51 protein-coding genes (2 of these 51 running past the window's edge) are annotated in these 56,705 nt (G+C 60.7%); 32 read left to right on the forward strand and 19 right to left on the reverse strand.

Going from position 1 to position 56,705, the window contains the following annotated elements; genetic code table 11:
• Positions 1-1,539, reverse strand: partial view of a phosphoethanolamine--lipid A transferase gene (locus AAHA41_RS06625; RefSeq protein WP_323068764.1) — the 5' portion only. 78 nt of this gene lie to the left of the window's left edge; only the first 1,539 of its 1,617 coding nucleotides appear in the window; the start codon lies at positions 1,537-1,539; its stop codon lies beyond the left edge, outside the window.
• Between the two features lie 230 nt (positions 1,540-1,769).
• On the opposite strand from AAHA41_RS06625, the gene AAHA41_RS06630 reads away from it, so the two are divergent.
• The 9 genes from AAHA41_RS06630 to AAHA41_RS06670 all read left to right on the forward strand — a co-directional run bounded on the left by AAHA41_RS06630 (position 1,770) and on the right by AAHA41_RS06670 (position 12,722).
• Positions 1,770-3,005 carry an HD-GYP domain-containing protein gene (locus AAHA41_RS06630; RefSeq protein WP_042032413.1) on the forward strand — a complete coding sequence of 412 codons (1,236 nt, stop codon included), beginning with the start codon at positions 1,770-1,772 and terminating at the stop codon, positions 3,003-3,005.
• Positions 3,006-3,358: 353 nt separating this feature from the next.
• On the forward strand, positions 3,359-5,029 hold the full coding sequence (locus tag AAHA41_RS06635; protein WP_323068762.1) for a sensor histidine kinase: 1,671 nt from the start codon (positions 3,359-3,361) through the stop codon (positions 5,027-5,029).
• Positions 5,026-5,730: a two-component system response regulator BtsR gene (gene btsR, locus AAHA41_RS06640; RefSeq protein WP_323068761.1), complete on the forward strand. Its 705-nt coding sequence runs from the start codon at positions 5,026-5,028 to the stop codon at positions 5,728-5,730. Before AAHA41_RS06635 ends, btsR begins: the two co-directional genes overlap by 4 nt.
• A 140-nt stretch (positions 5,731-5,870) precedes the next feature.
• Complete coding sequence (locus AAHA41_RS06645; protein ID WP_041208399.1) at positions 5,871-7,292, forward strand: carbon starvation protein A; 1,422 nt, start codon at positions 5,871-5,873, stop codon at positions 7,290-7,292.
• A gap of 210 nt (positions 7,293-7,502) precedes the next feature.
• Complete coding sequence (locus AAHA41_RS06650; protein WP_033113465.1) at positions 7,503-7,841, forward strand: DUF3302 domain-containing protein; 339 nt, start codon at positions 7,503-7,505, stop codon at positions 7,839-7,841.
• Positions 7,842-7,844: 3 nt separating this feature from the next.
• A complete protein-coding gene (locus AAHA41_RS06655) occupies positions 7,845-8,882 on the forward strand; it encodes an HlyD family secretion protein (protein WP_033113466.1) in 1,038 nt (345 codons plus the stop codon).
• A 104-nt stretch (positions 8,883-8,986) separates the two neighbouring features.
• Positions 8,987-10,747 carry a DEAD/DEAH box helicase gene (locus AAHA41_RS06660; protein ID WP_323068760.1) on the forward strand — a complete coding sequence of 587 codons (1,761 nt, stop codon included), beginning with the start codon at positions 8,987-8,989 and terminating at the stop codon, positions 10,745-10,747.
• 132 nt (positions 10,748-10,879) lie between these two features.
• Positions 10,880-12,316, forward strand: coding sequence for a D-alanyl-D-alanine carboxypeptidase/D-alanyl-D-alanine-endopeptidase (gene dacB / locus AAHA41_RS06665; protein ID WP_042032408.1), 1,437 nt, complete (start codon positions 10,880-10,882; stop codon positions 12,314-12,316).
• A gap of 139 nt (positions 12,317-12,455) precedes the next feature.
• On the forward strand, positions 12,456-12,722 hold the full coding sequence (locus AAHA41_RS06670) for a GrxA family glutaredoxin (RefSeq protein ID WP_033113477.1): 267 nt from the start codon (positions 12,456-12,458) through the stop codon (positions 12,720-12,722).
• 76 nt (positions 12,723-12,798) lie between these two features.
• Here AAHA41_RS06670 and AAHA41_RS06675 read toward each other — a convergent pair whose 3' ends face one another.
• The gene (locus AAHA41_RS06675; protein WP_323068759.1) at positions 12,799-13,644 is read right to left on the reverse strand and encodes an endonuclease/exonuclease/phosphatase family protein; all 846 of its coding nucleotides are present in this window, start codon (positions 13,642-13,644) and stop codon (positions 12,799-12,801) included.
• A gap of 105 nt (positions 13,645-13,749) precedes the next feature.
• Between AAHA41_RS06675 and AAHA41_RS06680 the strand changes: the two genes are divergently transcribed.
• Positions 13,750-13,974: a hypothetical protein gene (locus AAHA41_RS06680; protein ID WP_323068757.1), complete on the forward strand. Its 225-nt coding sequence runs from the start codon at positions 13,750-13,752 to the stop codon at positions 13,972-13,974.
• Here the strand turns inward: AAHA41_RS06680 and yciA are convergent, their stop codons facing one another.
• The 5 genes from yciA to AAHA41_RS06705 form a co-directional block, all read right to left on the reverse strand.
• Positions 13,975-14,379 (reverse strand): acyl-CoA thioester hydrolase YciA, encoded by a 405-nt coding sequence (gene yciA, locus AAHA41_RS06685; protein ID WP_033113469.1) that lies wholly within the window; start codon positions 14,377-14,379, stop codon positions 13,975-13,977.
• 59 nt (positions 14,380-14,438) lie between these two features.
• Positions 14,439-15,257, reverse strand: a complete 819-nt coding sequence (locus tag AAHA41_RS06690) for an NAD-dependent epimerase/dehydratase family protein (protein ID WP_323068756.1) — start codon at positions 15,255-15,257, stop codon at positions 14,439-14,441.
• A gap of 256 nt (positions 15,258-15,513) precedes the next feature.
• Positions 15,514-16,395, reverse strand: coding sequence for an SH3 domain-containing protein (locus tag AAHA41_RS06695; protein ID WP_323068754.1), 882 nt, complete (start codon positions 16,393-16,395; stop codon positions 15,514-15,516).
• A gap of 201 nt (positions 16,396-16,596) precedes the next feature.
• Positions 16,597-20,172 (reverse strand): pyruvate:ferredoxin (flavodoxin) oxidoreductase, encoded by a 3,576-nt coding sequence (nifJ, locus tag AAHA41_RS06700; protein WP_323068753.1) that lies wholly within the window; start codon positions 20,170-20,172, stop codon positions 16,597-16,599.
• A complete protein-coding gene (locus AAHA41_RS06705) occupies positions 20,169-21,815 on the reverse strand; it encodes an NAD(P)-binding protein (RefSeq protein ID WP_323068752.1) in 1,647 nt (548 codons plus the stop codon). Before AAHA41_RS06705 ends, nifJ begins: the two co-directional genes overlap by 4 nt.
• 428 nt (positions 21,816-22,243) lie before the next feature.
• On the opposite strand from AAHA41_RS06705, the gene AAHA41_RS06710 reads away from it, so the two are divergent.
• Entirely contained in the window at positions 22,244-24,046 is a 1,803-nt protein-coding gene (locus tag AAHA41_RS06710) for an MOSC N-terminal beta barrel domain-containing protein (protein ID WP_323068751.1), read from the forward strand.
• An 80-nt stretch (positions 24,047-24,126) separates the two neighbouring features.
• On the opposite strand, the gene htpX is transcribed toward AAHA41_RS06710, so the two are convergent.
• From htpX to bioB, 5 genes are all read right to left on the reverse strand, one after another.
• A complete protein-coding gene (gene htpX, locus AAHA41_RS06715) occupies positions 24,127-24,999 on the reverse strand; it encodes a protease HtpX (protein ID WP_041208392.1) in 873 nt (290 codons plus the stop codon).
• 111 nt (positions 25,000-25,110) lie between these two features.
• Complete coding sequence (gene bioD / locus AAHA41_RS06720) at positions 25,111-25,791, reverse strand: dethiobiotin synthase (RefSeq protein WP_043851316.1); 681 nt, start codon at positions 25,789-25,791, stop codon at positions 25,111-25,113.
• Between the two features lie 58 nt (positions 25,792-25,849).
• A complete protein-coding gene (gene bioC, locus AAHA41_RS06725) occupies positions 25,850-26,665 on the reverse strand; it encodes a malonyl-ACP O-methyltransferase BioC (RefSeq protein WP_323068749.1) in 816 nt (271 codons plus the stop codon).
• Positions 26,658-27,854, reverse strand: coding sequence for an 8-amino-7-oxononanoate synthase (gene bioF / locus AAHA41_RS06730; RefSeq protein ID WP_323068748.1), 1,197 nt, complete (start codon positions 27,852-27,854; stop codon positions 26,658-26,660). The genes bioC and bioF overlap by 8 nt, the downstream gene beginning before the upstream one ends.
• On the reverse strand, positions 27,851-28,939 hold the full coding sequence (gene bioB, locus AAHA41_RS06735; protein WP_323068746.1) for a biotin synthase BioB: 1,089 nt from the start codon (positions 28,937-28,939) through the stop codon (positions 27,851-27,853). The genes bioF and bioB overlap by 4 nt, the downstream gene beginning before the upstream one ends.
• A 207-nt stretch (positions 28,940-29,146) precedes the next feature.
• On the opposite strand from bioB, the gene bioA reads away from it, so the two are divergent.
• Positions 29,147-30,421 carry an adenosylmethionine--8-amino-7-oxononanoate transaminase gene (gene bioA / locus AAHA41_RS06740; RefSeq protein WP_323068744.1) on the forward strand — a complete coding sequence of 425 codons (1,275 nt, stop codon included), beginning with the start codon at positions 29,147-29,149 and terminating at the stop codon, positions 30,419-30,421.
• Between the two features lie 176 nt (positions 30,422-30,597).
• Entirely contained in the window at positions 30,598-31,431 is an 834-nt protein-coding gene (locus tag AAHA41_RS06745; protein ID WP_201959759.1) for a HAMP domain-containing protein, read from the forward strand.
• Here the strand turns inward: AAHA41_RS06745 and AAHA41_RS06750 are convergent.
• Positions 31,428-31,769 carry a hypothetical protein gene (locus tag AAHA41_RS06750; protein WP_201906849.1) on the reverse strand — a complete coding sequence of 114 codons (342 nt, stop codon included), beginning with the start codon at positions 31,767-31,769 and terminating at the stop codon, positions 31,428-31,430. The two genes, AAHA41_RS06745 and AAHA41_RS06750, sit on opposite strands and share 4 nt — an antisense overlap.
• 187 nt (positions 31,770-31,956) lie before the next feature.
• Between AAHA41_RS06750 and asnS the strand changes: the two genes are divergently transcribed.
• The 4 genes from asnS to AAHA41_RS06770 all read left to right on the forward strand — a co-directional run bounded on the left by asnS (position 31,957) and on the right by AAHA41_RS06770 (position 36,731).
• Complete coding sequence (asnS, locus tag AAHA41_RS06755; RefSeq protein WP_042032530.1) at positions 31,957-33,357, forward strand: asparagine--tRNA ligase; 1,401 nt, start codon at positions 31,957-31,959, stop codon at positions 33,355-33,357.
• Between the two features lie 109 nt (positions 33,358-33,466).
• Positions 33,467-34,207, forward strand: a complete 741-nt coding sequence (locus AAHA41_RS06760; RefSeq protein ID WP_323068741.1) for an ABC transporter substrate-binding protein — start codon at positions 33,467-33,469, stop codon at positions 34,205-34,207.
• Between the two features lie 388 nt (positions 34,208-34,595).
• Positions 34,596-35,939 carry an anaerobic C4-dicarboxylate transporter gene (locus tag AAHA41_RS06765; protein ID WP_041208381.1) on the forward strand — a complete coding sequence of 448 codons (1,344 nt, stop codon included), beginning with the start codon at positions 34,596-34,598 and terminating at the stop codon, positions 35,937-35,939.
• Positions 35,940-36,074: 135 nt separating this feature from the next.
• Positions 36,075-36,731, forward strand: coding sequence for a hypothetical protein (locus AAHA41_RS06770; protein ID WP_323068739.1), 657 nt, complete (start codon positions 36,075-36,077; stop codon positions 36,729-36,731).
• 100 nt (positions 36,732-36,831) lie between these two features.
• Here AAHA41_RS06770 and AAHA41_RS06775 read toward each other — a convergent pair whose 3' ends face one another.
• The gene (locus AAHA41_RS06775; RefSeq protein ID WP_323068737.1) at positions 36,832-37,971 is read right to left on the reverse strand and encodes a M20 family metallopeptidase; all 1,140 of its coding nucleotides are present in this window, start codon (positions 37,969-37,971) and stop codon (positions 36,832-36,834) included.
• A 139-nt stretch (positions 37,972-38,110) separates the two neighbouring features.
• Positions 38,111-39,487, reverse strand: coding sequence for a C4-dicarboxylate transporter DcuC (gene dcuC, locus AAHA41_RS06780; protein ID WP_323068736.1), 1,377 nt, complete (start codon positions 39,485-39,487; stop codon positions 38,111-38,113).
• A 284-nt stretch (positions 39,488-39,771) separates the two neighbouring features.
• Here dcuC and AAHA41_RS06785 point away from each other — a divergent pair, with 284 nt between their 5' ends.
• The 8 genes from AAHA41_RS06785 (at position 39,772) to AAHA41_RS06820 (ending at position 47,037) form a co-directional block, all read left to right on the forward strand.
• On the forward strand, positions 39,772-40,086 hold the full coding sequence (locus tag AAHA41_RS06785; protein WP_323068734.1) for a hypothetical protein: 315 nt from the start codon (positions 39,772-39,774) through the stop codon (positions 40,084-40,086).
• Positions 40,087-40,314: 228 nt separating this feature from the next.
• The gene (locus AAHA41_RS06790) at positions 40,315-40,665 is read left to right on the forward strand and encodes an ArsC family reductase (protein ID WP_041208377.1); all 351 of its coding nucleotides are present in this window, start codon (positions 40,315-40,317) and stop codon (positions 40,663-40,665) included.
• Positions 40,666-40,684: 19 nt separating this feature from the next.
• Positions 40,685-41,812 (forward strand): succinyl-diaminopimelate desuccinylase, encoded by a 1,128-nt coding sequence (gene dapE / locus AAHA41_RS06795; protein WP_323068733.1) that lies wholly within the window; start codon positions 40,685-40,687, stop codon positions 41,810-41,812.
• Complete coding sequence (locus AAHA41_RS06800) at positions 41,809-42,513, forward strand: M15 family metallopeptidase (RefSeq protein ID WP_201906838.1); 705 nt, start codon at positions 41,809-41,811, stop codon at positions 42,511-42,513. The genes dapE and AAHA41_RS06800 overlap by 4 nt, the downstream gene beginning before the upstream one ends.
• Positions 42,510-42,656: a hypothetical protein gene (locus tag AAHA41_RS06805; RefSeq protein WP_104015276.1), complete on the forward strand. Its 147-nt coding sequence runs from the start codon at positions 42,510-42,512 to the stop codon at positions 42,654-42,656. The genes AAHA41_RS06800 and AAHA41_RS06805 overlap by 4 nt, the downstream gene beginning before the upstream one ends.
• Positions 42,657-42,923: 267 nt before the next feature.
• Positions 42,924-44,651 (forward strand): potassium/proton antiporter, encoded by a 1,728-nt coding sequence (locus tag AAHA41_RS06810; protein ID WP_041208372.1) that lies wholly within the window; start codon positions 42,924-42,926, stop codon positions 44,649-44,651.
• 44 nt (positions 44,652-44,695) lie between these two features.
• On the forward strand, positions 44,696-45,799 hold the full coding sequence (locus tag AAHA41_RS06815; RefSeq protein ID WP_323068731.1) for a beta-N-acetylglucosaminidase domain-containing protein: 1,104 nt from the start codon (positions 44,696-44,698) through the stop codon (positions 45,797-45,799).
• Positions 45,800-45,828: 29 nt separating this feature from the next.
• Complete coding sequence (locus tag AAHA41_RS06820; protein WP_323068730.1) at positions 45,829-47,037, forward strand: cation:proton antiporter; 1,209 nt, start codon at positions 45,829-45,831, stop codon at positions 47,035-47,037.
• 70 nt (positions 47,038-47,107) lie between these two features.
• On the opposite strand, the gene AAHA41_RS06825 is transcribed toward AAHA41_RS06820, so the two are convergent.
• Entirely contained in the window at positions 47,108-47,740 is a 633-nt protein-coding gene (locus AAHA41_RS06825) for a LysE family translocator (protein ID WP_033112819.1), read from the reverse strand.
• 219 nt (positions 47,741-47,959) lie between these two features.
• Here AAHA41_RS06825 and AAHA41_RS06830 point away from each other — a divergent pair, with 219 nt between their 5' ends.
• The 3 genes from AAHA41_RS06830 to AAHA41_RS06840 all read left to right on the forward strand — a co-directional run bounded on the left by AAHA41_RS06830 (position 47,960) and on the right by AAHA41_RS06840 (position 50,735).
• Positions 47,960-49,582, forward strand: a complete 1,623-nt coding sequence (locus AAHA41_RS06830) for a methyl-accepting chemotaxis protein (RefSeq protein ID WP_323068729.1) — start codon at positions 47,960-47,962, stop codon at positions 49,580-49,582.
• A gap of 329 nt (positions 49,583-49,911) precedes the next feature.
• Positions 49,912-50,442: a DUF1523 family protein gene (locus tag AAHA41_RS06835; RefSeq protein WP_041208367.1), complete on the forward strand. Its 531-nt coding sequence runs from the start codon at positions 49,912-49,914 to the stop codon at positions 50,440-50,442.
• Positions 50,439-50,735, forward strand: a complete 297-nt coding sequence (locus tag AAHA41_RS06840; RefSeq protein WP_005337957.1) for a winged helix-turn-helix domain-containing protein — start codon at positions 50,439-50,441, stop codon at positions 50,733-50,735. The genes AAHA41_RS06835 and AAHA41_RS06840 overlap by 4 nt, the downstream gene beginning before the upstream one ends.
• Before the next feature lie 83 nt (positions 50,736-50,818).
• Here AAHA41_RS06840 and AAHA41_RS06845 read toward each other — a convergent pair whose 3' ends face one another.
• Both AAHA41_RS06845 and rihA read right to left on the reverse strand, forming a co-directional pair.
• Positions 50,819-51,289: a hypothetical protein gene (locus AAHA41_RS06845; RefSeq protein WP_033113507.1), complete on the reverse strand. Its 471-nt coding sequence runs from the start codon at positions 51,287-51,289 to the stop codon at positions 50,819-50,821.
• 34 nt (positions 51,290-51,323) lie between these two features.
• Entirely contained in the window at positions 51,324-52,259 is a 936-nt protein-coding gene (rihA, locus tag AAHA41_RS06850; RefSeq protein ID WP_323068728.1) for a pyrimidine-specific ribonucleoside hydrolase RihA, read from the reverse strand.
• 244 nt (positions 52,260-52,503) lie between these two features.
• Here rihA and AAHA41_RS06855 point away from each other — a divergent pair, with 244 nt between their 5' ends.
• Entirely contained in the window at positions 52,504-53,199 is a 696-nt protein-coding gene (locus AAHA41_RS06855) for an RluA family pseudouridine synthase (protein WP_323068727.1), read from the forward strand.
• 127 nt (positions 53,200-53,326) lie between these two features.
• On the opposite strand, the gene udp is transcribed toward AAHA41_RS06855, so the two are convergent.
• Positions 53,327-54,082: a uridine phosphorylase gene (udp, locus tag AAHA41_RS06860; protein WP_005337975.1), complete on the reverse strand. Its 756-nt coding sequence runs from the start codon at positions 54,080-54,082 to the stop codon at positions 53,327-53,329.
• Positions 54,083-54,463: 381 nt separating this feature from the next.
• On the opposite strand from udp, the gene yiaY reads away from it, so the two are divergent.
• The 3 genes from yiaY to AAHA41_RS06875 all read left to right on the forward strand — a co-directional run.
• On the forward strand, positions 54,464-55,615 hold the full coding sequence (gene yiaY, locus AAHA41_RS06865) for an L-threonine dehydrogenase (RefSeq protein ID WP_124243220.1): 1,152 nt from the start codon (positions 54,464-54,466) through the stop codon (positions 55,613-55,615).
• A gap of 137 nt (positions 55,616-55,752) precedes the next feature.
• A complete protein-coding gene (gene bamE / locus AAHA41_RS06870; RefSeq protein ID WP_033113504.1) occupies positions 55,753-56,091 on the forward strand; it encodes an outer membrane protein assembly factor BamE in 339 nt (112 codons plus the stop codon).
• A 123-nt stretch (positions 56,092-56,214) separates the two neighbouring features.
• Positions 56,215-56,705, forward strand: partial view of an NAD(P)H-binding protein gene (locus AAHA41_RS06875; RefSeq protein WP_323068725.1) — the 5' portion only. 139 nt of this gene lie beyond the right edge of the window; only the first 491 of its 630 coding nucleotides appear in the window; its start codon is at positions 56,215-56,217; its stop codon lies beyond the right edge, outside the window.

Raw genomic sequence — 56,705 nt, forward strand, 5'->3', positions numbered from 1 at the left:
CGAGTGAAACAGGTTGTCGTGGGAGAAGCGCTTGCTGCTTGCCTCCCCGGCCAGGCAGCTCATATCCAGCTGACGGTTGGCTACCATTTGCGGAGAGAGCCAGGTCAACAGGGGGACCTTGGTCTGATCGTCCGGTGCGAACTTGTAGGGTGTACCGTGCAGGTAAAGTCCCATGGCACCCAGCGATTCGCCGTGATCCGAGAGGTAAAGCAGGCCGGTGTTGTACTTGCTCTCCAGAGCCTTGAGCTTGTCGATAAGCTGCGCCACCACCTTGTCGGTATAGCGGATAGTGTTGTCATAGGTGTTGACCAGCTCCTCGTCGCTGCAGTTTTCAATGTCGCTGCGCGGGCAGTCGGGCACGAATACCCGATCACTGGCTGGATAGCGGCGATAGTAGGTCGGGCCGTGACTCCCCATCAGGTGAAAGACCACCAGCTTGTTGCCCTTCATTCGGGCGATCTGCTGATCCAACCCCTCCAGCAGTACCTCGTCATAACAGGAACCACCCTTGCAGAAGGCCGGATAATCCTTTGGCGCTATATCGATAGTCGGCACGTTGCGGCATACCCCCTTGCAACCGGCATCGTTGTCCTTCCAGAGCACCGAGATCCCGGCATGTTGCAGAACATCGAGCAAGCCATCCTGAGCGTTCGCCTGCTGCTCGTCATAGCCACGGCGGGTCAGGTTGGAGAACATGCAGGGCACCGAAACCGCGGTGGCGGTACCGCAGGAGCGTACATCCCGAAACGAAACGACGCCCCCCTCTTTGTCGGTAAAGCTGTTGGTCGGTTTGCCATAGCCGTTGAGGGAGTAATTTTTGCTGCGCGCCGTCTCCCCCACAACCAGAAACATCAGGGTCGGTTTATCTCCTTTGGCGATGACTTTCGCATCAGTCCCCAACGGTTGATAAGGAATGGGGGTAGCAAATACCACGTCGCGGGCATATTTGTAGATGCCGTTGACATAGTTGGCCGGCACTATCTGCTTGCCCAGGATCCGGTGATTGCGGCCGATCGAGACGTAATCCTGATAGTAAAGAGCCGCCACGCCTCCCACGAACAGCAGCGAGAGGGCCAGTGCACCAGCCCTGATGGCCAGCCCCTTGTACCAGTTTGCCGGATAGCGCACCTTCAGCGACCAGAGCACCAGCATGGGCAACACGCCGGTCAGCAGGAACCAGAGCACGACCGGCATATTCAGGTAGGAGGTCGCCTCACTGTTGTTGGTCTCCACTATGTTCTGAATCATGCTGGCATCGAAGATGACGCCGTACTTGAGCATGGCGTAACTGACTATGGAACCCGTCAGGATCAACAGCGAAAAGAAGGGCTTGAGCAACCAGCGGAAGGTAAAGGGAATAAAAACGGCGTTGAGTGCGGCAAGCAGCACCAGAGGAACCGAGATAACGAAACCGGCCCGGACATGTTCCAGACCACTGATAACAGAATAAAAACGAAGAAAGAAAGGCCAGTTCAGCACCAGTGCGAAAAAGAGCACCAGCAACAAATTCACCTTCATCACACCGAGCGTGATGCGCATAGAAGACTCCTGAATGCCGGACGACACAATAAATGGCGGGGCAACACTACCAGAAACAGTGCCGCCAGCGTAGAAGGCAAAAATTAAGCGCGAATTAAGAGATAACGCAGCGCTCCGTGCGCATCATCACAGCCTCGCATCCAGTCAACCGTTACCTTGGTTTTTTTGTTGTCTATCCATCGGATTTTGCTAGCTTGTTGGGTAGGCATTCAAGAAATGCGAGTTCATCAATGGCACTGATCGAAGCCTCTATAGAACAGCTGAGGGTTGGCCACTTTATCCATCTTCCCACCGGATGGACAAACCATCCTTTTATGTTCAATGCCTTCAAGATCAAGGATCAGCAGCAGCTGGATATCATTCGCCACCTTGATCTGAACCTCATGATGGTGGACCCCGACAAGAGCGACCTGCCGATCGAGCCGCTGCTGCGCGGCGATGTGCCCGATGCCGGCCCCGACCTCGAAGAGCTGGAAGAGCTGATCGCCTCTGGCCCGCCCCCCTTTGACGAAAAAGCCTTCCGCCGCTCCATGCGTGCCGCCGACAAGGCATTTGGCCAGTCGATGAGCGAGCTGAGAGACGCATTGGGCTCTCTCAACCTGAAACCCGACGAGGGGCTGGCCAATACCGCCCAGATTGTCCGCAATGCCGCCCTCCAGCTCAGCCAGCATGAAGGGCCACTCGGTCTGCACCTTATCCGCAACCCCCACACCGACATTTTGCTGCAACACAGCCTCAACGTGGCCTTTATCGCCATGCTGATGGCACGCGAGCTGGGCATGAACCCCATTGAACTGGAAGAGACCGGTCTGGCCGGACTTATCCACGATATCGGCGAGCTCAAGATACCGAGCCAGATCATCCAGAAGCGTGGGGAGCTCAGCAAGGCAGAGCAAAATTTTCTCAATATGCACCCGCAATACGGGCTCGACATGCTGACCCAGCTCAATGCCTTCGAGCCCAAGATCCGTCAGGTGGCACATCTGCATCATGAACGGCTCGACGGCAGCGGCTATCCGCTGGGGATCAAGGGAGGGGAGATACCTCCGCTGGCACGTCTGATCGGACTGGTGGACTTTTATGACGAGCTGCTGCATCCGCGCAGCAGCGCCAATCCGGCGGCGCCCAGCCAGGCCATCAGCCAGCTCTACAAACTCTCCCAGAAGAAGTTCGATCAGACGCTGGTCAAGCTGCTGGTCAAGGTGCTGGGGGTTTATCCACCGGGATCGCTGGTGAAACTCTCGGACGAAACGGTGGCGCTGGTGTTGTCCACCGAGCCGACCATGCCGCTCAAACCGAAAATTCTCACCTATATCAAAGGGCAGCGCCCGGAAGCCGTACCGATGATCGATCTGCGCGAGGACGAGCGCACCATCACCGCCTTTATCAAGCAGGAAGAGCTGGATGAGGGGCAACGGCTCTTCTTCAATCTGACCCGACGCTTCTGTTACTACTTTGCGTTTTGAGTTATCCCCAGAAGCTGGGGATAACTCATTGGACAAACCGGAATAATTGCTCGAAGACCCGCCGAAAGGTTGTCATCTGACCATGTATAAAAAACGCCCAGCCATTGGGCCGGGCGGAGCATGCCACCTCCGTGTGGCGTATCCAGCGGATACATTCATGCTCCATCCACCAATACCAACCCCGGTGCGCTTACACAAATATCAATTTAACTTGCTGATTTAATATGGTTTTATCCATCCGTTCTGGCAAACTGGCAGACCGTGCCGCCCCGTTCGGCCGCCAGAACAAGATCCTGATCACACTTATGCACGGGCTGGCGATTATTTCACCCGACTTATGAGGAGCGTTTTTTATGCAGTTGGTCCTCTCCTTGCTGCAGCAGATGAGCGTCAGTCTGGTGATCGCCTACCTCTTTTCCAAAAGCCCGCTGCTGCGACCGCTTGCCAACTATTCGGTCAGACTACCTCACAAGGTACTGATATACATTATTTTTTCCAGCTTTTGCATCCTTGGCACCTATGTCGGCCTCGACATTGATGACGCCATCGCCAACACCCGGGCCGTCGGTGCCGTACTGGGTGGTTTGCTGGGTGGTCCGCTGGTGGGATTTCTGGTCGGACTGACCGGGGGTTTGCATCGTTATACCCTGGGAGGATTCACCGATCTCGCCTGCGCCATCTCCACCACCTGCGAAGGGCTCTTGGGCGGCATAGTGCATTGGCGTCTGATGCGAGCCGGCAAGATGGATGCACTGTTCGAGCCTCGCATCGCCTTCTTTACCACCCTCTATGCCGAAATCCTGCAGATGGTCATCATCCTGCTGGTGGCGACCCCGTTCGACAAATCCCTACTGCTGGTGCGCACCATTGCCACCCCGATGATTTTGGCCAACTCCTGCGGTGCAGCGCTCTTTATCAGCATGATCCGCGATCAGCAGCAGATGTATGAGAAGTTCTCCCGGGTCTTCTCCGCCAAGGCGCTCAATATCGCCAACCGCACCGTGGGGATCATGAGTCAGGGCTTTACCCCCGAGGCGAGCCACAAGATTGCCCGCATCATTCAGGAGGAGACCGGTGTCGGTGCCGTGGCCATTACGGATACCGACAAGATCCTCGCCTTTATCGGTACCGGCGAAGATCACCACTTGCCGGGCACGCCCATCACCTCAGCTATCACCATGCGCGCCATAGAGCGCAACAAGGTGTTGTTCGCCGATGGCAACAGCCAGCCCTATCGCTGCAGCCTTTCGCCTCAATGCCAGTTGGGCTCGGTACTGGTGATCCCGCTGCAGGGGGACAAAGGAGTGATCGGCACCATCAAGCTCTACGAGCCCAAAAAGCGGCTCTTTCTCAAGATCAACCACACCTTGGGGGAAGGGATCGCCAACCTGCTGTCACAGCAGCTGCTGGCCGGTCGGCTGGAGCAGCAGCAGCGGCTGCTGGTGCAGTCCGAACTCAAACTGATCCAGGCCCAGATCAATCCCCATTTTCTGTTCAATACCCTCAACACCATTAGCGCCATCACCCGCCAAGATCCGGGCAAGGCGCGGGATCTGCTGCTGCATTTGTCGCGTTTTTTCCGCAAGAATCTCAAGCGCCAGAGCGGCCTTACCACCCTGCAGGAGGAGCAGGAACACTGCCGCTCCTATCTGGAGATCGAGCTGGCCCGCTTTGGCGATCGGCTGACGGTGCAAAACGATATTCCGGCCCATCTGGCCACGCTGCAGTTGCCGAGCTTCACCCTGCAGCCCCTTATCGAAAATGCCATCAAGCACGGCATCTCCACCCTACTGGATAAGGGGTGCCTGCATCTCTACACGGAAGAGACACAGGAGACAGTAACCATCCATGTGGAGGACAACGCCGGCGCCTGGCAACCGCGACCGGCCGGGGATGGACTGGGAATGACCATAGTGGATCGGCGCCTCAAGAGCGCCTTTGGCGAGCGCTATGGGGTGAGCGTCAGCTACGAGCCCGAACAGTGGACGCGCGTCTCTGTCACCTTGCCCAAGGAGCAACCATGATCCGGACCCTGATTGTCGATGATGAGCACTACGCCCGCGAAGAGCTGAAACAGCACCTTGCCTGTGATCCCGCCATCGAGATAGTGGGGGAAGCAGGCAATGCCATCGAGGCGCTGCCGCTTATTCAGCGCCTCAAGCCAGACGTGGTCTTTCTCGATATCCAGATGCCCAAGCTAAGCGGTATGGAGCTGGTCGCCATGCTTGACCCCCTGCCCCGCATCGTCTTTGTCACCGCCTTTGACGAATATGCCATTCAGGCATTTGAAGAGAACGCCTTCGACTACCTGCTCAAGCCAGTGGAACCGGCGCGGCTGGCCAAGACCCTCGCCCGTCTCAAGCAAGATATCTCCCCACAACCGGTCGAAGCGCTGGCCCCCGCCATCCGCCATATTCCCGGCTATCTGCACAACCGGGTACGGCTGCTGCCCATCGAGCAGGTGGAGTATGCCTTCTCCGATCTGGGCGGCGTCCATGTCGCCTGTCAGGGTGAGCTGTTCCACACCCAGCTCACCCTCAAATCCCTGGAGGAGAAGAGCCCGCTGCTGCGCTGCCACCGCCAGTATCTGGTCTCCCCCAACGCCATCTTCGAGATCCGGCTGCTCGATAACCAGCTGGCGGAGATAGTCACCCCGAGCGGCGCCCGGGTGCCGGTCAGCCGCCGCTACCTGAAAGAGCTGAAGGAGCGACTAGGGCTGGAGTGAACCGTGGAGTGTGCGCCTGATCACAGCCGCCGACCGCTCGGCACGCCATGGCGCCGCTCATCATTTTTCACCTGCCATTAACAGCCCAACGTCCTAGAGTGGCTGCGCACACCTAAAAATAAAAATGCAGGAGCGTAGCAATGATCTGGTTCTTCCTCTGTGTCGGCTTACTTGTGGCCGGCTACTTCATATACGGCAAATTCATCGAACGGATATTCGGCCCGAAACCGGAGCTGAAAACCCCCGCCATCACCATGGCTGACGGGGTGGACTATGTCCCCATGTCGGACAAGAAAGTCTATCTGGTTCAACTGCTCAACATCGCCGGCGTCGGCCCCATCTTCGGCCCCATTCTGGGTGCCCTCTATGGCCCGGTCGCCATGCTCTGGATCGTCTTCGGCTGCATCTTCGCCGGTGCGGTTCACGACTACTTCTCCGGCATGCTGTCGGTGCGCGCCAGAGGTGCCTCGGTACCGACCGTAGTCGGTGAGCATCTGGGCAATGCCGCCAAACACTTCATGAACCTGTTCGCCGTGGTACTGCTGATGCTGGTGGGCGTGGTGTTCGTGCTGAGTCCGGCAGGGCTGCTCGCCAACCTCACCTCCACCGATCTGGTCTACTGGATCATGGCGATTTTTGCCTACTACATCCTCGCGACCATAGTCCCCATCGACAAGATCATCGGCCGCTTCTACCCCATCTTCGGCGCCCTGCTGGTCTTCATGTCGGTCGGCCTTATCATCGGTCTGATTGTCTCCGGCAAAGGTTTCTACAACACCGGGATGGACTTCTCCAACCTGCACCCGACCGAGCTGCCGCTCTGGCCGCTGCTGTTCATCACCATCGCCTGTGGCGCGGTATCCGGCTTCCACGCCACCCAGTCACCGCTGATGGCGCGCTGCATGCAGAACGAGAAGTCCGGCCGTTTCATCTTCTACGGCGCCATGATCGGTGAAGGGATCATCGCCCTTATCTGGTGCACCCTGGGTCTCTCCTTCTACGACAGCACCGAAGCGCTCAACGCCACCATGGCCAACGGCGGCCCGGCTGCCGTAGTGCACGAAGTCTCCACCAGCCTGCTCGGCACCGTGGGCGGCATTCTGGCCATTCTCGGTGTGGTGATCCTGCCTATCACCTCCGGCGACACCGCGTTTCGCAGTGCCCGCCTCATCGTGGCGGACTTCCTGAAGCTGACCCAGAAACCGATGGCCAAGCGACTGCTGATCGCCATCCCCATGTTCATTCTTGGTTTCATCATCTCCAAGGCCGAGTTCGGGGTGATCTGGCGCTACTTCGGCTGGGCCAACCAGACCACCGCCGTCATCATGCTGTGGGCCGCTGCCGCCTTCCTCATCAAAGAGGGCAAGCTGCACTGGGTCTGCACCATCCCCGCCATGTTCATGACCGCCGTTGTGTTTACCTACCTGGCCAACGCCCCCATCGGGTTCGGGCTGGAGATGGGGATCTCGACCATCATTGGTCTGGCCGCCACTACCGTGATTACCGTGGCCTTCCTGGTGAAATTCCGTCAACCGCTGGTCAGCAACCCCAGCGAAGGGTGATGCCGGTATCCGGTTGTAAAAAAGGGGCCTGCTGGCCCCTTTTACATTGACAAAAAAGCCAATAAAACAACTCGTTATTCCCTTAAGCTCCTATACAGCACAAGCCCTTAAGATTCCGTGCGGCCTGACGATAAATATGTGATTTTCAATTGCTTTCCCGAATATATGAATCAATGATAAAGCTGTGCTTGAAGCCAGTGGAGGTTATACATGTTCCTTGATTACTTTGCCCTTGGCCTGCTCGTCTTTGTCGCGCTGGTCATCTTCTACGGAGTCATCGTGATCCACGATATTCCTTACGAAATCGCCAAACATCGGAATCACCCTCATCAGGATGCCATCCATGTTGCCGGCTGGGTCAGCCTGTTTACGCTGCACGTGTTGTGGCCTTTCCTCTGGATCTGGGCCACCCTCTACCGCCCGGATCGGGGCTGGGGCTTTAACCAGCGTCTGCAAAAAGATGAAGATGATATCGCGGCCCTCAGAGAGGAGCTGGCCGAGCTGAAAGGCCGCCTCAACCATATCGAACAGCAAGAGCAACAGGGATAAATCATGGACCTGCTACTGATCCTGACCTACACGGCACTCTGCGTAGCCATCTTCAAAATCTTCCGGATCCCGCTCAACAAGTGGACAGTTCCCACCGCCGCGCTGGGTGGCGTGATCCTCATCGGCACCCTCATCATGCTGATGAACTACAACCACCCCTACTCCGAGATGGCACGCAACTACTACCTCTCAACCCCCATTGTGCCGCTGGTCAAAGGCCGGGTGGTCGAGGTGCCGGTACAAGCCAACCAGCCGGTGAAAAAGGGCGACGTGCTGTTTCGCCTTGATGATGAGCCCTTCAAGCTGAAGGTGGAAAGTCTGACTGCACGGCTCAATGCCAACAAGGATCAACTCAAGTCGATCGATGCCAGACTGCGCTCCGCCAAGCTGGATCGGGATCGCGCCAGCGACCTGATGCGCCGTGGCGTCGGCAAGCAGCGTGACCTCGACGTCACTCAGGCGAGCGTGGACGAGATCGCCGCCCAGATGGATCAGCAACGCGCCATGCTGGAAGATCTGCAAGCCCAGCTCGATGAAGCCAAATACCAGCTGGCCCAGACCGTGGTCTATGCCCCGAGCGATGGCCATGTGGTGCAGCTCGCCCTGCGTCCCGGCATGATCGCCACCCCCTTCATGTATCGTCCGGTGATGACCTTCATCCACAAGGATGAGACCGCCTATGTCGGCTGGTTCTGGCAGAACAGCATGCAGCGTCTGGCGGTGGGTGACGAGGCCGAAGTGGTGATTGACGGTATTCCCGGCAAGATCTTCAAGGGCAAGGTGACCGCCGTGATCCCGGCCATCGCCGCCGGCAACGTGCAGGCAAACGCCATGTTGCTGGATCAGACCAGCGCTATCCGCCCGGGCCGCATGCCGGTGCTCATCTCCATCACCGACCCCGAGTGGGCCAAGTATCAGGTTATTGCCGGTGCCAGCGGCCAGGCCGCCGTCTATACCGAATACTTCCACCACGTCTCGGTGATGCGCAAGGTACTGCTGCGCATGGCAAGCTGGATGAACTACATCTTCCCCTTCCACTAAGCACACAATCTATTCAACGGGCCGGCATCATGCCGGCCCGCTGTTTTTGTGGCGCCAAGCCCCCTATAATGGCGCCATCCTGCCCTTCCCCGCGCCAAACCTGCATGTTCGTTCTCAGACCCTACCAGACCGACGCCGTCAACGCCGTTATCAGCCACTTTCGCAAACATCCGGATCCCGCCGTGGTGGTACTGCCCACCGGGGCCGGCAAGAGTCTGGTGATCGCCGAACTGGCCCGCAAGGCACGCGGTCGGGTGCTGGTGCTGGCCCACGTCAAGGAGCTGGTGGAGCAGAACCACGCCAAGTACGAGGCGTGGGGGCTCAAGGCCGATATTTTCGCCGCCGGGCTGGATCGCAAGGAGGCGAGCGCCCAGGTGGTGTTTGGCTCGGTACAGTCGGTAGCGCGCAATCTGGCTGCCTTCGACGGGGCGTTTTCGCTGCTCATCATCGACGAGTGCCATCGGGTCTCGCTGGATGACGACAGCCAGTACCATCAGGTGATCGACCATCTCAAGGCTGCCAATCCGGCCCTCAAGATCCTCGGCCTCACCGCGACCCCCTATCGCCTCGGACTGGGCTGGATCTACCGGCGCCACTACCACGGCATGGTCAAAAGCCACGGCGAGCGGCTGTTTGGCGACTGCGTGTTCGAGCTGCCGCTGCGCTTTATGGTCAAAAATGGCTACCTGACGCCGCCGCGCATGGTGGATGCCCCCATCGTTCACTACGACTTCAGCAAGCTGGTGCCGCGGGAGAACGGTCTCTTCAGCGAGGAGGAGCTCAACGGCGAGCTCAAGCGGCAGGAGCGGGTTACACCCCATATCCTGAGTCAGGTACTGGAGTATGCAGCCGACCGGCAGGGGGTGATGATCTTTGCCGCCACCGTCGAACACGCCCGTGAAATTCACGGCCTGCTTGGCGCCCGAGGCCAGCAGGCAGCACTTATCACCGGCGAAACGCCGGGGCCGGAGCGCGATGCCCTCATCAACGCCTTCAAGGCGCGCGAGCTCAAGTTTCTGGTCAACGTGGCGGTGCTCACAACCGGCTTCGACGCCCCCCATGTCGATCTTATCGTGATGCTCAGGCCCACCGAGTCGGTCTCCCTCTATCAGCAGATAGTCGGGCGGGGCCTGCGCCTCTCGCCGGGCAAGGAGGATTGTCTGGTGCTCGACTACGCCGGCAACAACTTCAACCTGTTTGCTCCCGAAGTGGGGGAGCCTCGCCCCCACGCAGGTACCGAGCCGGTGCAGGTGCCCTGCCCTGCCTGCGGCTTTGCCAACACCTTCTGGGGCAAGACCGACGAGGATGGCAAGGTGATCGAGCACTACGGCCGCCGCTGTCAGGGGCTGTTTGAAGATGACGAGGGCAACCGCGAAGAGTGCGACTACCGCTTTCGCGCCAAGATCTGCCCCGCTTGCGGCAGCGATAACGACATCGCAGCCCGCCGCTGCCAGAGCTGCGATCAGCTGCTGGTCGACCCTGACGACAAGCTTAAAGAGGCGCTCAATCTCAAGGATTGCATGGTGATCCGCTGCGCCGGTCTCACCTTCACCGCAGGGCGCGGCAAACAGGGGGAGCGGCTGGAGGTGATCTATCACGATGAGGATGGTCTCACCCTCAATGAGTACTTCGGATTTCACTCCGAGGGCGCACGGCGCTTGTTTCAACAGCACTTTGTGCGTCATCATTGGCCCGCCCCGGGTCTGGAGCCCGAATTTGCCACCCTGGCGAGCGTGCTGGCGGCAGAAAGCCAGTTTCGCCATCCCGATTTCGTCATCGCCCGCAAATCGGGGCGCTTCTGGCAGATAAAAGAGAAGATTTTTGATTATGAGGGTCGCTATCGCACCGCCAACTCGCTGGCGTGATGGCCAGTGGCGACCGGCATAAATCGTATGAATTGCTTTGCCACGGCCGATCCTGCATCGGCGGGTGAAACAAGGTTGAATTATCAGGGTCAGTGCTATCGGTCTGGCCCCTTCGTCACGTTAGAGGATGTTATGCAGCGGCTGTTGATTGGTTTTTGTGCTCTTTTCTCTCTGGCGGCTCATGCCGCCCCGCTGACGCCCCCTCAGGGTGGCCAGTACGCCATCATAGTGCAGGGCAACAACGGCGTTGAGTTTGCCCGTCATGCGGATCAGATGATCGCCCCCGCTTCCACCATGAAGGTGCTCACCGCGCTGGCGGCCCGTCTCGAGCTCGGCGCCGACTTCCGCTTTGCCACCGACATTCAGGCCCAGCCCGGCGCCAAGCAGGGCAACGTCATCAATGGCGATATCTGGATCAACTTCGTCGGCGACCCCACCCTGTCACGGATGGATCTGCTGGCCCTGTTCAAGCAGCTCGGCGTCAACCAGATCAAGGGCAACGTCTACGTCAACACCGGCGCCTACAACGGCTACGAGCGCGGCAACGGCTGGTCGTGGGGGGATCAGACCCTCTGCTTCGCAGCTCCCGTCTCCTCGGTCATCATCGACAAGAACTGCGCCTACGGCACCATCACTGCCACCCAGATTGGCAAACCGGCGGTTGGCAACGTGGCCACCGGCGTGCCCATCGGCATCGGGGCCGACAACGTGGAAGTGATGAGCTACGCCGACATGGCGCGCCAGTTCTGCGCACTGGAAGTGGACATGGCCAAGGGCAACTTCTACGAACTCAAGGGCTGCATCACCCCGAACAAGGATCCGCAGGGTCTGCGTTTCGCCATCCACGACGTGGAAGCCTGGGGCTGGGACAACATCCGCTGGGCGATGGACCGTGCCGGTATCAAGCATGACGGCCTGCTGCGGGTTACCCACAAGGCGCCGGACAACGCCGAGACGCTGGGCACCCACTACTCGGTCTCCCTGCCGGTGATGCTGGCCAAGATGCTGAAGAAATCGGACAACCTCTATGCCGATACCTTCCTCAAAACCGTGGGCCGCCACTACTACAACAAGCCGGGCAGCTATCGCAGCGGCACCATGGCGGTACGCGCCATCCTGACCAAGAACGGCATCGATCTGGGCAACGCCACCCTGGCCGACGGCTCCGGCCTCTCCGCTCACAATCTCATCAGCGCCCGCCAGATGCTGTCGGTGCTGAACTTCATCCAGAAAAATGATGCCGAGCTTGGCCTTATCAAGCTGCTGCCAAGCTCGCAGGTGGATGGCACCCTGGCGTGGCGGCGCAGCGTCACCGCCCCCATGATGAAGAACAAGGTGCATGCCAAGACCGGCACCATCACCGGCACCTCCAATCTGGTGGGCTTTATCGATACCGCCGGTGGCCAGCGCAAGGCGTTCGTGATGTTCCAGCGCGGCTTGTCGCAAGACCCGGCGACCCATGATCGCTACCGTGCCAGCAAGGCCCCCTGGCCCTGGACCGTGTTCGAGAAGGGGGTGCTGGAGAGCATCTACCAGCAGCAGCCGATCCAGATTGCCGACGAGAACTGAGGCAATAGAAGCGCTCGAATCACGGTATCGACAATTTCAACTTTAAGTCGTGACGAGGGGGGGATATGCTGTCCCCTGCCTCTTATCAATGGCCTGACCTGACGGTTTCACACAACGGCCTCACCAACGGAGAGAAAAGATGTTTGCAGTGATTTTTGGTCGCCCCGGCTGCCCCTATTGCGTTCGTGCCAAGCAGATTGCCGAGCAGCTGGTTGAACAGCGCGATGATTTCAAATTCCGCTACGTCGATATCCACGCCGAAGGCATCACCAAAGAAGATCTTGCCAAGAGCGCCGGCAAGCCGGTCAACACAGTACCGCAGATCTTCCTGGACGAGCAGCACATCGGTGGCTGCACCGATTTTGAAGCCTACGCCAAAGAGCATCTGGGCCTTTATCAGCAGTAATGCCTCTGTCGCTGGCAACAGCGCAAAAAAATCCGGCGCCATTGGCGCCGGATTTTTTTATGGGGCAATCACAGGATCACGGCGTCAGCGACTGGGCAGCAAAGCGCGCAATGATGGGGTTGTGATCGGAGCTGTCGGTCGCCGGTGAACTCACCTCGACCAGATCCAGATTGCGGTAGTAGAGATGATCCAGCGGGCGACCAAAGGCGGTACGGCGCAAGTCAGGCACCGGCACGGCCTCCTTCAGACCCAACTCTTCAACCAGCTTGCTCAGCCAGAACTGGCGTTTGTCGCTCCAGGTGTTGAAATCACCGGCCAGGATCACCGGCCCCTGATGGCGGCGCACCAGCGCGGTCAAATCATTGAGCTGCTCGCGGAAGGTGGCCATCCCCAGTTCGAAGTTGACCGCATGGAGGTTGATCACCAGCACGCCGTCAGGGTCGCCCTGCAGCGGATAGAGGCTCACCAGCCCGGATTTGGGGATACGCAGCAAGGGCTCGGGGGAGCGCACGCCACAGACGAACGCCTGCGGGGTCTTGGCTACCGTCATCACCCCGAACGACACACCGCCCTGGGTGAAGGCCTGCAGCTGTTGCCACTGGAAATCACCGGCGCGCAGCCAGTCGAGCATCTCGGGACGGGTGGCCGACTCTTGCAGCAGCACCAGATCCTGCCCCTTGGCGTAGCTGTCCATCCCCTCGCGCCAGTTCTTGCGCTGTCCCTTGTAGAGGTTCCAGACCGTGATGCCGAATTCACGGGGCAGCGCCGTGGTCGCCAGCGCCACCAGCGGCGGACGCTGGCAGTCGATACCCGGCACAATCCCATCGGCCGTGACCAGATGGTTCTGATCCGGCACCTCGAAACAGCCTACCAACCCCAGGGTCAGCAGGGAGGTGCCAAGAATGCGATAACTATTTTTCATCGGCTAAACCGCCCGCCTTTGCTTTGTATCTTGACCATCACAAACGTCATCAACGCCGACTAAGCTGATAGTCCCTGTTCCACTCAACCAGAAGGACGCTGTCTCATGGCGAAAGAACTTCGGTACAACGTGACGTTTTATGATCAACAAGGAAACTGTCATCAAGTGGAGCTGGCCACCGTCTACCAGATAAGACGTGACCCGCAGTGCGATCTCTGTCTGTTCGACACCCTTCAGTATGTAGGGTCAGAGGAGATGCTGGAACGCATGATACGGCAAAAAACCGGGCTTGAGCAGGAAATATCCATCATCAACGCCCGGCTTGTTTGATCAGGCACTCACCGGAACCGGGCGGGATTTGCCGTGTTCGTCGATGGCGACATAGGTGAAGATCCCCTCGGTCACACAGTAGCGCTGGGCGTCGTTTTCCCGCAGTACCGGCTTGACCCACACCTCCAGCTTGAGCTTCATGGAGCTGCGGCCGATCTTCATGCAGCGGCCGTAGCAGCAGACCACATCACCCACCTTGACCGGACTGTGGAAGGTCATGCCTTCGACGGATACGGTACAAATACGTCCTTTTGCCAGCTCCTTGGCCATAATGCCCCCACCTATATCCATCTGGGACATGATCCAGCCACCAAAGATGTCGCCATTGGGGTTGGTATCGGCTGGCATTGCCAGGGTTCTCAGCAACAACTCCCCATCGGGGTGACGTTTTGTATCTACCATCATTACCGCCTCTCTCTCATGGATGGCGGCATGATAGGGGGCGATCACCCCCTTGGCAAACCTCAATTACCCGAGGCGGCGAGCTCGGCAAACCAGTGGGCCGGATCGGGCCAGCGATAGTTGAATCCCATCTGCTGACAAATCAGCTGACCGTCGATGGGCTGAAATTCACCGGCAGGCTCGATAAAGACCGGCGCGGGCAGCCCCTGCTGGCGCGCCGCAAAGGGGTAGAACTGCTCGCGGCGCGGATGCACCGGCGCACTCAGATTGAAAACATTCCCGTCCTTGCCCCGCTCCAGCAGCAGCATGCAAGCCGCCACCACATCGTCCAGATGAACCAGATTGACCGACTGGGCGCCGCCATCGAGAGTCTTGCCCGCAAGAAAACGGCCGGGATGGCGATCCGGGCCATAAAGGCCGGAGGGGCGCACAATCATCACCGTCTCGAAACCGGCCGCCAGCACCGCCTGCTCCGCCGCCAGCATCCGCTCGCCACGGGCATGGCGCGGTTTGGGCTGCTCACCCTCTTCTTGACCCGCCCCCCATACCGAGGTGGCGCTGACAAACAGCACCCGCCGGGTGCCATTCGCTTTGGCCAACGCGCAGGCCCTTGCCACCGCTTGCGGATAGTCATCGGTCTTGCTGGGAGGTACGCAGATCACCAGACTCTCGCAGGGGATGGGCCACGCATCCGACATATGGGCAGAAATCGTCAGCGGATGGGCAGCGATCCCCTCCCCCTGCAAACGGGCCACTTTTTCGGTGCTGCTGACCGTCACCGCCACCTGCGTGCCAGCCGCCAACAGGGCTCGCGCCAGCGGCAGCCCGAGCCACCCCGCCCCCAGAATGCCGATCGTCCCGGCGATATGCTGCTCTGTCATCGTCCCTTCTCCTGCTTGACGCTATTTGCCCCGCAGCTTACCTGCCTTGGGAAGAAAAGGAAGCCTTGGCTTGCAGATAGATAAATGCTGTTGAGCTGGTAATATTTGTATCTGTTCTGCGGCAATTTCACTAAATCTCTCTCGCTGTCACATCATTCTATTTTCATTCATCAATAACATATATTTCTGTAGCAACCTCGGCAAAGGAACACTTGACCATCAATATGTTGGCTATGTTTTGCACAACTGGCTAGAGCTATTTATTAAAGCGCTCTGTATATTCAGTAAACACCCAGCCTTCTAACGGCTCACCTTGTTTTTGAGGTATTGCAACCTTTATCCAACTACGATTCTTTTCAAGAACGTATACAGATTGCCCAAAATTTAAAGTCATAATTATCTCTGACTTGATAGATGGTAAAGATCTCAATCGAACCTCATCTCCGCTAATAAATCTGTTTAGAGGTGTTACATCTACACCGATACTTTTAGGAAGTTTTTTAATCGCATTAGTCTGAACTCTACGAGGTTCATCATTGTTCCTTAGAAACTCTTCAATCTCAGGTTTAATGTATATATCAACAGTTATCGGCGCAATTATTTCAGTTATAAACAACAGTATAATAACTTTAAAGAACCCTGGAAGTTTCTGAAGGGCTTCTAATAATGAATGTCGAGATAAACTACTTTCTCTAAGTGTTTCGTTTACTTCAGATAATACACTGGAAATATCAGAGCCATCTTCATATTCAACTAATTCGGCTGAACACTCATAAAAATCAACACTTTGAATCAAGGCCCGATGTTGTTTCAACAAGTTTAATGTCAAAATAAACTCGTTAGGGAGGTGTGTAAGATTATTGAATGCTGGGAAATTTCGCTCAATAGACCTCAGGTATTTTTGTATCCCGAGCTGGGAAAACTCATCCAACCAAGTCAGATTTATTTTGTATTTATTTATGGACTGAGAAAGCAGTGTAACTTCTGGACTAATAATAGACTTTTGAATAGCATTAATACATTCAATTTCCTTCCTCCACGCTGGATTTAGAACAGATTGAATTCTGTCCATCTGTTTCATCCACGGTTGATTCGATAGCGAATAAACCTTTGCGACACCCTCTATATACTGGCTCATTTTACAGGTTCCCTTTAATTATATTTGCACGTAGATTATCCATAATCTTCATTTTTCTCAATGTGCTAGTACTGACGAATTTCTACATAACACCAAACTTTTTCGGAAAATTGTATATTTTTACTCAACAGACAACTCACTTTCTTTCCACACAAAAAGCGGGCCAGTGGCCCGCTTGGTTATATTTCACTCACCCCATACTCACACCGGCGGATGGAAATGGCTGGCTTCGCGAGTGGCCATCTCCTCGTAGGTGGCCCACTTCTGCCACGCCACTTTTTGCGCCACCTGCATCAGCCGCTCGGCCTCCTCCGGATGGCTCTGGGCCAGCACCCGATAACGGGTCTCCTCCTGCCGGTATTCAGCAAGGGGGATGGAGGGGCGCAGGCTGTCGAGGCTGAAGGGGTTCTGCCCCGCACTGCGCAATACCGGGTTGTAGCGCATCAGCGGCCAGTGACCAGAGGCGACGGCCCGTTTTTGCTGGGTCAGGCCAAACTCCATATCGATACCGTGGGCGATACAGTGGCTGTAGGCGATGATAAGCGACGGGCCCGGATAGGCTTCGGCCTCACGCAAGGCCTGCAGCGCCTGCTGCGGGTTGGCACCAAAGGCGATACGGGCAACATAGACGTTGCCGTAGGAGATGGCCTGCAACGCCACATCCTTCTTGGCCAGCGTCTTGCCTCCCGCCGCGAACTTGGCGACGGCGCCGAGCGGGGTCGATTTCGACATCTGGCCGCCGGTGTTGGAGTAGACCTCGGTATCCATCACCAGCACGTTCACATCGCGGCCGGAGGCGAGCACATGATCGAGCCCCGATGAGCCGATGTCATAGGCCCAGCCATCGCCGCCGATAATCCAGACCGAGCGGCGCACCAGCTGATCGATAAGCGACAGCAGCTCGCGGGCCTTGCCGGATTTCACCTCTTCCAGCCGCTCCCGAACTTGCGCGACCCGGGTGCGCTGGGCACGGATCTCCGACTCCAGCCGCTGCGGCGCGCTAATCAGGGTATCGACCAGCTCGGCGCCCAGCTCCCCCTTCATCGCTTCAAGGGCCGCCACCGCCTGACCGTGATGTTGATCGGCGGTGAGACGAAAGCCAAAGCCAAACTCGGCGTTGTCCTCAAACAGGGAGTTCGACCAGGCCGGCCCCTTCCCTTCACCGTTCTTGGCCCACGGGGTGGTCGGCAGGTTGCCGCCGTAGATGGAGGAGCAGCCGGTGGCGTTGGCCACCAACATGCGGTCGCCAAACAACTGGGTCAGCAGCTTGAGGTACGGGGTCTCACCACAACCAGCGCAGGCACCGGAGAACTCGAACAGGGGTTCGAGGAACTGGGTGCCGCGCACCGTGGAGAAGTCCACCCGCTCGCGGGCAGGCCAGGGCAGGCTCTCGAACCAGCGCAGCGCCTGTTTCTGGCCAGCCAGATACGGCGCCTTGTCCATCATGGCGATGGCGCGCTCGCCTTCATGGCTCTCATCCGCTCCGGCCCGCACCGGACAGGCCTGCACGCACTGGCCGCAGCCGGTGCAATCTTCCGGGTAGAGCTGCAAGGTGTAGCGGCTGTCGGGGAAGCCCTTGGCGGTGACGGGCACCGACTGCGCCGCCTCGGGGGCGGTCGCCAGCCAATCCTGATGGTAGAACTTGGCCCGCAGCGCCGCGTGGGGGCAGACAAAGACGCAGTTGCCGCACTGGATGCAGATATCCGAATGCCAAATCGGGATCTCGCGGGCGATATCCCGCTTCTCGAAACGGCTGGTGGCGGTGGGGTAAGTACCGTCCACCGGCAGCATGGAGACGGGGATCAGATCGCCGCGCCCCGCCAGCATCTCTCCGGTGACGCGCTGGACAAACTCGCTGCCACCCGGTGCCAGCGGCAGCGGATAGTCGCTGATCTGCTCCTCACCGGCCGGGATGGCCACCTGATGGAGATGAGCCAGGGTGTCATCCACCGCCGCGAAGTTGCGCTCGACCACCTCGGGTCCCTTGCGGGCATAGCTCTTCTCGATGCTCTCCTTGATCAGCGCAATCGCCTCATCCCGCGGCAAGATGCCAGCCAACGCGAAGAAGCAGGTCTGCATAATGGTGTTGATGCGATTGCCCATGCCGTTGCGCTCGGCCACCCGATCCCCATCGATGCAGTAGAGGCGGATATCGAGGGCGCGGATGCGGGCGCGCAGTCGCTCGGGCAGCTCGGCCCAGACCCGGTCAGGCTCATAGGGAGCATTGAGCAGCAGGGTCGCCCCTTCGGCGGCATGTTCCAGCAGATCGACCGACTCGACAAAACCCCACTGGTGGCAGCCGATAAAGCTCGCCTGCTCGATAAGCCAGGGGGCATCGATTGGCTCTGGACCAAAGCGCAGGTGGGAGACGGTGCGCGAGCCCGACTTTTTGGAGTCGTAGACGAAGTAGCCCTGAGCGTGGAAGCCCTCCAGCTCGCCGATGATCTTGATGCTGTTCTTGTTGGCGCCCACCGTGCCGTCGGCACCGAGGCCGAAGAAGAGCGCCCGTACCCGACTGGCGGGCTCCAGATCGCCGATGGGGTGCCATGCCAGACTGAGGCCCGACACATCGTCCACAATCCCCACGGTAAAGCGGGGGCGCGGCGCATCGGATGCCAGCTCCTCGAACACAGCCGCGCACATGGCGGGGGTGAACTCTTTGGAAGAGAGGCCGTAGCGACCGCCGCTGAGCCACGGCAGCCGCTTGATAAGGCCGCGCTGCAAGCCGTCGATCAGCGCGCTCTGCACATCCAGCAGCAGCGGCTCGCCACCTGCCCCCGGCTCCTTGGTGCGATCCAGCACCGCCATGCGCCGCACGCTCTGCGGTAGCGCATCGAGCAGCGCCTGTACCGGGAAGGGGCGATAGAGGCGAATGACCAGTACCCCTGTCTTGCGATCCTGCCGGTTGAGCCAATCCACAGTCGTGCGGGCGGTGGCCGCTCCCGAGCCCATCAGCACGATGACATCGGTGGCATCGGGCGCGCCGTGATACTCCACCAGCCGGTAGTGACGACCGGTCAGCTCGCCGAGGTTGTCCATGCACTGCTGCACCCGTGCCGGTACCGCCTCGTAGAAGGGGTTGACGCTCTCGCGGGACTGAAAATAGGTATCCGGGTTCTGGGCGGTGCCGCGCATCACCGGATGATCCGGGTTCAGCGCCCGTGCGCGGTGGGCGCGCACCCAGTCGTTATCGATCAGCGCCCGGATCTCGTCTTTATGCAGCGCGGTGATCTTGTTCACCTCGTGGGAGGTACGGAACCCGTCGAAGAAGTGGATAAAGGGCACCCGGCACTGCAGGGTGACACTGTGGGCGACCAAGGCCAGGTCCTGCGCCTCCTGCACCGAGCCGGAGGCTAGCATGGCAAAGCCGGTGCTGCGCGCCGCCATCACATCCTGATGGTCGCCAAAAATTGACAGCCCCTGCGCCGCCAGAGAGCGGGCCGCTACATGGAACACCGCCGAGGTCAATTCACCGGCGATCTTGTACATGTTGGGCAGCATCAGCATCAGCCCCTGACTGGCGGTAAAGGTGGTGGCGAGCGCCCCCGCCTGCAGGGCGCCGTGTACCGTGCCGGCCGCTCCCCCTTCACTCTGCATCTCTACCACGGTGGGGATGTTACCCCACAGGTTGGTCTGCCCTTCTGCTGCCCAGGCATCGGCCAGTTCGGCCATGGTCGAGCTCGGGGTGATGGGGTAGATGGCACACACTTCGCTCAGCTGATACGCCACCCGGGCCGCGGCTTCGTTGCCGTCAACCATGATCAGTTCATGTTTCATTGGGACTCCTCCGGTTGACGCAGCTCGATGGCGTGACAAGGGCACTGGTCGTGACAGGCACCACAGCCGGTGCAGCGCTCGGCATCCACCTGATAGCCTTTGCCCGGCCCCAGCTTGGCGATGGCCTGCTCGGGGCAGCTACCGTAGCAGCCGTCACACTCGAAGCAGTTGCCGCAGGAGTAGCAGCGCGCAGCCTCGTAGCGGGCTGCCGTCTCGTCCAGCCCGCCGATGATCTCGCCAAAGTCGTCCCGCGCCGAAGGCGGTTTGACCGGCTGGCTGCTGGCAGGGGCATGGGTCTGGAACCAGAGCTGCAACTGCTCCGGCCCCACCAGGGGGTAGGAGAGCGGTTTGTGATAGTGGCGACCACGCAGCCAGGCATCCATATGGCGTGCCGCCTTCTTGCCGTGACCGGTGGCGATGGTAACGGTGCGCTCGGAGGGCACCATATCGCCACCGGCAAACAGACCCGGCACGTCCGTCATCAGGTTCTCGCCAACCTGTACCACCCCCTCCTTGTTGACCCGCACGCCGGGGATGCTCTCCAGCACGCTCAAGTCCACCTCCTGACCGAGCGCCAGAATAAGGGAGTCCGCTTCGAGGGTTTCAAACTTGCCGGTGGGCACTGGCTTGCCCTCGGCATCCAGCGCCATCACCTCCACTTCGATATTGGTACTATCGAGCTGGCGGATGGTGCGCAGCCAGTTGATCTTGATCCCCTCCTCCTCGGCCTCGTCGGCTTCAAAGGCGTGGGCCGGCATATGGTCGCGGTCGCGGCGGTAGATGATCATCGCCTCTTCAACGCCCAAACGGCGGGCGGTGCGAGCCGCGTCCATGGCGGTATTGCCGCCGCCGTAGATGGCCACCCTCCGCCCCAGTTTGGGCGGCGGCAAGCCTTTCTCTTCGGCCAGACTGGCCTGTTCGAGGAAACTCACCGCATCGAGGATCTTGCCCGCTTCCCGGGCCGGAATATCGACCCGCTTGGCCAGATGGGCGCCGATGGCCATAAAGACGGCGTCAAAGCCCCCCTCGTCGCGCTCGCGCAGCACATCCTCCACCTTGTGGTTGAGAGTCAGCGTCACCCCGGCCGCCACGATGCGGGCCACCTCCCGATCCAGCACGTCGCGGGGCAGACGGTAGGCAGGAATACCGAAACGCAGCATGCCGCCCGCCAGTGGCCCCGCTTCGCGGATCTCCACCTGATGGCCGAGCCGGTTGAGGTGCCAGGCGCAGGAGAGACCGGAGGGGCCGGCGCCAATGACCAGCACCTTCTTGCCGCTGGCAGGGGCAGGTGGCGCTGGCTGCCAGCCACGGGCCAGCGCTTCGTCGCCGAGGAAACGCTCGATGGCGTGGATAGATACGGATTCATCCACCTGCCCGCGGTTGCAGGCGCTCTCGCAGGGGTGATAGCAGACCCGGCCATGAATGGCGGGCAAGGGGTTCTCTTCGATCAGGGTCTGCCAGGCCGCCTCAAAACGGCCGGCCTGCGCCAAAGAGAGCCAGGCCTGGATATTTTCTCCGGCCGGGCAGGCGTGATTGCAGGGTGGCAGGGCCGGCCGCCAGACGGGTAGCCGGGTACGCACCGGGCCTGTTCCCGTTTTCAGGGAGAGATCCGGCAATGGGGTCATGTCCAGTTGTTTGCTCATACATTGCTTTCTTCTTTTTGTGTGACAGGCCCCACCCGATGGCGCTTGATACCGTTTAGCCGAGGCTGACGGTGGCCGGATGAGGAAGAAGCGAAAGCGTTAGAAACTGGGAACTGACCTGATAATGGCGGCTTTTTTGTACTGATTCGCGAATCAGGATCAAAAAATGTTGCATTAAATGGGTGGTTTTAAACAGAACGTGACCGGGATAACATCTTTCCCGCTTGACTCCACTCCTTACCTCGCCACGGTTGCGGCCAAGCGGGCAAAAACCGGATAGCCCGGTTGCCCCTCTGCGATTTTTTGCAAAAAAAACTGCATCTATCGAACCAGCATCTCTGCGCCCCGCAAAGAGATTGCCCCTCGCAGTGGGAACCGTTATGTTCCCCTTTTTCCAGGCGAAAGCGCCGCTTCACAAGGATACGAAGATGCCAAGGCTAGACAGCATTCACCTCTACCCCATCAAATCGACCGCCGGCATGCCTCAGGCACGCGCCCGGATCACCCAGGAGGGGCTCGCAGGGGATCGCCGCTACATGGTGGTCAAGCCTGATGGCACCTTCATCACCGCCCGTACCCACCCCCAATTGCAGCAGGTGGTTGCAACTCCAGTTGCAGGCGGCCTGCAACTGAACTATCCGGGGTTCGAGCCACTCGCCCTGCAAGAGTCCGACTTCAGCCGAGTCCCGCAAGCGACAGGGGTCTGGGGCGATCGCTTCACCGCCCTGCATACCACCCCCATCGCCGACAGCTGGCTGAGCCGGGTCGCTGGCGAACCGGTAGCGCTGCTTTGGCTCGGTGAAGAATCCGACCGTTTTCGGGAAAAGACCGGCACCCGGGTCAGCTTTGCCGACGGTTATCCGCTGCTGCTGATAAGTCAGGCCTCCCTTGAGGATCTCAATCTGCGCTCCGATGCGCTGCACCAGATGAGCCAGTTTCGCACCAATCTGGTGGCGAGCGGCACCCGCCCCTTCGAGGAGGACAGCTGGGTGCGCATCCGCATCGGCGAGGTGGAGTTTCAGGTCGCCAAGCCCTGCAGCCGCTGCATCATGACCACAGTGGAAGCGGGCACCGATCGCTTCAATGCCCTCAAAGAGCCGCTGGCGACCCTCACCCGTTACCGGCGAGGCGAGGATGGCGAGGTCTACTTCGGCCAGAACCTGATCGCCCTGAACGAGGGGTGGATTGAAGCGGGTAGCGAGATCGAGGTACTGGAGCGCAAGCGCCCTGCCCCCTACCCTGACGGCGCACCGAAAAAGCGCGAGCTGATCTGCGTGGCCCGCGAACCGCTGGCCCGGGATCTGGAGACCTTCTGGTTCGAAGCCGCCGATGGCGAGCCACTGCCCGACTACCTGCCGGGCCAGCATCTGCCCATCAGCCTCGATATCAAAAACGAGCGGGTTCAGCGCCGCTATACCCTGAGCTCTACGCCGGATCGGCCGGAGCGCTACAGCATCAGCGTCAAGAAGGTCGGGGGTGGTCGCATCTCACACTGGCTGCACCAGCAGATGCAGGTGGGCAACACCCTGCTGGCCGCAGCGCCGGCTGGCGAGTTTCACCTTGGTGCCGAGCGCTCGCTTCTGCTGCTCTCGGCAGGCTCCGGCGTCACCCCCATGCTGGCGATGGCCCGCACTCTGGCCCTGCGCGGCGAGCTCGGCGATGTCCACTTCATGCACCTGTGCCGCAGCGAAGCGGATATTCCGGCAGCCAGCGAGCTGCACGCCATGGCGCAGCAGGGGATGACCCTCACCATTATCCTGAGCCAGCCGGACAGTCACTGGCAGGGGCAGCAAGGGCGGCTCGGCGATGAGCATCTCGAGCTGGTCAAAGGGTTGGCCGGACGGGAGGTGTTTATCTGCGGCCCCCACGGCTTTATGGCCGATGCGGCGGCAAAAGTGGCTGCGCGCGGCGTGCCTGCCGCACGCATCAGACAGGAGAGCTTTGGCGGCGCCATTCTCTCGGTTGCCCGCGCTCATCAGCCAGTGCAACTGCGCATCGGTGAGCGGGAGTTTGCCGGCAACAATCAGGGCACCATCCTCGATCAGGCCAGCAAGCAGGGGGTGGATCTCCCCTGGAGCTGCCGCGCCGGCATCTGCGGCAGCTGCAAGCAGACGCTGGTCTCGGGCGAGGTGGCGCATCCCGACGCCCCCGCCATCAGCGCCGCCGAGCGAGCCGAGGGCAAGATCCTCACCTGCTGCGCAGTGCCGCTGACCGACCTCGTTATCAAATAAGGTGATCGAGCCGCGATAATGCGCGGACAATGAAAAACGGCTGCCGAGGCAGCCGTTTTGCTTGGTAGAAACTGGCGAGATTAACCGCGCAGAGCGGCGATCCGCTGTTCGATGGGCGGGTGGCTCATGAACAGCTCGCTCATGGAGCGCTTTCCGTTGATGCCAAATGCCATCATGGAGCCTTCCAGCTGCGGCTCGGCACCGCGGGAGAGGCGCTCAAGGGCGGCGATCATCTTGTCACGGCCGGCCAGCTTGGCGGCACCGGCATCGGCGCGGAACTCACGCTGACGGCTGAACCACATGACGATGATGGAGGCGAGCACGCCAAACACCATCTCCAGCACGAACACGGTGATCATGTAGGCAAAGCCACCGGTGCTGCTGCTCTCTTCATCATTGTTGGAGCTGAAGAAGTTGCTGATAACGCCAGCCACGATGCGGGCGAAGAACATCACGAAGGTGTTCACCACACCCTGGATCAGGGTCAGGGTCACCATGTCGCCGTTGGCCACGTGGCTCACCTCGTGGGCCAGCACCGCTTCTGCCTCGTCGCGGCTCATGCTGTAGAGCAGGCCGGAGGAGACAGCCACCAGCGAATCATCGCGGCGAGCACCGGTAGCAAACGCGTTCATCTCGGGAGAGTCGTAGATCCCCACTTCCGGCATCTGGATCCCGGCTTCACGGGCCTGACGGGCCACAGTGCTTACCAGCCAGTGCTCGGTCTCGTTGCGGGGTTGCTCGATCACCTGGACGCCATAGCTGCGCTTGGCCATCCACTTGGACATCAGCAAGGAGATAAAGGAACCGCCAAAACCGAACACGGCACAGAAGACCAACAGGCCGGAAATACTGGACTTGTTGATACCCAGAACCGAGAACAGGATATTGAGTACCACCCCCAGCACCAGCATGACGGCCAGGTTGGTCACCAGGAATAGTATTATTCGCTTCATATTGACTCCTTGTGAGAATAACGGACATGGCCGGGGTTCATTGAACCTCCCTATCACCATGTTATGGATGGCATTTTAGGGAGATTCGATGAATGTTCGCTGAATATGCCGTCACAGCAGTGGCGAGATATCGAGGCGGCCCTGCAGGTTAGCTTCAAACGGATTGTTTATAAAGGGAATTTCCCCCAGGAATGGCGCAGGCAACAAGCCCCTGAGAGTGTCCAGATTTTCCTGATAGTGGCTCATCGAGCTGTGCAGCCGATTAATAACCCAGCCTGCGACCGGCAGCTGATCGTTGCGGATGGCGGCAAAGGTGAGCAGGGCATGGTTGAGGCAGCCAAGCTTGGCCCCCACCACCAGAATCACCGGCATGTTCTCCTGCTTCACCCAGTCCGACAGCAGGTGCTTGCGATCCAGCGGCAGATACCAGCCTCCCGCCCCTTCGACGATGGCAAGCTCGGCCCCCGCCTGCTCAATCTTGCGCAGCCCCTCGCTCAGCCCCTGCAGGCTGATGGGCTGGCGCGCCTCGCTGGCCGCGATGTGCGGCGCAATCGGCGGCTCGTAGGCATAGGGGTTGACCGTCTCGTAGGGCAGCGGCAGGCTCGCCGCCTCCTGCAACAGGACGGCATCGAGGTTGCGCAGCCCCTCGGGCGTGCGGGCACATCCGGCCGAGACCGGCTTGTAACCCGCGCACTTGATTCCCTGTGCGCTGAATTCCCGCAGCAGGGTGCGCGCTACCAGCGTCTTGCCTGCGTCCGTGTCGGTGCCGGTGATAAAGAATGACTTCATAATGCTCTCTCCTTGGCAGGAGAGGGCCCAACGCGCCCCTCCCCCTCATACTCTGGCTGGTTCAGCAAGGTTTGCCGAGCCGCCCCAGACAGACCCGGTAACTGGCCACCAGCTGGCCATCGGGCTGACGAAATGCTTCATACGCCTGAGCCAGCCGCTGCAATCTGGCGCGACCGCTCAGTCCGGCCGGTGCACTGCGGGCACACTCATCATTGATCTGATTTGCCCCGATCCCCTTGAGATCGCGCAACAACTGCGGCAATTCAAGATAGGCAAGATCCCAGTTTCTGCACTCAAGCCCCGGGGCAATGGCGCCCGCCGATAACAACGCCTGCTCCAATTGTGGCAGGCCAAGGAAGCGGTTGACATGGGCTCGGCCATCTACTTGCTGCCAGGCTGTGCGCAGTTGCCAGAGCGATTCATCGAGCAGGGTGGAAAAGAAGATCTGGCCACCGGGTTTGACCACCCGCAGCAGCTCGGCGAAAGCCTGCGCTGGTCGCTCGCACCACTGCAGCGCAAGGCTGGAAAATACCCAGTCAAAGGCGTTGTCGGCAAAGGGGAGCTGCTCGGCATCGCCGCATACCAGTCGGGCGCCGCTGCCGCGCAGGGCCGCCTGCTCCAGCATGCCGGGGGCAAGATCCAGCCCGGTCAGCCCGGCGCAGCGGGTAGCAAGATGAGGCAGGAAGAAGCCGGTGCCGCAACCCAAATCGAGCCCGCAGCCCTGACGCTCCTCATGTACACCAGCCGCGATCATCAGCTCGAGCAGCGCCAGCCCCACCTCCTGCTGAAAGCGGGCATGGGCGTCGTAGTGACGAGCCGCCGCCCCGAAACGACGGGCGAGCTGCGCCTTGTCTACCGTTTGAAAACGCTCAGCCATGGCGAGCCTCCCCAACCGTTGTTGCAGCAGGGCTGGCACCCAAGGCATCAAGCAGGCGATCCACATCCTGCTCGCGGTGGGCTGCACTCAGAGTAATGCGCAGCCGCGCCGTACCGACCGGCACCGTGGGCGGGCGAATGGCGCTCACCCAGACGCCGCGCTCCCGCAGTCGCTCGGCCAGTTGCAGCGCAGCAGAGATCTCCCCCACCAGTAGCGGCTGGATGGGGGTGGCGCTCGCCCCCAGCTGCCAACCCTGCGCCTGCGCCCCTTGCCGGAAGCGGGCGATCAGCTGACCAAGATGGGCGCGAGCCTCATCGGCGGCACGTACCAGCTCGATGCTCTTGCTGACCGCGCAAGCCTGCGCGGCGGGCATATGGGTGCTGTAGACATAGTGGCGGGCGAAGTTGACCAGATACTCCACCAGCTCGCGACTACCGCCAACAAAGGCACCGGCGACGCCAAGCGCCTTGCCAAAAGTGCCCATCTGGATGTGTACGCTGGCTGGATCTACTCCCTGCGCCGCCAGCGTGCCGCGCCCCTCGGGGCCCAGCACGCCGAGACCGTGAGCATCGTCGATCATCAGCCAGTTGCCGCTCCGGGCGGCGAGGGTTGAGAGCTCGCGCCAAGGGCCCTGATCCCCGTCCATGCTGAACACCCCTTCCGAAACAATCAGTCCACGATTTGGCTCAAGCTGCCGTTCAAGGGCCGCCATATCGTTGTGGGCAAAGCGCTTCATCTTGCAGGGGAGCTGGCTGCCCATCTCCTGCAGGGAGGCGTGGTTGAGTTTGTCCTGCCACAGCAGGTGTTCCTTGCCGAGCAACGCTTTAAGCACCGCCTGATTGGCCGAAAAACCGCAGTTGAACAGCAGCACCGCCTCCACTCCGAGCCACTCGGCCAGGGTTTCCTCGAGCTCTTGGTGGGCACGGCTGTAACCGGTGACCAGCGGCGAGGCGCCGGCGCCCGCGCCATAGCGCTCAATCCCCGCTTTGAAGGCAGTTTTGATGGCGGGATGATCCGCCAGACCCAGATAGTCGTTGGCGGAAAAGTTGAGGTAGTCGCGCCCCGCCACCCTGAGCCACCCGCCACTCGCCCCGTCGGTCGCGATGCGATTGCGCAGCAGACCCTCCAGCTCGCGCTCGGCCAGCGCCATGCCCAACCCAAAGGGGCCCGTTACTGCAGGGCCGTTCATGACTGCGCGACCCCGGCTCGGGGGCGGGTGGCGTCATAAAAGAGATCGCTTGGTTCGCTCTGGCGGCTCATCTCGGCCAGCAACTCCTCTTCTTGGACCTGATCCGGCTTCTGGGCCCGCTGGGCAGGACGAATGCCGAGCCGCTTGAACAGCTGCATATCGCTGTTTTCGTCCGGGTTGGGGGTGGTCAGCAGTTTGCAGCCATAGAAGATGGAGTTGGCGCCCGCCATAAAGCACATCGCCTGCATCTGCTCGTTCATCTTCTCCCGCCCGGCGGAGAGGCGCACATGGGAGGTCGGCATCATGATCCGCGCCACGGCGATGGTGCGGATAAATTCGAACGGATCGAGGTTCTCCTGACCCTCCAGAGGCGTCCCCTTTACCTTGACCAGCATGTTGATGGGCACACTCTCCGGGTGGCGCGGCAGGTTGGCCAGCGCCATCAAGAGGCCCGCCCGATCTTTCGCCTGCTCACCCATGCCGACGATGCCGCCGGAGCAGACCTTCATACCGGCGCTGCGCACATGTTCCAGCGTATCGAGCCGATCCTGATAGGTGCGGGTGGAGATGATCTCGCCGTAAAACTCCGGCGAGGTGTCGAGGTTGTGGTTGTAGTAATCAAGCCCCGCGGCCCCCAGACGCGCCGCCTGATCGGCGGTGAGCATCCCGAGCGTCATGCAGGTCTCCATACCGAGCCCGCGCACCTCCTCGATCATCCGGATGATGTAGGGCATGTCCTTCTCTTTGGGGTTGCGCCAGGCGGCCCCCATGCAGAAACGGGACGAGCCATTGGCCTTGGCTTCGCGGGCCCGCTCCAGCACCTTCTCCACCTCCATCAGCCGCTCGGCCTCAAGGCCGGTGTGATAACGGGCGCTTTGGGGGCAGTATTTGCAATCCTCCGGGCAGGCACCGGTCTTGATGGAGAGCAGGGTGCTCACCTGCACTTCGTTCGGGTCAAAGTGGGCGCGGTGGACACTCTGGGCCTGAAACAGCAGATCGTTGAATGGCAGGGCAAACAGGGCCTGAACCTCGGCGAGCGTCCAGTCATGACGAAGGGCGTGACCGCCCGCGGTGAGAGCATTCATACATGGCTTCCGGTTGTTATTGGTGGGATCCTGTGCCCGCCATCCTTGCAAAAGGTCTTTGCAAGAGCGTGAGCGCAAAACCCGCTGCCGGGCTCGTGCGAACGAGATCTGCGCAGAGCCAAGTGGCTGAAATTGTTGGCTAGTGTAGAGAGCCCGCGTAGACTGTCAACACCGACCAGATCAAACCAATTGACAACAGAACAGAAAATGACCAACCAAGAATTCGACCTGCACCATGTGTGGCACCCCTACACCTCTCTCACTCACCCCCTGCCCTGCTATGAAGTGGCCAGCGCCAAGGGGGTGAAGATCACCCTCAGCGATTGCCGTGAACTGGTGGATGGCATGAGCTCCTGGTGGGCTTGCGTGCACGGCTATCAGGTGCCGGAACTGGACGCCGCCGCCACCGCCCAGCTCGGCAAGATGTCCCACGTGATGTTTGGCGGCCTCACCCACGCCCCGGCGGTCGAGCTCTGCCGCAAGCTGGTGGAGATCACTCCGAAGGGGCTGGATCGGGTCTTTCTGTCGGATTCCGGCTCGGTAGCGGTGGAAGTGGCGCTCAAGATGGCGCAGCAGTACTGGCACGCCAAAGGGACGCCCAGAGCCAAGTTTGTCGCCCTGCGCAACGGCTATCACGGCGATACCTTTGGCGCCATGAGCGTCTGCGACCCGGATGGCGGCATGCACGAGCTCTACAAGGGGTTTCTGCCGGAACACTATTTTGTCGAAGCGCCTAGCTGTCGCTTCCACGCCGAGTGGGACGAGCAGTGCGTGGTGGAGTTGGCCACACTCATGGCGGATCACCACGAGGAGATAGCCGCCATCGTGCTTGAGCCCATCGTGCAAGGGGCTGGCGGCATGCGCTTCTACCATCCCCGCTACCTGCAGTGGGTGCGCGCCCTGTGCGACGAGTTCGGCGTACTGCTCATCGCCGACGAAATCGCCACTGGCTTTGGCCGCACCGGCCAGCTGTTTGCCTGCGACTGGGCCGGCATCACTCCCGACATCATGTGTCTGGGCAAGGCGCTCACCGGCGGCTATCTCACCCTCTCGGCGACCCTCACCACCGAGCATGTCGCCCGCACCATCTGTGACGGCAAGGCGGGGGTCTTTATGCACGGCCCCACCTTTATGGGCAATCCGCTTGCCTGCGCGGTGGCCAACGCCTCCATCGAGTTGCTGCTCGCCTCGCCGTGGCAGGAGCGGGTGCGCGCCATCGAACATCAACTGCGTACCGAGCTGGTGGAATTGACTCTCAACCCGGCGGTCGCGGATGTGCGGGTGCTCGGTGCCATCGGGGTGGTGGAGATGAAGGAGCGGGTGGACGTGGCGCGCATCCAGCGCAAGTTTGTCGAACTGGGCGCCTGGATCCGCCCCTTTGGCAAGCTGGTCTACCTGATGCCCCCCTTCGTGATCACCCCCGAAGAGCTGCGGGTGTTGACCGGTGCCATCAGCCAGGCGATTGCCGAGGGCGAGTTTTAAACATCATCGCGGGCGGCCTCACCGGTCGCCCGTCTGTGGCATCCCCATTTGATATATAAAGAGGGCAAGTTTATGCACCTCACCCCCGTTCACTTGCCGGAATGTGAGCAAAACACCAGACCTGAGGCGCCAAGAGGGGTAGACTGCTGCGGTTTTACCATAAAGAAAGATTGCTCATGCGCCTCTCCATTGCTGCCAAAATCAACTTTTTCCTGCTCTTCATCTTCTCCATGGTACTGGTCTTCTCCGCCGCCTATCAGGCGGTGCGCGAGCGCGATCTCATCCTGAGCCTCATCAAGGAGCAGAGTCAGGAGCAGACCGAAGCCTACTTCGACGGCCTCAACATGCTGATGCTGACCGGCAAGATGGATGCCCGCGACACCCTGCGCGCCAAGTTTCTCGAGCACGCTCATGTGGAGGATGCCCGCATCGTCCGTGGCGACGCGGTAAGCAAACAGTTCGGGCCGGGACGCCCCGCAGAGCAGGGCAAGGATGACTATGACCAGCTGGCGCTGGCGGGCAAAGGGAGCCTGGAGGTGGTGCACAACGGCATGCACAGCCGGCTGGTGGTGACCCGTCCGCTGCTGGCCAAGAAGGATTTTCGCGGCACCGACTGCACCAGCTGCCATCTTGTGCCGGAGAATACCGTGCTCGGCGCCGTCCGTTTCGATTACTCCCTCGACTCCCTCTTTACCCGGGTCGAGCAGAATATCCTCACCTCGGCGCTGATCCTCACCGGCATCTTCGGGCTGGGGCTGCTGCTGACCCTCTGGGTCATCCGCACCTGGATCGTCCGCCCCCTCAACCAGCTGACCCGCTCCATGGAAGAAGCCACCGACATGCATGACTTCGGCCACCGGCTGGAGGGAGACGATGGCGACGAGATTGGCCGGCTGGCGCTGGCCTACAACCAGATGCTCGACAGCGTGGAGCGTCAGCTTGGCAAGCGTCCCGCTTGCAGCAAACGGGATCATGAACAGACCCGAACTACGGGCCAACAAGAAGACTAGAGGTAGTAGAAGAGCAGGCTGGCGATAAGGATAAGCAGGAGGATCGCCAGATGGACGTGGCGGGCATCCTCCCGGCGGCGATGACGCTTGCGGCCGACAAATAGCGCCACCAGGGTCAGCAGACAGCAACCCCACAGCCCGTGCAGCAGCCAGGGGGTAAAAACCGGATCCCATCCGGCCCGCACGCTCTCGCCGCCATAGACCAGAAAACCGTAAGCTCGCTCGGGGCGGGCATGGTGATAGAGGGAGAGCAGCACGATAAAGCCACCCCAGCAGAGCAGTACCAGCCCCTGCAACAGCCGTGTCAGCCAATCGGGCCCCTGCCGCCGATCTTTCACTCGCCTCTCCTGCCCCGCGACCCCATATCGGGTGAACCATGCCGAAAACCCCACCAGAGTCCGACATTTTTGCTTGTTTATCAAACCCGCGCGGGTAAGATTAACGGCTTAGTCTGCCATGATGGGCCAATGATTGCCCGGGCCAGACCCATAGCGCTGCAAAGAACAAGCTGGAGACAATATTTCGATGACGCACGCATCCGTAGTTGATGTGCTGACCGGTAAACATGCGGTTGGCACCACCCTGACTGTACGAGGGTGGATCCGGACTCGCCGTGATTCCAAGGCGGGGATCTCATTTTTGGCCATTTCCGATGGCTCCTGTTTCCATCCGGTACAGGCAGTCGTCCCCAATACCCTGGCCAATTACGAGAATGAAGTGCAGCGTCTGACCACAGCTTGCTCCGTGGAAGTGACTGGCGTCGTGACCGAATCTCAGGGCAGCGGCCAGGCGTTCGAACTGCAGGCCACCGAAGTCAAGGTTGTCGGCTGGGTCGAAGATCCGGACACCTACCCGATGGCCGCCAAGCGCCACAGCATCGAGTACCTGCGTGAACAGGCTCACCTGCGCCCGCGCACCAACATCGTTGGCGCCGTGACCCGGGTTCGTCACTGCCTGGCTCAGGCCATCCACCGCTTCTTCCACGAAGAGGGTTTTGTCTGGGTAGCGACCCCGCTCATCACCGCCTCTGACACCGAAGGTGCCGGCGAGATGTTCCGCGTCTCTACCCTGGACATGGAAAACCTGCCGCGCACCGACGCCGGCAAGGTGGACTACAACGAAGATTTCTTCGGCAAAGAGGCCTTCCTGACCGTATCCGGCCAGCTGAACGCCGAAACCTATGCCTGTGCCCTCTCCAAGGTCTACACCTTCGGCCCGACCTTCCGCGCCGAAAACTCCAACACCAGCCGTCACCTGGCCGAGTTCTGGATGGTGGAGCCGGAAGTGGCCTTCAACAATCTGGAAGATAACGCCGCGCTGGCCGAAGCCATGCTGAAGTACGTCTTCAACGCCGTACTGACCGAGCGCCGCGACGATCTGGAGTTCTTTGCCCAGCACGTGGACAAGGATGCCATCGGCCGTCTGGAGCGTTTCGTCTCCTCCGACTTCGCCCAGATCGACTACACCGACGCCATCGAAGTGCTGCAGAACTGCGGCAAGAAGTTCGAGTTCCCGGTCTCCTGGGGTATCGACCTCTCCTCCGAGCACGAGCGCTATCTGGCCGAGGAGCACTTCAAGTCTCCGGTAGTCGTGAAGAACTACCCGAAAGATATCAAGGCCTTCTACATGCGCCTCAACGACGACGGCAAGACCGTTGCCGCGATGGACGTACTGGCTCCGGGGATCGGCGAGATCATCGGTGGCTCCCAGCGTGAAGAGCGTCTGGAGGTGCTGGATGCCCGCCTGGCCGAGATGGGCCTGAAGCAGGAAGATTACTGGTGGTATCGCGACCTGCGCCGCTACGGCACCGTGCCGCACTCCGGTTTCGGTCTGGGCTTCGAACGTCTGGTGGTCTACGTGACCGGTATGGGCAACGTCCGCGACGTGATCCCCTTCCCGCGTACCCCGCGTACCGCCGAGTTCTGATAACGACAACCTGTCGCACAGATCTGAAAAGCCGACCTTCGGGTCGGCTTTTTTATTGCCCGCTTTATGGCGATACTCAGGATCAATCGGCACAAGGAATCTGCAGCCCATGGGATATCGCCTGCTCCTGCTACTGTTACTGCTCTCTCCGCTGCGGCTAATGGCCGAAACCGTCCGCCTGACCACGCTGGAGTGGCCCCCGTTTACCACCCAAAGCCTGCCCGATGGCGGCCTCACCGGTCATATCATCAAGCGCGTCTTTGCCGAGGCGGGGCTGGAGGTGGAATTCGATTTTTTCTCCTGGCAGCGGACGGTGTGGCTCGCCTCCGATCCGGCCCACGGCTATATCGGCTACTTCCCCGAATATCTGGCCGATAACCAGAGCGACAAGTGGCGCATCTCCGCCAGCGTGGGAGACAGCGTGCTGGGGCTGGCGCAGAAAGCGGGCAAGCCCATCCCCTGGCAACGGCTTGAGGATCTGGTGCCCTACCGGATCGGCGTGGTGGCGGGCTACGTCAACACCCGGGAATTTGACGCCATGATGGCGAGCCAGCAGCTCCACACCTTTGCCGTGGATGGTGATCACCTCAACTTGCGCAAGCTGCAGCGCGACCGGCTCGATCTCGCCGTCATCGACCGGGATGTCTTCTATTGGCTGATCCGCCACGATGACAAGCTCCATCCCGAGCAGCTGCAGTTCAATCCGAAGATCCTCGAGCACAAGAGCCTGCACATCATGTTCCGCCCCGACCAGCAGGCATTGCAGCAGCGGGTGGACAAGGCACTGGCCAGACTCGATATCCAGAAACTGAGCGAGGAGTACCAGCGCCGCTATCTGGCCGAGAAATAAGGACTCTTTCGGGATGAACGGCAAAAGACCGCCACTGCCGAAAAAAACATCCGAAGAGCCCCCTTTTTACCCCTCTTGTCCTCCTGCCAATCATCTGCAACCTGTTTTCATTTGCCTCCCTTCTTCCATGCTTTTACACCACCCTATCGGGCAAGATGCCCCTGCTTAAGGGATGGCAACCGGATGAAAAAATGATGGATTTGTTATTAGGTGGTTTTTAAGTGGTTTAATCAAAAATTCATCGAGTTATTGAAGTAACTCAATTTTTTCACTTTTGCAGGGGAGCAAAATAATAACTAACCCTTTTGGGCTAATTAAAAACAGACAATGACAATTCATGGTTCAGGCTACCCGCGGCAACATGGGTTGAATCACACGAGGTAATGGAATGATCTTGATGGAATTTTTGGTGGTACTCGGCTGCTTGCTGCTCGGTACCCGCTTTGGTGGCATGGGGCTTGGTCTCATCAGTGGTATCGGTCTCTTCCTGCTGACCTTCGTTTTCGGTCTGGTTCCGGGCGAACCACCGGTGCAGGTAATGCTGACCATTCTGGCGGTGATCGGTTGCGCCGCCACCCTGCAGACCGCCGGCGGTCTCAACCTGATGATGCAGGTAGCCGAGCGTCTGCTGCGCCGTCACCCGCAATACATCACTATCCTGGCACCGCTCACCACCTGGACCCTCACCTTCCTGTGCGGTACCGGCCACGTGGTCTACACCATGTTCCCCATCATCGCCGACATCGCGCTGCAGAAGAACATCCGTCCCGAGCGCCCGATGGCTGTCGCCTCCGTTGCATCCCAGATGGCCATCTGCGCCTCGCCGGTATCGGTTGCCGTGGTCTCCATGGTCTCCATTCTGGCTGCTGGCCACGGTATCGGTCAGGCCTATGGTCTGCTCGACATCCTGATGGTCGCCATCCCCTCCTCCCTGACCGGCGTTATCGTGGCGGCCCTGTGGAGCCTGCGCCGCGGCAAGGATCTGGACAAGGACGAGGAGTTCCAGGCCAAGATCCAGGATCCGGAGCAGCGCGCCTTCATCTACGGTGGTGGCGAGACCCTGCTCAACACCAAATTCCCGAAAGAGGCCTACTGGTCTACCTGGATCTTCTTCGCCGCCATCGCTGCCGTGGTGCTGCTGGGTGCCGATGAGGCGCTGCGCCCCGTCTTCACCATCAAAGACAAGACTGGCCCGCTCTCCATGAACCTGGTGATCCAGATGATGATGCTGATCGCCGGTGCCATCATCCTGATGCGCTGCAAGGTCAAGCCGGGCGAGATCGCCAACGGCGCCGTCTTCAAGGCGGGCATGGTCGCCATCTTCTCCGTATTCGGGGTTGCCTGGATGAGCGAAACCTTCTTCCAGGCCCACATGCCGCTGCTCAAAGAGACCCTGGCCCACGTGGTACAGGCCCAGCCCTGGACCTACGCGCTGGTGCTGTTCCTCATCTCCAAGCTGGTGAACAGCCAGGCCGCCGCCCTCACTGCCATCGCCCCCATGGGTCTGGCGCTGGGCGTGGAGCCGAAACTGCTGATCGCCTTCCTGCCGGCGAGCTACGGCTACTTCGTGCTGCCGACCTACCCGAGCGACCTGGCCTGTATCGGCTTTGACCGCTCCGGCACCACCCGCATCGGCAAGTTCATCATCAACCACAGCTTCATCATTCCGGGGCTGATCGGGGTGGTGACCTCCTGCTCGCTGGGCTTTATCCTGACCAGCATCCTGCTCTGACCGGCGATCGCTGTTCAATCACTGCCACAGGCCCCCGCACGGGGGCCTGTGCTTTTGTGGCGCACACCATACTGCTTTGCCAACCGCCCGCACTCTGGGTAGCATGACCCCTCTTTTCTTTGCGGAATCTTCCCCATGTCTCGCGTCATCGTGCTCTGGAGCGGCGGCAAGGATGCCATGCAGGCCCTCTGCCATGCCCGTGAAGCGGGTCATCAGGTGGTGGCACTGGCTACCTTTGCCCCCCCTGCCCCCCGCTTTCTGGCCCATCCCCTGTCGCAAGTGCGTCGGCAGGCGGCAGCCCTCGCGCTGCCCCATCAGCTGGTCACCATAGAGGCGCCGTTCGATCTCGGTTATGAGCGGGCGCTGGCCAAGCTTAAGGAGGAGTGGCAACTCGATGGGGTAGTCACCGGCGATATCGACAGCGTGGGTGGTGCGCCTAACTGGATCCGCGAGCGCTGCCGCCCGCTTGGTCTCACCGTGCATACGCCGCTCTGGCAACTCTCCCGCGAGGCGCTGCTGGCGGATCTGCTGGCGCGCGGCATCGTCGCCCACCTCTCCTGCGTCGATACCCGGGTGCTGGCTCCCGAGTGGGTGGGACGCCCCCTCGATGCCACCACCCTCGCCGAGTTGCAGCAGCTGGCGACAAGCCAGGGCTTTGACGCCTGCGGCGAGCAGGGGGAGTACCACACCATGGTGACCGACGGCCCGGGCTTTGCGGCGCCGCTGGTGCTCGGCCACTGGCAGCTTGCCCATCAGGAACAGCTTGCCTATCTGCTGGAGGATGAGGGTTGAGGGTGCAAGAACAACTGCTCTGCGGGATGAATCTTCGCAGGCACCGCAGATAAAAAACGGGAGGCGATGGCCTCCCGTTTTGCTTGTCCTTAACGCCGACCTATTTGGCCAGCTTGCCCAGCACCCGCTGCAGCAGGCGGATGCGCGGCTCGATGCTATCGAGCAGCAGGAATTCCGCCTCCGAGTGGAAACCGCCGCCCATGGGGCCGAAACCATCCAACGACGGCACACCCGCCGCTGCGGTAAAGTTGGCATCCGAGCCGCCACCGGCCTCCAGCCAGTTGAAGGTGATCCCCTCCTCTTTCGCAGCCGCCTCCACCACTGCCATCACGGCCTCGGTGTCGCCACTCGGGCGCATCGCCGGCTTGAAGGTCTGGCGATCCACCTCGACCCGACAGCCCGCAAGGAAGGGGTTATTGGCCATAAAGGTGAGCCGCTCGTGCACCGCTGCCGCCTCTTCATTGCTCCAGAAGCGCAGATCGACGATCGCCTCGGCATAGTCGGGCACCACGTTGACGCCGGTGCCGCCCTGCACCACCCCCACGTTCATGGTAGTGCCGGTCTCCATATTGACCTGCTCATTGATGGCCAGCACCCAATGAGCGAGTTCGGTAATGGCGGAGACCCCTTCGGTCAGCGCCGAACCGGCATGGGAGGCCTTGCCGTGGAAGGTAATGCGGTACTTGGCGTTGCCCTTGCGGGCACTGATGAGATCGCCGCTCGGGCGCGCCGCTTCGGCCACCAGCACGCAGCCGCTCTGCCTGGCTTTTTCCACCAGCCAATCTTTGGACCAGGGGGAGCCAATCTCCTCGTCGCAGTTGCAGCAGACCAGCACCTTGAGCTTGGCCAACTGCGCCGGATCCATCTCTTTTAAGGCATACCAGGTGGAGAGCAGGCCGCTCTTCATGTCTGACACGCCGGGGCCAAAAGCCTGATTGCCTTCAATCTTGAGCGGGCGCTTGGCCGCCGTTCCCTCTGGGAAGACGGTATCCATGTGGCCCACCAGCATCACATCGTAGTGATCGGCCCCCGGGGCATTGGTTGCCTCGAGGCAAGGGCCACACTCGGCGGCGAACTGGTGACGAGTCACCTGCCAGCCGATGGCCTCATATTTCTCGGTCATGATGTCGGCCACTTTGGCCACCCCGGCCGGGGTGCGGGTGCCGCAATCGAGGTTGATGAGCGGGGCCAGATCGGCCAGATAGGTATCGAGGGAAAACGGGCGCGTGAGGTTGGTCATTATCTTCTCCATGAAACAATCTGCGATAAAAGCAGCCTGTTTTTGCAACAATGCGGAACGGCGGGCTGTTACACCCGCCTTGCCAACAGCGGTCGACCTACCAGAACCGGGTGGCCGACCGCCCTGTAAACCACAGCTTTTACATGAACAGCAGATAGTTGAGGGTCAATGCCGTCACCAGCGCCCCCGCCATGGGCACGCAGGTGCGCTTCACCACCACGAAGGGGGAGACCTTGGCGATGCCCGCACAGGCGATCAGCACCGCCGCAATCGGGGAGACGGTGCGGCCGATACTGGAGGCGAGCTGCATCGGCAGCAGCATGGTCACCGCAGGTACGCCGAACTTGGCTGCCACGGCAGGCGCCAGGGTCGAGAAGCTGAGGAACGCCGCGTTGCCAGAACCCATGATCACCGCCGCCACCATGATGAGGCCCACCATCACCAGGGTCATCAGACCGCTGCCGATACCGGCATTGCTGGCTGAGTGCAGCAGGGTATCGATGGCGCCGATGGCTTTGAGGGATTCGGCAAACAGCTCGGCACAGACGATCAGCGCCACCACGGGGCCAAACACCTTGCCCATGCCGTCGAGGAAGCTGGAGAGCCCGGCAAAAGCGGTGCGCACCGAGCGGGTACGCAGCAGCTCGCACAGCATGCCGATAAAGACCGACAGCAGCATGGCCACTTCCACGCTGACGCTGATGGTGGTCACCAGCAGTTTGGAGAAGGTCATCATCAGCACGAAGGGGATGATGGGCAGCAGGGCATACCAGGTGGGCGCCGCTACCGCGTCGGTGCCCTTCTCGTCCAGCTCGGCGTGTTCGCCGCGATGCCGGGCCGGATCCCAGCCATCCTTGCGGTCACAGTGCCGCTGCCAGAAGAAGTGCAGCACCATGGTCACCAGCAGCATGGGAGCCACCAGCCAGATCTGGTAGTCAACGAAATAGCCGGTCGGATCCATACCGGACTGGCCGGCGGAGAAGATGGCGTTGGTCTGGGTCGGGCCAATCTCGAACGCCTGGGAGGTGGCGATGACGCCACAGGCGGAGGCCGGACTGATGCCGAGGTTGCGCATCACCGGATACATGGTGACCATCAACAGCAGGCCAAGGCCGGTGGCGGAGGTGACAAACAGGGAGACAAAGACCGCCACCAGATAGCAGATGGAGAGCATCAGGTAGCTGGACTGAATACCTGCCACCGGTTTGACCGCCACCCGCACCAGCGCCTGGGAGGCACCGATATGGGACATGTAGGTAGCAAAGCCGGCCACCGCCATGATGGTGAGGCCAAGGCCCGCCGCACGGTAGGAGAAGATCCCCTTGAACACTTCGAACAGATCGAACAGGGCGAAGCCGGTGCTCTTGTCAGCGGGCAGAATGGGGTGCAATCCCAGCCAGTAGGCCAGGGTGAAAATGGCCATACCGGCCAATGCCAGCACCGCCTGCGGGTTGTAATCCTTGATGATGCCGTAGACCACGGCAACCAGTACGAGCAAGACGAAGACGAGTTCCAATATTCACTCCTGATAAATTTATCGAAGAGCGAAATCTAGTGATCTGACCAGAACTTGCCTTTGATCCCCATCAATAAAGGGGCCATCACCGTCATCAGGCAGCATAATATGTCGAGTAGGTAACACTTTTTCATCATTCACACTACCGAGAACCGTTTTACACGGTTTAATCGGGAATTGTGTAACGCGACTCCCCTCTTTTTTGCGTTGGATCAACATAAGCCGCCCCCGAAGCGGCCAAGATGCGCATCGACAAGAGCGACCATTTCGCGCCGGAGAGAGTTATGACAAACCAAGCCACCGCAGGTATCTCGACCTGCGATTATCAGCTGTGGGATATCCTCGTCGAGTCTGCAAAGGAACGCACCACCATTCGTTACTCCAAACTGGCCAAACTGGCCGGACTGGAGCAGCGTCAGGACGAACTGCGCACCCTGCTGCAGCGTGTTCGCATGTACTGCACCGAAAACCACCTGCCAATCCTCTCCGCCATCGTGGTAGACGATGTGGGCAAATACAGCGGCCTCTCCTCCAGTCTGCCCGACGCCCCCTGGGAGCGCGCCCGGGTCTTTGATCACCCCTGGCATCCGCTGCACTGATACCAGCTGCCCCGGCAGCACAGAAGAGACACTCTTCTGCCTCTCCAGAGCGCGCCACCCGGCGCGTTCTGGCTATCTGGCTCCCCGCTTTTCCTCCTCTCGCCCCTTCCGACGGTGCCATCAGCGTTGCCATGGGATCGCCACAATGCCAGAATCGGGCCCTTGCACTCTGTTGATTCGGATTTTCGGGCGCAGCCACGGCCAGCGCCCACAAGAGAAGGACTCCCCATGGCCACCACCCTCTATGGCATCAAGAACTGCGACACCATCAAAAAAGCCCGCAAGTGGCTGGATGAGGCCGGTATCGACTACCGCTTTCACGACCATCGCGCCGATGGCCTGAGCCCGGACGATCTCGACCGCTGGCTGGCCAAGCTCGGCTGGGAAGCGCTGCTCAACAGCCGCGGCACCACCTTCCGCGCTCTGCCGGACGAGGCCAAACAGGGGCTCGACACCGCCAAGGCGCGCGCCCTGCTGCTGGAACACCCGGCGATGATCAAGCGCCCGCTGCTGGATCGTGACGGCGAACTGACCCTGGGTTTCAAGGCCGATCACTACCAATCCCTCTTCTCCCGTTAAGGACAACTAAGGACAACTGATGTCGGATGTCATTGCACTGGCCAAGGATCTGATCCGCCGCCCCTCCGTTACCCCGCTGGATGAAGGGTGCCAGACCCTGATGGCGGAGCGCCTCGCCAAACTCGGCTTTGTTATCGAGCCCATGGTATTTGAAGACACCACCAACCTCTGGGCCCGCCGTGGCAGCGAGGGGCCGTTGTTCTGCTTCGCCGGTCACACCGACGTGGTGCCTGCCGGCCCGCTGGAGAAATGGCACACCCCGCCGTTCGAGCCGACCATCAGGGATGGCGTGCTCTACGGCCGTGGCGCCGCCGACATGAAGGGCTCGCTGGCTGCCATGGTGGTGGCGGCCGAGCGCTTTGTGGCCGAGCATCCGGATCACACCGGGTCGATCGCTTTCCTTATCACCTCCGATGAGGAGGGGCCCTTTATCAATGGCACCACCCGGGTGATCGATACCCTGGAAGCGCGCAACGAGAAGATCACCTGGTGCATCGTCGGCGAGCCCTCCTCCACCGCCGTGGTCGGGGATGTGGTGAAAAATGGCCGCCGCGGCTCCATCACCGGCGATCTGCTGGTGCGCGGGGTACAGGGCCATGTCGCCTATCCCCATCTGGCGGACAACCCCATTCATGAAGCAGCGCCAGCGCTGGCGGAACTTGCCGCGACCGTGTGGGATGAGGGCAACGCCTACTTCCCGCCCACCAGCTTCCAGGTAGCCAACATTCAGGCGGGCACCGGCGCTTCCAACGTCATTCCGGGCGAATTGCACGTCCAGTTCAACTTCCGCTTCAGCACCCAGCTGACCGACCTGGATATCCGCGAGCGGGTCGAGGCACTGCTGGATAGACACGGTCTCGATTACCAGCTGAACTGGACCCTCTCCGGCCAGCCGTTCCTCACCGACACCGGCAAACTGCTGGCGGCGGCGGTCTCTGCCATCGAGGCGGTCAATGGCCAGCAGCCAGCCCTGCTCACCACCGGCGGCACCTCGGACGGGCGCTTTATCGCCCCCACCGGTGCCGAAGTGATCGAGCTCGGCCCGGTCAACGCCACCATCCACAAGGTGAACGAGTGCGTGAAGGCAGACGATCTGGATCTGCTGGCCGATATGTACCAAGGGGTGCTGGAGCGACTGCTGGCATGACGCAGGAACAACTGATGGGGCTCGACGAGAGCCACCTTATTGTGGTGGGGCGCGGCCCCCACCGCCTGACCCCGGCGGCGGCAGCCTCCTTCAACGACATGCAGGTGGCCGCCGCCCACGCCGGTTTCAACCTGCAAGCGGCGTCCAGCTGGCGCGGTTTTGATCGCCAGCTCGCCATCTGGAATGGCAAGTGGCGCGGTGAGCGGCCGCTGCTCGATGCCAACTGCCAGCCCATCGATGCCTTACAGCTCGGCGAGGAGGAGCGGCTGCACGCCATTTTGCGCTGGAGCGCCCTGCCCGGCACCAGTCGCCACCACTGGGGCACCGATCTCGACATCTACGACCCGGACTGCCTGCCCGCCGACACCAAACTGGCGCTGGAACCTTGGGAGTATGAAGCCGGGGGCTGGTTTGCCGACTTGAGCGAGTGGCTCACCGACCATATGGGGGATTTCGGTTTCTTCCTGCCCTATGCCAAACCGGTCGGCGCAGGCAGCGGCGTCGCCTACGAGCCGTGGCACATCAGCTTCGCCCCCGAAGCGGGCGAGCAGCAGCTCGACCCGGCGGCGCTGGCACTTTGCCTGCAACAGGCGGATATTGAAGGCAAGGCGACCATTCTGGCCAATCTGGACAAGATCCTGGCCCGTTATGTCACCTTGCCATCCACTGAATTGCCCTGCGATGAAAGGAGTAGCACATGAATCTCTGGCTCTGGATAGGGCTGCCACTGCTCTTTCTGCTCGGGCTGTTTCTCAACGCCATCAAAGACATGAAACGGCTGGAGAAGCAGTTGCCCAAATACAAGGACAAGATCCGTGAAGTGAAGGACGATGACGACGACTGAGTCGTGCCATCCGGGGAGCACCAGTGTGCTCCCTTCTCTTTTTCTCCTGTTTATCTCCTCCCCTTGCCTCTACTCCCCCAGCATCAGGTTTCCATCTGACCATCACCGCCAACATCCCCTCTCACCCACTCTGCCGGGTCAGAAGATGGCGCGCGAGTGGTGAAAAAATGTCAAAAGATGCAAATTAATGCACGATTAAACCACACAAGGGGGTCTTAACTGCATATAATGTGCCTACTTTGCCGTTAGTCAGAAAGGAGTTCGCCCTTGGATGCAGTGACCATCAACAGTTTCTTTTTTGTCGGTGCCCTGTTGGTTGGAGCCAGTGTCCTGCTAAGTGCGCTCTCTTCCCGTCTCGGTATTCCCATTCTGGTCATCTTCCTCGCCGTCGGTATGCTGGCGGGGGAAGATGGCCCCGGCGGCATCCACTTTGCCGACTACTCCATCGCCTATCTGGTGGGCAACCTGGCGCTGGCCATCATCCTGCTCGACGGCGGCATGCGCACCCGGGTCTCCTCGTTCCGGGTGGCACTCTGGCCAGCCCTGTCGCTGGCGACGGTCGGGGTGGCCATTACCACCGGCCTGACGGGGCTCGCCGCCGCCTGGCTGTTTGACCTCAACCTGATGCAGGGGATGCTGATCGGCGCCATCGTCGGCTCCACCGATGCGGCGGCAGTCTTCTCCCTGCTCGGCGGGCGCAGCCTCAACGAGCGGGTGAGCGCGACGCTGGAGATAGAATCGGGCAGCAACGACCCCATGGCGGTCTTTCTCACCGTCACCCTGATCGAGGTACTGGCCAGCAGCCAGCAGGATCTCAACGCCGGTTTTCTGCTGCTGCAGCTCATCAAGCAGTTCGGCCTTGGTGCCGGGATCGGCCTTGCCGGTGGCTGGCTGCTGTGGCGGCTAATCAACACCGCCCGCCTGGCACCGGGTCTCTACCCACTGCTCACCGTGAGCGGCGGCCTGCTCATCTTCGCCCTCACCACGGCGGTCGGTGGCAGCGGCATCCTCGCCATCTATCTCACAGGTCTGTTGCTCGGCAACCTCTCCCTGCGCAGTCGCAGCACCACCTTGTCGGTGCTGGACGGCCTGACCTGGCTCAGCCAAATCGGCATGTTTCTGGTGCTGGGGCTGCTCGCCTCGCCCCACAAGCTGCTGCCCATCGCCCTGCCGGCGCTGGCGCTGGCAATGTGGATGATCCTGTTTGCCCGCCCCATCTCGGTCTGGATCGGGCTGCTGCCGTTCAAGAACTTTGCCCCGCGCGAACGCTGGTTTATCTCCTGGGTTGGCCTGCGCGGCGCGGTGCCCATCATTCTGGCGGTGTTCCCCATGATGGCGGGACTGCCCAACGCCCAGCTCTACTTCAACGTCGCCTTCTTCGTGGTGCTGGTCTCGCTGATTTTGCAGGGCAGCTCGCTGCCATTGGCCTCAAAACTGGCGCGGGTGGAAGTACCGGCCCCACCGTCGCCCATCAACCGCTCCGGGCTCGAGATCGATCTCGACAGCCAGTGGGAGACCTTCGTCTACCAGCTGGGGGAAGAGAAGTGGTGCATCGGCTCGCCGCTGCGGGATCTGCGCATGCCTGCCGGCACTAGGGTCAGCGCCCTGTTTCGCGGCCGCGAGCTGCTCCACCCCTCGGGCAGTACCTGCCTGCAGGCGGACGATATCCTCTGCGTCATCGGCCACGAGCGCGATCTGCCCGCCCTTGGCCAGCTCTTTAGCCAGGCGCCGGAGCAGGATCTCGGCCCGCGCTTCTTCGGTGACTTCCAGCTGGATGCCGCGGCGCGACTGGTGGATCTCGCCCCTATCTACGGGCTGGATGTGAGCGAGGTGGCGGATCAGACACTGGGCGATTTTATTGCCAGCCAGCTTGGCGATAATCTGGTAGTCGGTGACAACATCGAGTGGCAGGGCCTGATCTGGACCGTGGCCGAAATGGATGAGAGCATTCCCGTCAAGATCGGGGTTCGTTTTCAGGAAGAGGATCCGGTCTAGACGACCGGCCCGTATCAAGTCCCCCAGCAAGAAGGGAGAGAGTTATGCCATATCAGAGTTTGCAGTCCGGTCTGCTGCCCCCCTCTGCCAATCTGGGGGTGATCGAGGGCTTTTTTGGCAAGGGATGGAGCTGGCAGGCCCGTGCCCGCTACGCCCAGTGGCTGCCGCGCCACGGCTACGGCTTCTATATCTACGCCCCGAAAGAGGATGGCTATCTGCGCAAACACTGGGCCCTCCCCTGGCCCGAGCAGCAGCTGGCGGATCTCGCCGAGCTGGCGCGCCAGTGCCGCGCCAACGGGCTCGCCTTCGGGGTGGGCCTGAGCCCCATGGGGGCGCACCACGACTACGAGCGCAAGCGCCCGGCGCTGCTCGAGAAAGTGCGCCTTATCGATGAAGTGCTGCAACCCGACATTCTGGCAGTGCTGTTTGACGACATGAAGGGGGATACCCCGGATCTGGCCCGGCACCAGCTCACCATCGCCCACGATATCGCGGCCCACAGCAAGGCGACCCGCCTCATCTTCTGCCCCAGCTACTACTCGACCGATCCGGTGCTGGAGAAGGTGTTCGGCGCCATGCCCCCCCGCTATCTGGAGGAGATTGGCGAGCAGCTCGACCGCCGCTTCGAGATCTTCTGGACCGGCCCCAAGGTCTGCTCGACCGAGTATCCGGCGATACACCTCAAGCAGGTGACCGAGCTGCTCGGCCGCAAGCCCTTCCTGTGGGACAACTACCCGGTCAACGATGGCAGCAAGGCGAGCAGCTACCTCTATCTGCGCGCCTTCGAGAACCGCCCCGCCGAGCTGGCGGATCTGCTCTCCGGCCATGCGGTCAACCCGATGAAGCAGGCGGCGCTCTCCGCCCTGCCGCTCGCCACCCTGCCGATGAGCTACAAGCTCGGCAAGCAGTATGATCCCGACAAGGCGCTGCACGCCTCTCTCAACGCCACCTGTGGCCCGCAGATCTCGGCGATGATTGAGGCCGACCTGCCGCTGTTTCAGGATCTGGGGCTGGCCCGACTCACTCCCGAGCAGATTGCCGCCCTCAAGGCGCGTTACCTGCCGTTTCGCGATCAGGCTTGCGTCGATGAAATCGTGCGCTGGCTGGACGGCGAGTATGTGTTCGACCCGGACTGCCTGACCGATTAAACCGCCCCGCGGGGCTGGAAGGAGGTTGTATGGATGCACACCTGCTTTACCAGAATCTGGCGGTAATCGCCGCCTTTTTACTGCTCTACAGCCTGATCGCGGGGCGTTTTGAGTCAAAACTGGTCAATGGCCCCCTGCTCTTTCTGCTGACCGGTTGGCTGCTGGGGCCGGGAGGGCTGGAGCTACTCTCCCTCTCCATCGACAGCGCCGGCATCAAGCTGCTGGCAGAGCTGACGCTGGTTATCGTGCTGTTCAACGATGCCGCCAACACCAACTGGCAGGTATTGCTGGCCAACCGCCAGCTCCCCATCCGGCTGCTGCTGATCGGCCTCCCCCTCACCCTGCTCTGTGGCGCCCTGTTTGGTCACTTGCTTTTCCCTGACCTGCCACTGCTGGAGATGGCGATCCTCTCCACCATTCTCGCCCCCACCGATGCGGCGCTCGGCAAAGCGGTGGTGAACAACCCGGCGGTACCGGCACCACTGCGCGAAGGGCTCAATCAGGAGAGTGGCCTCAACGACGGCATCTGCGTGCCTGTGCTGCTCCTGCTGCTCGCTCTTATCGCCCCCACCGAGGAGCACACCGGCACCGCAGCGCTGGCCATCACCCTGATGCTGGAGGAGATCGGTATCGGTCTTTTGGTCGCCTTCGTGCTGACCGCCCTCACCGTCCGGCTGCTGAAAGTCTCCTATCTCAACGGCTGGCAACTGCCGCTCTGGCGCCAGCTCACTATGCCCGGGCTGGCACTGCTCTGTTTTGCGCTGGCCCAGACTCTCGGTGGCAGCGGCTTTATCGCCGCCTTCGTCGGTGGTTTGCTGATGGGACGGCGCCTTGGCGAGCACAAGCACGCCTATATGGATAGCTGCGAGGGGTATGGCGATCTGCTCTCGGTGGTGATCTGGATGGTGTTTGGCGCCACCCTGATGCCCATCCTGCCGGAGCTGCTGCACTGGCAGTTCTGGCTCTATGCGGCAGCCAGCCTCACCCTGCTGCGGATGGTGCCGGTCTGGCTGAGCCTCATCGGTACCGGCCTCAAGCCTGAGCTCAAGCTCTTTATCGGCTGGTTCGGGCCACGGGGCCTTGCCAGCATCGTCTTTGCGGTGATGGTGTTGCAAAACGAACCGGCCCTCATCGGCCAGCGCCCCATCATCGCCACCGTGCTCTGCACCATTATCCTGAGCGTCATCCTGCATGGCCTCACCGCCAACCCCTGGGTCGAGCGTTTCAAATCCCGCTGAGCTACTCGCCCATAAAAAATGCCACCTTGCGGTGGCATTTTTCTTTGGTGGCGTGTGCCACTGATGGCTCTTACCCGAGCGCCAGCCAGACCCCCACTCCCAGCATCAGGGTACCGGCGATGCGGTTCATCAAGGTGACGTTGCCGCTCTTAGCGAGAAAGTGGCGCAGGGTGCGGCCACCACTGGCGTAGAGCAGCAGGCAGGAGAATTCGATGAGCAGGATCAGCGCCACCAGCGCGGTGATCTGCGGCGCCATCGGTCGGCTGGCCGAGATAAAGGGGGGGAGCAGGGAGATCATGAAGGCCCACCCCTTGGGGTTGGCGATGGCGGTGACAAAGCCCTGCAGCGCCAGTCCCATGGGGCTGCTCTGCTGCCCGGCCGCGAGATCGGCCGGAATGGCCATCTTCCCCTTGGCCTGCCACATCTGGATGCCGAGCCAGATGAGATAGGCACCGCCCACATATTTGAAGGCGGCGAAGATGGCCGGATAGTTGAGCATGATGGCCGCCACCCCGATCACCGAGAGCACCGATACCAGCCCGACGCCGATCAGCTCCCCCCACATCATGTGCAGGGTGCGGCGCACGCCAAGGCTCATCCCCAGCGTCATCGCCAGAGTCATGCACATGCCCGGGGTGACGGAGACAAAGAAGAAGGTGGGGATAAAGAGCGCCAGAATGGCCGGATCAATCCAGCTGGACACAACAAACCTCCATGGCAAAACAGGGTAGCAAACGAGGATCAGGCAGCCGTAAACGGCGCCGGAATGTTATTTGAGCAAGCCTGTCATCTTGCCCATCCCGCGCTTTTCAGACAAGAAAAAACCTTTGCTTTCAGCATATTTCAGCAAGAAAAGGCTGTGACACCCCCTGTCGCGGCTGTGTAAGATAGCGCCTCCTTCATTTTCGGGGTTATGTCTCATATGTCATTGAATAATCTATCAATAAGAATTCAGGTACTGATACCGCTGCTGCTGGCCAGCCTGCTGATGATGGTGATGATTGCCATCAGCAAACAGGGTCTGGACGAAGCCATTAGTGACATAGATGAGACGACCCAGAGCGTGGTGCGCAACAAGGACGACATTGCCAAGCTGATCCACGCCACCTACCGGCTGCGCACCAGCGCCATCTACGGCCTCTACGACGCGGCCCAGTTTGCCGCCCTGCCCGCCAACCTCAACAGTGCCGAGCAGGAGATCACCACCATCCTCGGCCGTCTGGTGATCCCGGGCGCTGAGCAGGATAACCGTCAGGTGGCGGCTGCCCTGCAGGCCTACCTTGGCCACACCCGCAACAACATGCTGCCGCTGCTGACTCAAAAGCATCAGGGGGGTGGCGATGCCGCGGCATATGAGACCGCCCGCCTCCAGTTCCGCGAGCTGGGCGAACAGCTCATCAAACAGATCGACACCATGTCGGCCCACATCAACCAGCTGACCCAGAGCGAGCTGGCACAGGAGCAGGCCCACTACCATGCCACCCTGCTGCGCACCCTGCTGCTCACGGCCGTCGCCCTGCTGGCGGCACTGCTGTGTGGCTGGTGGCTCTCCGGCCGTATCGTCAGCCCCATCGGCCAGCTGCAGAGCGTGATGCATGCCGTCGCGCAGGGTCGCTTCAACGTCCGCGCCAAGGTCGAGGGTGACAACGAGCTGGCCCAGCTGGCCAAGGATATCAACCTCACTCTGGGGCAGCTTGGCAGCACCATCGAAACCCTGACCGGCATCAGCAACAACGTCGCCTCCGCCGCCACCGAGCTGGCCGCCGTGATGACCCAGGCCGAAGCCAACGCCCAGCAGCAGCGCGGCGAGATTGAGCAGGTTGCCTCGGCGGTGACCGAGCTCTCCAGCACCGCCGACAACGTCAACCACAACGCCGCCGTGGCCGACGAGCTGGCGCGCGATGCCAACAGCCGGGTTGAGCAGGGGCTCGCCCTGTTTGGCGAGAGCATTGCCGCCAACAGCCGGATGGCAGGCAGTCTGGAAGATGCCGCCGCCATCGTCGCTCGCCTCAAGACCCAGTCCGAGCAGATCGGCAAGGTGATTGAAGTGATTCAGGGGATCTCCGAGCAGACCAACCTGCTGGCCCTCAACGCGGCCATCGAGGCGGCCCGTGCCGGCGAAACCGGGCGCGGTTTTGCCGTCGTCGCCGATGAGGTGCGGATGCTGGCGGCCCGAACCCAGGCCTCCACCAAGGAGATCCAGGCCATCATCGAGCAGCTGCAGAGCCAGTCCCAGTCCGCCAATCAGGGGGTTCAGGAGACGCTGGAGATCCTCGAGAACAACCAGCGCCTCTCCGCGCAGGTACAGGATCTGCTGAGCGGTATCACGGGGGCGGTGCGCCAGATCAACGATGCCAACGCCCAAGTGGCCACCGCCGCCGAGGAGCAATCCTGCGTCACTGCCGACATCAACCGCAACATCACCAACATCCACGAGCTCGTGAGCCAGAGCTCCGCCGGCATCAGCCAGAGCGCCAGCGCCAGCCACGAACTGTCGGAGCTGGCCGAGCAGCAGCGCAAGCAGCTCTCTCACTTCCAGCTCTGACACGCGGCCTGAAAGATAAAAAGAGGCCTGCGCAGGCCTCTGGATAGCAATAAAGCCCCTTATTTTATAAATAAGGGGCTTTATTTATTCGGCCACATGTCCCTTCACACACGCCCCTTACGCCTCCATACTGCGTCAATCAACACGTTTTCCCCCTCCTCCGGTAACCGTCCGAACAACGCATTACGACAGGTTTAGCCACGAAGCATGGTGCAGGAGGCAGTTGTTTTAAACGCCATTTTTTGGCAGTTGGTGCCATAAGGGGCTGGGCTGTGGGGGCAAATGTGAGTATGGTAGAGGCACGTCACTCCCCCTCACGTGAGACCATCATGAGCCTGAGATTCAAGAAACCCGCTTTTATCGCCCTGGGGCTCATTGCCCTCGTTTCCGCCACCTGGCTCGACTACTACCTGCCGGAGCACACCATCGCCACCATCACCGGGGTCGAGGTGAAGCGCACCGACAAGGATGGCCCCATCAGCCAGAAGAACCCGGCTGACGGCCCCACCACCGATGTCTACTACATCTACACCGAGCGCCCCGGCGAGAAGATCCGGGTGTTCCGCAACGAGGATACCGAGTGGGGCTGGCCCTTCTACTTCAAGTTCAACGCCGCCGACGTCCAAGCCAAAGCCAAGTCGATGGAGTTTGAAAAACGGCTCGCCATCATCACCTCCTACGGCTGGCGCATCAACATGTTCTCCATGTTCCCCAACGTCACCAAGATTGAGAGCACCGAGCCTGACGCCTCCACCTGGAGCTTCTTCCGCTGGTTCTGGTTCGGCCTCTGGGCACTGGTGATGGGCAAAGCCGCCATCGCAACCTGGCGCTACTTCGATCGTCTCGAGGACGAGCTATGAGCGAGCCGAGCAAGACCCGCACCAGCTTCTACCGCCGCCTCTACGTGGCCTGGCTGATCAGCCAGGGCACGGATACGGTGCCCGCCATCATGGAGGCGACCGGCATGCCGCGCCGCACCGCGCAGGATACCCTGACGGCGCTGGCCGAACTCGATATCAGCTGCGCCTTCGAGCAGACCGAAGGGGCTCGCCACCTGCAGGGGCACTACCGCATCAGCGACTGGGGGCCCATCAATCCGGCGTGGATCAAGGCCCAGTTGCCTCTTATCAAGGAGACGCTGAGCTACCCCTGATCCGGGGGCAGAGCAGCAATAAAGAGGGGCCAGCCGGCAAGGCTGGCCCCTCTTTTTTCAGGCCGATGGCGTGACAGGTCGCCCTACTCGGGCATGGCCGAATCCTCAAGCTCCCCGTCAGACTCGCCGCGGGTGCAGTCGATGATGGAGCGCTTGGGGTTGTTGGGATCGCGCAAAAGCAGAGGGGCTGAGCCCTCGTTGTGCTTCTGCTCGTCGCTAAACTCGCTGCCGTAGGCGTTGTGGGTCAGCCGGCGGGCATTGGCGATAGGGGTATCGACAAAGAGAGCGTGCACTTCGAAGCTGGAGGCCGGCACGATAAAACCGACCACCGGCAAACCGTGCAGCTCCTCGTGCACCTTGTACCAGGCAAAGCCGTCGCTCACCTTGTAGGGGGTGTAGTTGTTGAGCTGCAGATTGGCTGGCCGTCCCGTCTCACCGTCGATATAGAGATCGTTAAAATCACAGGTCGCCAGCCCCTGCCACATCCGCTCGAATGGCGTCGCGCAGCCTGTCAGTTGCAACCCGGCCAGCAGCGCCAACCCTGTCTTCCACATTCCCTGCCCCTTCTTGCAAAAAGTGAATCGGCGCTCAGCCAAAGGCCCGCAGCCGCTCGACCAGCAGATCAATAAAACCTGCCCGATCCAGCCCCAGCAACACCAGCGCATTGGCTGGTTTGCCGGAGAGACCATAGCGGTCCACCACCGTCATCCCCACGGTATGCTCACCCCGGGTCTCGATATCGACCCGGCACTCCACGCCATGGAACAGGGCGGGATTGAGCAACCAGGCAATGGTACAGGGGTCGTGCAGCGGCGCGCCAGCAAATCCCCACTTGGGATCCCGATGGTAGATCATGAAAAAATCGAGCAGACCGGCCACACACTGGGCCACCGGATTGGTGATGGCGCGTACCCGCTCGATATCCTCGTCCATCACCTGCGCCTCGTGGGTCACATCGAGGCCGCACATGGTGATGGGGATGCCCGACTTGAAGACCATATCGGCCGCTTCCGGGTCCACATAAATATTGAATTCCGCCGCTGGTGTCCAGTTGCCGGCCCCTGCGGCGCCCCCCATCAGCACGATGCGGGCGATCTTGCCCTTTAGCTCCGGGTGAGCTGCCAGCAGCAGGGCGATATTGGTGAGCGGGCCGGTCGGCACCAGAGTCACTGGCTCCGGGCTCTCGCGCAGACATCTGGCCATCAGCTCGATCCCCGTCATCGCTTGCGGGGCAAAAGCGGGATCCGGCAGTTTGGGGCCATCGAGGCCCGATTCGCCATGGACGTTGTCGGCGATGATAAGCTCCCGGGCCAGAGGTTTCGGCGCACCAGCCGCCACCAGAATATCGTCGCGCCCCAGCAGGGTGAGGATGCGCAGGGCATTGTTGAGGGTCTTGTCCGGCGTCTGGTTGCCCGCGCTGGTGGTGACCGCCAACACCTTCAGTTCAGGACTGGCCAGCGCCAGAATAAGGGCGATGGCGTCGTCGTGGCCGGGATCACAATCGAGAATAACGGGCAGTGCCATGGAGAGACTCCTTACAACATCAAAGGGAGCCCTACCTTAGCAAGCTCGCAGCGGCTGAACTCGGGAGGGGGTCACAAAACGGTTCCTGATTTTTTTCAATCAGTTACCTTCGAACTGTCACAGCCGGCCAGCAGCAGGCCGCAATGAGGGAATGGTGTGGTGTGGCGAGCCCATCCGCCACGCCGATTCGCGCCTTACCTGCCACTTGGGTATGATGGCCCCCCGTTTTCTGCCCGTGTGTCCTATGTCCGTTATCGTCGACACCTTTATCGCCCCACCTTGCAGTGCCGCCATCGAGATCCTGTTCGAGGATGAACACCTGTTGCTCATCAACAAGCCGAGCGGCCTGCTGAGCCTCTCGGGCAAGAATCCGCAGAACCTCGACTCTGTGCATTATCGACTGGTGCAGGATTACCCCGGCTGCACCCTGGTGCACCGCCTCGATTTTGGTACCTCAGGTCTCATGGTGGTGGCCAGAAACAAGACCATCAATGCCCTGCTCTGCCAGCAGTTCAGCCAGCGGGCGGTGAGCAAGGCCTACAGCGCCCTGCTGTGCGGCCATCTGATTGACGACGAAGGGCTTATCGACGCCCCCATCGCCAAGGATCCGGCCCTCTTTCCGCTGATGAAGATCTGCGCCGCCAGTGGCAAACCCGCCCGCTCCCGCTATCAGGTGGTTGAGCGGCTGGAGTTGCAGATGCAGGGACAAAACGTGCCTTTGACCCGGGTACGACTGGTGCCGGAGACCGGCCGCACCCATCAGCTGCGCATCCACAGCCAGCTGCTGGGCCACCCCATTCTCGGCTGCGATCTCTATGGTGGCCTGCTGCCACCCGGCTGCGAACAGGCACCGCGGCTGATGCTGCATGCCAGCGAGCTGGATTTTGCTCATCCGGTGAGCGGCGAGCCGATGCAGATCCGCTGTGCGCCTGCGTTTTAGAGGCAATCAGCGCGAGTGCGACGGGATCAGTGAAAGGCGTGACGGGAGAGGAAAAGCGGTAAACGGCGGATAAAGATAGGGGCCGCGCTTTCGCAACGGCCCCCACCCCCCACTCTTTGTGGTGCTATCAGATCAGCTTGCGGGCAGCGCCCAGTACGATCTTGATGGCATCAGATTCGGTCTTCGCCATGGTCTCGGCGTTCGGGATCTCTTGCTGGGTACGGTTGACGATAACGCCAGCCACCATACCGGCACGCAGGCCCTGGCTGGAGCACATGGTCAGCAGGGTTGCGGACTCCATCTCATAGTTCAGCACGCCCATGGCTTGCCACTCTTTCATGGAACCCTGGAAACGGCTCACTACGCGGCCGGATACGGTGTCGTAACGCTCCTGACCCGGGTAGAAGGTGTCGGAGGAGGCAGTTACACCGATGTGCAGCTTGGAGCCCATCTCTTTGGCGGTGTTGACCAGCGCGGTGGTGCAGTCGAAGTCGGCAACAGCCGGGAACTCCATCGGTGCGAAGTGCAGGCTGGCACCGTCGAGGCGCACGGAGCCGGTAGTCACGATCACATCACCCACGTTCAGGTGCGGCTGGATGGCGCCGGTGGTGCCGATGCGCAGGAAGGTGCGGATACCCAGCTGGGCCAGCTCTTCTACTGCGATGGAGGTGGACGGGCCACCGATACCGGTAGAGCAGATGATCACGGCCTTGCCGTCCATCTCGCCACGCCAGGTAGTGAATTCACGATGGCTGGCCAGGTGTACCGGGTTATCCAACAGCTCTGCGATACGCTTTACACGCTCGGGGTCACCGGGGACGATCGCCAGGGTGGCGCCTTGCAGATCCGCTTTCTTCAAACCCAAGTGAAATACATCAGACATATTGGACTCCTGGTTGCCCCCTGCCAGCATGGTCAGGACGCAAATTAAGATGATTCTTTATGATACTTTCAAGCCTTTACCCCCTCTTCGGGGAGGCGCCAACTATGGTCGAAAGCGCTTTCCAATTCCTTGAAGCGCCTCACACTTCCACGCATTGACAACATCAAAGAGCAGGCAAAACGTTTTCTAAGCTGATGAATTAATTGAAAAACGTTTTTCACGAAATCGGGATGTAACAGGGAAAGTCAAGCCCGGTTCAACGCTTAATTAATGTCCCGTGATCGACCCCGTAAAGTTGCAAAACAGATGCTTTTGCATCCCCCGCAAGATGGTAACGTGGCAGCAAATTACCACTTAATGGCTAACTATAGGGAGTCCATCATGGCTACATTCAAGTTCTATATTCCTGCAATCAACCTGATGGGTGCCGGCTGCCTGCAAGAGGCTGCCGCCGATATCAAGGGTTACGGCTACCGCAAGGCGCTGATCGTCACCGACAAAATTCTCAACCAGATCGGCGTGGTCGCCAAGCTCACCACCCTGCTGGCTGAACATGGCATTGAAAGCGCAGTTTTCGATGAGACCAAGCCCAACCCCACCACCAGCAACGTCGAAGCGGGTCTGGCGATGATCAAGGCCAACGGCTGCGACTGTGTCATCTCGCTGGGTGGCGGCTCGCCCCACGACTGTGCCAAGGGCATCGCGCTGGTGGCCGCCAACGGTGGCAACATCAAGGATTACGAAGGGGTGGATCGCTCTGCCAAGCCGCAACTGCCGCTTATCGCCATCAACACCACTGCCGGTACCGCCTCCGAGATGACCCGCTTCTGCATCATCACCGACGAAGCGCGCCACGTGAAAATGGCCATCATCGACAAGCACGTTACCCCGCTGATGTCGGTCAACGATCCCGAACTGATGCTGGCCAAGCCGGCCGGTCTCACCGCCGCCACCGGCATGGATGCCCTGACCCACGCCATCGAGGCCTATGTTTCCACCATCGCCACCCCGGTGACCGATGCCAGCGCCGTGATGGCCATCGAGCTGATCGCCAAGCACCTGCGCACCGCCGTCAACCATGGTGATGATCTGCATGCCCGCGAGCAGATGGCCTATGCCCAGTTCCTGGCCGGCATGGCCTTCAACAACGCAAGCCTTGGCTACGTGCACGCCATGGCCCACCAGCTGGGCGGCTTCTATGACCTGCCCCACGGTGTCTGCAACGCCGTGCTGCTGCCCCACGTTCAGGCATTCAATGCCCAGGTGAGCGCGGCTCGTCTGAAGGATGTGGCCCGCTACATGGGTGTTGACGTGAGCGCTATGAACGACGAGCAGGGCGCCGCCGCTGCCATTGCTGCCATCAAGCAGCTGGCGCTGGATGTGAAGATCCCGGCAGGTCTGGAGCAGCTCGGCGTCAAGGCCGATGACTTCGATACCCTGGCCAGCAACGCCCTGAAAGATGCCTGCGGCTTCACCAACCCGAAACAGGCGAGCCACGAAGAGATCGTCGCCATCTTCCGCGCCGCCATGTAACGGCCGCCGGATTGCCAGAAAGGGTCGCAGTGCGACCCTTTTTATTGGCTGATGGATCAATGGCTTTTTACTTCCGTGGAGGGAGTCGGTATGATTTGCCGAGCCAAAAAAGACTGTATGGATGATCTGAACTCGTTATGCGGATGAAACACCTGATTGCCGCGGCCCTGACCGCCCTCACCCTCTCCGGTTGCAGCCTGGTCTATCGTATCGATATTCCCCAAGGCAACTATGTGGAACAAAAACAGGTCGACAAACTGCGCCAGGGGATGACCCGCGAGCAGGTCAGCTATGTACTGGGGACCCCCATGCTGCGTGACGGCTTTGACCCCAACACCTGGTATTACCTCTATGAATTCCAGCCGGGCCACGGCGACAAAGAGCGCAAAGAGCTCACCGTCACCTTCGCCAACGACAGGCTCACCACGGTAACGGGTGACTTCCCGCTGCCAGCGGCATTCCACACCCCGCTCTGATATCTCGCAAAACCGGCCTCGCGCCGGTTTTGTTTTATCCCCCGGCAAGCAAGTGCAGATTGCAGAGAGCTGCCGTTTGCCCGATGCTGACACTTCCTACCGGAGCGACACAGGAAGAGAATCATGAGCCGGATCCTGATTGCCGGAGCCAGCGGCCTGATTGGCCGCGAGCTGATCAAACAGTTGCCTGCCGAACACGAGCTGACCCTGCTCTGTCGCAGGCCGGGCAAGGAGGCGCACCACTGGCTGCCGGTCGATTTTGATGATCTGGCCAGCGTCACCCTGCCCAGACCGGTCGATATCGCTTTCTGCGCCCTCGGCACCAACCGCAAGGAGGCCGGTTCAGCCGAGGCGTTTCGCCGGGTCGATCTCGACTATGTGATCGCCTTTGCCGAACTGGCCCGCCGCCACGGCTGCCAGCGCCTTATCGTGGTCTCGAGCATGGGGGCCAGTGCCAGCTCACCGGCCCTCTATCCACGTACCAAGGGGGAGATGGAACAGGCCCTGCTGGCCCAATCCTGGCCGCGGCTTGCAATCGTGCGACCAGCCATGTTGCTGGGGAATAGACAACCGCCGCGCCGCTCGGAGCAGATCTTTCAGGCCATCTATCCGCT

The sequence above is a fragment of the Aeromonas sp. SER genome (assembly GCF_038739615.1).
Lineage (GTDB): Bacteria > Pseudomonadota > Gammaproteobacteria > Enterobacterales > Aeromonadaceae > Aeromonas > Aeromonas jandaei.

What these genes read in the sequence shown, in the direction of transcription:
- AAHA41_RS06630 (WP_042032413.1), top strand. Translation starts at nt 1,770, where the DNA reads ATGGCACTGATCGAAGCCTCTATAGAACAGCTGAGGGTTGGCCACTTT.
- AAHA41_RS06635 (WP_323068762.1), top strand. Translation starts at nt 3,359, where the DNA reads ATGCAGTTGGTCCTCTCCTTGCTGCAGCAGATGAGCGTCAGTCTGGTG.
- btsR (WP_323068761.1), top strand. Translation starts at nt 5,026, where the DNA reads ATGATCCGGACCCTGATTGTCGATGATGAGCACTACGCCCGCGAAGAG.
- AAHA41_RS06645 (WP_041208399.1), top strand. Translation starts at nt 5,871, where the DNA reads ATGATCTGGTTCTTCCTCTGTGTCGGCTTACTTGTGGCCGGCTACTTC.
- AAHA41_RS06650 (WP_033113465.1), top strand. Translation starts at nt 7,503, where the DNA reads ATGTTCCTTGATTACTTTGCCCTTGGCCTGCTCGTCTTTGTCGCGCTG.
- AAHA41_RS06655 (WP_033113466.1), top strand. Translation starts at nt 7,845, where the DNA reads ATGGACCTGCTACTGATCCTGACCTACACGGCACTCTGCGTAGCCATC.
- AAHA41_RS06660 (WP_323068760.1), top strand. Translation starts at nt 8,987, where the DNA reads ATGTTCGTTCTCAGACCCTACCAGACCGACGCCGTCAACGCCGTTATC.
- dacB (WP_042032408.1), top strand. Translation starts at nt 10,880, where the DNA reads ATGCAGCGGCTGTTGATTGGTTTTTGTGCTCTTTTCTCTCTGGCGGCT.
- AAHA41_RS06670 (WP_033113477.1), top strand. Translation starts at nt 12,456, where the DNA reads ATGTTTGCAGTGATTTTTGGTCGCCCCGGCTGCCCCTATTGCGTTCGT.
- AAHA41_RS06675 (WP_323068759.1), bottom strand. Translation starts at nt 13,644, where the DNA reads ATGAAAAATAGTTATCGCATTCTTGGCACCTCCCTGCTGACCCTGGGG.
- AAHA41_RS06680 (WP_323068757.1), top strand. Translation starts at nt 13,750, where the DNA reads ATGGCGAAAGAACTTCGGTACAACGTGACGTTTTATGATCAACAAGGA.
- yciA (WP_033113469.1), bottom strand. Translation starts at nt 14,379, where the DNA reads ATGATGGTAGATACAAAACGTCACCCCGATGGGGAGTTGTTGCTGAGA.
- AAHA41_RS06690 (WP_323068756.1), bottom strand. Translation starts at nt 15,257, where the DNA reads ATGACAGAGCAGCATATCGCCGGGACGATCGGCATTCTGGGGGCGGGG.
- AAHA41_RS06695 (WP_323068754.1), bottom strand. Translation starts at nt 16,395, where the DNA reads ATGAGCCAGTATATAGAGGGTGTCGCAAAGGTTTATTCGCTATCGAAT.
- nifJ (WP_323068753.1), bottom strand. Translation starts at nt 20,172, where the DNA reads ATGAAACATGAACTGATCATGGTTGACGGCAACGAAGCCGCGGCCCGG.
- AAHA41_RS06705 (WP_323068752.1), bottom strand. Translation starts at nt 21,815, where the DNA reads ATGAGCAAACAACTGGACATGACCCCATTGCCGGATCTCTCCCTGAAA.
- AAHA41_RS06710 (WP_323068751.1), top strand. Translation starts at nt 22,244, where the DNA reads ATGCCAAGGCTAGACAGCATTCACCTCTACCCCATCAAATCGACCGCC.
- htpX (WP_041208392.1), bottom strand. Translation starts at nt 24,999, where the DNA reads ATGAAGCGAATAATACTATTCCTGGTGACCAACCTGGCCGTCATGCTG.
- bioC (WP_323068749.1), bottom strand. Translation starts at nt 26,665, where the DNA reads ATGGCTGAGCGTTTTCAAACGGTAGACAAGGCGCAGCTCGCCCGTCGT.
- bioF (WP_323068748.1), bottom strand. Translation starts at nt 27,854, where the DNA reads ATGAACGGCCCTGCAGTAACGGGCCCCTTTGGGTTGGGCATGGCGCTG.
- bioB (WP_323068746.1), bottom strand. Translation starts at nt 28,939, where the DNA reads ATGAATGCTCTCACCGCGGGCGGTCACGCCCTTCGTCATGACTGGACG.
- bioA (WP_323068744.1), top strand. Translation starts at nt 29,147, where the DNA reads ATGACCAACCAAGAATTCGACCTGCACCATGTGTGGCACCCCTACACC.
- AAHA41_RS06745 (WP_201959759.1), top strand. Translation starts at nt 30,598, where the DNA reads ATGCGCCTCTCCATTGCTGCCAAAATCAACTTTTTCCTGCTCTTCATC.
- asnS (WP_042032530.1), top strand. Translation starts at nt 31,957, where the DNA reads ATGACGCACGCATCCGTAGTTGATGTGCTGACCGGTAAACATGCGGTT.
- AAHA41_RS06760 (WP_323068741.1), top strand. Translation starts at nt 33,467, where the DNA reads ATGGGATATCGCCTGCTCCTGCTACTGTTACTGCTCTCTCCGCTGCGG.
- AAHA41_RS06765 (WP_041208381.1), top strand. Translation starts at nt 34,596, where the DNA reads ATGATCTTGATGGAATTTTTGGTGGTACTCGGCTGCTTGCTGCTCGGT.
- AAHA41_RS06770 (WP_323068739.1), top strand. Translation starts at nt 36,075, where the DNA reads ATGTCTCGCGTCATCGTGCTCTGGAGCGGCGGCAAGGATGCCATGCAG.
- AAHA41_RS06775 (WP_323068737.1), bottom strand. Translation starts at nt 37,971, where the DNA reads ATGACCAACCTCACGCGCCCGTTTTCCCTCGATACCTATCTGGCCGAT.
- AAHA41_RS06785 (WP_323068734.1), top strand. Translation starts at nt 39,772, where the DNA reads ATGACAAACCAAGCCACCGCAGGTATCTCGACCTGCGATTATCAGCTG.
- AAHA41_RS06790 (WP_041208377.1), top strand. Translation starts at nt 40,315, where the DNA reads ATGGCCACCACCCTCTATGGCATCAAGAACTGCGACACCATCAAAAAA.
- dapE (WP_323068733.1), top strand. Translation starts at nt 40,685, where the DNA reads ATGTCGGATGTCATTGCACTGGCCAAGGATCTGATCCGCCGCCCCTCC.
- AAHA41_RS06800 (WP_201906838.1), top strand. Translation starts at nt 41,809, where the DNA reads ATGACGCAGGAACAACTGATGGGGCTCGACGAGAGCCACCTTATTGTG.
- AAHA41_RS06805 (WP_104015276.1), top strand. Translation starts at nt 42,510, where the DNA reads ATGAATCTCTGGCTCTGGATAGGGCTGCCACTGCTCTTTCTGCTCGGG.
- AAHA41_RS06815 (WP_323068731.1), top strand. Translation starts at nt 44,696, where the DNA reads ATGCCATATCAGAGTTTGCAGTCCGGTCTGCTGCCCCCCTCTGCCAAT.
- AAHA41_RS06820 (WP_323068730.1), top strand. Translation starts at nt 45,829, where the DNA reads ATGGATGCACACCTGCTTTACCAGAATCTGGCGGTAATCGCCGCCTTT.
- AAHA41_RS06830 (WP_323068729.1), top strand. Translation starts at nt 47,960, where the DNA reads ATGTCATTGAATAATCTATCAATAAGAATTCAGGTACTGATACCGCTG.
- AAHA41_RS06835 (WP_041208367.1), top strand. Translation starts at nt 49,912, where the DNA reads ATGAGCCTGAGATTCAAGAAACCCGCTTTTATCGCCCTGGGGCTCATT.
- AAHA41_RS06840 (WP_005337957.1), top strand. Translation starts at nt 50,439, where the DNA reads ATGAGCGAGCCGAGCAAGACCCGCACCAGCTTCTACCGCCGCCTCTAC.
- AAHA41_RS06845 (WP_033113507.1), bottom strand. Translation starts at nt 51,289, where the DNA reads ATGTGGAAGACAGGGTTGGCGCTGCTGGCCGGGTTGCAACTGACAGGC.
- rihA (WP_323068728.1), bottom strand. Translation starts at nt 52,259, where the DNA reads ATGGCACTGCCCGTTATTCTCGATTGTGATCCCGGCCACGACGACGCC.
- AAHA41_RS06855 (WP_323068727.1), top strand. Translation starts at nt 52,504, where the DNA reads ATGTCCGTTATCGTCGACACCTTTATCGCCCCACCTTGCAGTGCCGCC.
- udp (WP_005337975.1), bottom strand. Translation starts at nt 54,082, where the DNA reads ATGTCTGATGTATTTCACTTGGGTTTGAAGAAAGCGGATCTGCAAGGC.
- yiaY (WP_124243220.1), top strand. Translation starts at nt 54,464, where the DNA reads ATGGCTACATTCAAGTTCTATATTCCTGCAATCAACCTGATGGGTGCC.
- bamE (WP_033113504.1), top strand. Translation starts at nt 55,753, where the DNA reads ATGCGGATGAAACACCTGATTGCCGCGGCCCTGACCGCCCTCACCCTC.